The sequence below is a fragment of the Bradyrhizobium sp. SZCCHNS30572 genome (assembly GCF_032484415.1).
Lineage (GTDB): Bacteria > Pseudomonadota > Alphaproteobacteria > Rhizobiales > Xanthobacteraceae > Bradyrhizobium.
On record NZ_JAUESY010000009.1, the window covers coordinates 392,195 to 444,176 of the forward strand.

The window sequence follows — 51,982 nt, forward strand, 5'->3', positions numbered from 1 at the left end:
GCAGAACGACATAGGCCGCGAACGCGTAGCTGACGCCGACTGCGACAATCCAGGGCAGCCTGCGGTTCGCGGTCTCGAACACCACGAAGACGATCAGCCAGACCGTGAAGATCCCCAGCCCGGCGACCAGCACGCGTTGCATGAGGCGTATGAGCAGTCGCACTGGATCGGTCCGGCGAAAGGAAGTGAACAGCAGTCGGTGTCTTCGGGAAGGTGTCCGATCTTCATCGCGATGGCAACACCGCACCTGAACGCATGAAACCGCCCAGTCGGCGGCGTTTCGACCAGCTCGTCCGCGCCCGGTTGCTCGACATCCGCAGTCCAACGTAATCGGACTGCGCGGGGCTTACGCCGACAGCCGCTCGGCGTTCGCCGCGACATAATCCCGATAGAGATCGACGACCGCCGCCGGGCTGGCGCCGGCCATCAGCTTCGCCGTCGCCTCCAAGGCTGCGGCGAGCTTTTCGCTGACCATCAGCTCCGCCTCCTCGCCCGCATCGGCTTCGCCGCGCGCGAACTTTTCCAGCCGGAGCCGGATGACCTCGCCGGCTTCCATGGCCAGCATCGCGGCCGCGAACCAGGGGAACTCCGCCTCGGCGGTTGCCGTCATGGACGGCCGCATCTGCAAGGACATTGGCGTTTTGCTCATCGTCATCGTCCGAGAACATCGGCGGACGTGCGAGGAATACGCTTCAACTTTTAATGATGCGGACGCACAATCATCGCCGATTTCGAGTCGGCTCGAACCACCCGTTAACCACCTGGGCCCTGCTTCTCTCATCCGTCATTGCGAGGAGCGAAGCGACGAAGCAATCCAGAGTCATGCGCGCGACTCTGGATTGCTTCGCTTCGCTCGCAATGACGGGAGAGAGATCTTGCCCGCCATCACGAAGGCGCGAAAATCTTGGGCTTCCTCTTCGTCCTCGCGGTCGGCCTCGTGGCCGGCACCTTGTCCGGCATCGTCGGCACCGGCTCGTCGATCATGCTGATGCCGGTGCTGGCCTACGAGTACGGCCCGAAGGAGGCCGTGCCGATCATGGCGGTCGCTGCGGTCATGGCGAACCTGTCGCGCATCCTGGCGTGGTGGCGCGAGGTCGACTGGCGCGCCTGCGCGGCCTATTCGGTCACCGGCATTCCGGCCGCCGCACTCGGCGCGCGCACCTTGCTGATCCTGCCGTCGCAGGCGGTCGATATCACGATCGGGCTGTTCCTGATGGCGATGGTGCCGGTACGGCATTGGCTGACGCGGCACGACCTCAAGGCCAACCTCTGGCATCTCGCGCTCGGCGGCGCGATCATCGGTTTCCTCACCGGCATCGTGGTCTCGACCGGACCGCTGAGCGTGCCGCTGTTCCTGTTCTATGGCCTGTCGAAAGGCGCCTTCCTCGCCACCGAGGCCGCGAGCTCGCTCGGGCTCTATGTCTCGAAATCCATCACCTTCCAGCGCTTCGGCGCGCTGACGCCGGACATTCTGCTCAAGGGCCTGATCGCCGGCGGCTCGCTGATGGCTGGCGCCTTCGTCGCCAAGCGCTTCGTGCTGCACATGAAGCCCGATGTGTTCCGCGTGGTGATGGATGGCATCATGCTGGCCGCGGGCCTAAGTATGTTATGGAACGCCACCCACTCCTGACCGCACCGATTCTCACCTCATGGCCAAGACCACGCTCTCCTTCGTCTGCCAGAACTGCGGCGCGGCCTATTCGCGCTGGCAGGGCAAGTGCGAGGCCTGCGGCGAGTGGAACACGCTGGCCGAGGAAGACACGACGGGCGCGACCTCCGCGCCGGTCTCGCTGCGCTCCAAGCGCAAGGGCCGCACCTTCCAGTTGGAATCGCTGACCGGCAAGACCATCGACGCGCCGCGGCTGTCGTCGGGCATGACCGAGCTCGACCGCGTCACCGGCGGCGGCTTCGTCCGCGGCTCGGTGCTCTTGGTCGGCGGCGATCCCGGCATCGGCAAATCGACGTTGCTGACCCAGGCGACCTCGATGCTGGCGCGCGCCGGCCATCGCGCGGTCTACATTTCCGGCGAGGAAGCTGTCGCCCAGGTGCGGCTGCGCGCCGAGCGCCTCGGGCTTGCGGATGCGCCGGTACAACTGGCGGCTGAGACGTCGGTGGAGGACATCATCGCGACCCTGTCCGAAGGCGGCGTGCCGCGACTGATCGTGATCGATTCGATCCAGACGATGTGGACCGACACCGTCGAATCGGCGCCGGGCACGGTGACGCAAGTGCGCGCCTCGGCGCAGAAGCTGATCAGGTTCGCCAAGAAATCCGGCGCCGCGATCATCCTGGTCGGCCACGTCACCAAGGACGGCCAGATCGCCGGGCCCCGCGTCGTCGAACACATGGTCGACGCGGTGCTGTCGTTCGAGGGCGAGGGCTCTCAGCAGTTCCGCATCCTGCGCGCGGTCAAGAACCGGTTCGGCCCGACCGACGAGATCGGCGTGTTCGAAATGACCGGATTGGGTCTGCGCGAGGTCACCAACCCCTCCGAGCTGTTCCTGTCCGAGCGCGATCTCGGCAGCCCCGGCACGGCGGTCTTTGCCGGGATCGAGGGCACGCGCCCCGTGCTGGTCGAAATCCAGGCCCTGGTGGCGCCGACCTCGCTCGGCACGCCGCGCCGCGCCGTGGTCGGCTGGGATCCGAGCCGGCTGTCGATGGTGCTGGCCGTGCTGGAGGCGCATTGCGGCGTCAAGCTGTCGGGCCACGACGTCTATCTCAACGTTGCCGGCGGCCTGCGCATCAACGAGCCTGCGGCGGATCTCGCCGCGGCCGCAGCTCTGGTCTCCTCGCTGGTCAACGCTCCGCTGCCGCCCGATGCGGTCTATTTCGGCGAAATCTCGCTGTCGGGCGCGGTCCGACCGGTGGCACAGACCTCGGCTCGGCTGAAGGAGGCTGCCAAGCTCGGCTTCGGCCGCGTGGTACTGCCGGAGCGCGCCCGCGGCGAGGCCGGCGGCGACGCCGGGCTCAGCCTCAATACCGTCGGCGGATTGACCAGCCTGGTGGCCGACATCGCCGCGCGCGGCACGCCTCGTGCCCGACACGACAGCAGCCGCGAAGACGGCGACCAGGGCCGCCGCGGCCCCAGCCATGCCGAAAAAAATGCCACACCAGCGAGATTCCGCCGCCAGGACGGCTAGCCGGACCGTGACGTTCGCGTGACTCGCCGCTATACAACGCCGCAACCGGTCGCCCACACGGGATCGTGCAGCCGTCCGGACTTGCCGGGGAACCTCGCTGTCCTCCTCCCGGAGGGGCGGTCCTCCGTCGATTCGAAGCGAACCTTGGACCTGTGAAGCGGACCTGAGCAGCCGATGCCGATAACGATCCTCGATCTCATCCTGCTCGGCGTGATGCTGGTGTCGGGGCTGCTCGCGATGGTCCGGGGCTTCATGCGCGAGGTGCTGTCGATCGCAGCCTGGGGCGCGGCCGCCCTGGTCACGCTTTATTCATTCTCCAAGCTGCTGCCGACCGCCAAGACCTATTTCAACAACGATACCGTCGCGAGCGTGGTCGTCGTCGCCGGTACTTTCGTGGGCACCCTGCTGATCGTCTCGGTGATCACGGTCAAAATCTCCGACATGATTCTCGATTCGCGCATCGGCGCGCTCGACCGCACCCTCGGATTCCTGTTCGGACTGGGCCGCGGCCTGCTGATCGTGGTCGTCGCCTTCCTGTTCTTCAGCTGGCTGGTGCCGGACAAGCAGCGCCCGGACTGGGTCACCGGTGCCAAATCCCGTGTGGTCCTGCAGGGAACCGGGGATTGGCTGATGTCGCTCTTGCCTGATGATCCTGAGAACACCATTTTAAAGAAATTCAAGAAGAACAAGCCGGACGACGACCAGACTGACACCGAGTCGCCCGGAGCGGGCGGCGATGGGTATAGCAAGCCTGCCCGCGACAGCTTGAAGAAGCTGATCGAGAAACCCGCGGCCAAGTGAGCTCAGCCCAGAAGAGAGGCGCGATGGACCTGCACCACGATTCTTCCGGCGAAGCCCAAGCGGATACTCACGCGGATCTGGACTTCGGACCTCAAGCCTACCTCAGAGACCCAGACCTTGACGGAGACACGCTGCGCGAAGAGTGCGGCGTGTTCGGCATTTATGGGCACAATGATGCCGCCGCGATCACCGCGCTCGGCCTCCACGCGCTCCAGCATCGCGGCCAGGAAGCCGCCGGCATCGTCTCCTATGACGGCACGCGCTTCCACAGCGAGCGCCGCCTGGGCCTCGTCGGCGACACCTTCTCCCGCCGCGAGGTGATCGAGCGCCTGCCCGGCAATGCCGCGATCGGTCACGTGCGCTACGCGACCACCGGCGCCACGATCCTGCGCAACGTGCAGCCGCTGTTCGCCGAGCTCAATGCCGGCGGCTTCGCTGTCGGCCACAACGGCAACCTCACCAACGGGCTCACGCTCCGCCGCGAGCTGGTGCGCGCCGGCGCCATCATGCAGTCGACCACCGACACCGAGGTGATCCTGCATCTGGTCGCGCATTCCCGCCGCACCAATTTCATCGACCGCTTCATCGAGGCGCTGCGCGCGCTCGAAGGCGCCTACTCGCTGGTCTGCATGACCAACAAGAAGCTGATCGGCGCCCGCGATCCCCTCGGCATCCGCCCGCTGGTGTATGGCGAGCTCGAGGGCTGCCCGATCCTGGCCTCGGAGACCTGCGCGCTCGACATGATCGGCGCACGCTACATCCGCGACATCGAGCCGGGCGAGGTCGTGATCTTCGATGAAAACGGCGCCCACAGCCACAAGCCGTTCCCGCCGAAGCCGGCGCGTCCCTGCGTCTTCGAATACATCTACTTCGCCCGGCCCGACTCAGTGGTCGGCGGCCGCTCGGTCTACGAGGTCCGCAAGGCATTCGGCGCGCAGCTCGCGCGCGAGAGCCATCCCGACGTCGACGTCGTCGTGCCGGTGCCCGATTCCGGCGTGCCGGCGGCGATCGGCTACAGCCAGCATTCGGGCGTGCCGTTCGAGCTCGGCATCATCCGCAATCACTATGTCGGCCGCACCTTCATCCAGCCGACGCAGGCGATCCGCGAATCCGGCGTGCGCATGAAGCACTCGGCCAACCGCGCCGCGATCGAAGGCAAGCGCATCATCCTGATCGACGACTCGCTGGTGCGCGGCACCACCTCGCGCAAGATCGTGCGCATGATGCGCGACGCCGGCGCCACGGAGGTGCATTTCCGCCTCGCCTCACCGCCGATCCTCTACCCCGACTATTACGGCATCGACCTGCCGGACCGTGGCGGCCTCTTGGCGGCGACGCATTCGCTCGAGGAGATGCGCGAGCTGATCGGCGCCGACTCGCTGGCGTTCCTGTCGATCGACGGCATGTACCGCGCCATGGGCGAGCCGGCCCGCGACCCCGCCGCGCCGAAATACGCCGACCACTGCTTCACCGGCAGCTATCCGACCCACCTTACCGACCAGTCGCTGGTCGAGCCGACCCAGCAGCAGTTGTCGCTCCTGGCCGAGGCGAGCTGAGGCTCTTTCCCCACACCGTCATTCCGGGGCGATGCGCAGCATCGAACCCGGAATCTCGAAATTGTTTTGTGCGCCTGACCTCTAGATTCCGGGTTCGAGGCCTAACGGCCTCGCCCCGGAACGACGGCGTTCGATCGGCCGTCGTCCCGGCACATGCCGGAGGCCCTGACCACCGGCCGTCGTTTGTCGGGCAGGACTAGCCACAGCCACCCAACTCCATCATAACCGCCGCGGAATATGGATCCCGGCGTTCGCCGGGACGACGGCTGAGAGACTATCGTGATGACCCTTCCCCTCGCCAATCGTATCGCCCTCGTCACCGGCGCCTCGCGCGGCATCGGCCATGCGACCGCCCGCGCGCTCGCGCGCGCCGGTGCGCATGTCGTCGCCGTCGCCCGCACCCAGGGCGGGCTGGAGGAACTCGACGACGAGATCCGGAAAGAGACCGGCAGCGGCGCCACCCTGGTGCCGCTCAGCATGACCGACAGCGACGGCATCGCCCGGCTCGGCGCCGCGCTGCATGAGCGCCATGGCAAGCTCGACATCCTCGTCGGCAATGCCGCCGTGCCCGGCCCCTCCTCACCGCTCGGCCATATCGACCTCAAGCCGTGGAACGACGTCGTCGCGGTCAACCTCACCGCCAACTTCCAGCTGATCCGCTGCATGGAGCCGCTGCTGAAGGCCTCCGACGCCGGCCGCGCGGTGTTCCTCACCTCAGGCGCCGCTCACAAGGCGCAGGCCTATCTCGGCCCCTACGCCGTCACCAAGGCGGCGCTGGAGACCCTGGCTCGGGTATGGGCGCACGAGACCGAGCGCACGGCGCTGCGCGTCAACCTGTTCAGCCCGGGCCCGATCCGCACCCGCATGCGCGCCACGGTGTTCCCAGGTGAAGACCCGATGACGCTCGAGACACCCGAGCAGGTCGCCGAATTGATCGTGCCGATGTGCCTGCCGTCGTGGACAGAGACCGGCAAGCTCTACGAGTACAAGACCCGCGCGCTGAAGAGCTTTCAGCCACCGGCGTAGACTATCGCGTCGACGGCACCAGGGCGGTCGCAGGCTCCACTCCTACGTCGCGCTGTCACCCGCCGCGACCTCCACGAGATCGATGGCGCGCTCCGGGCAAGCCACCACGCACAGGCCGCAGGCAAGGCAGAGATAGCTCTTCGGCGTGTAGGCCGTCTTCATGCCGTGAAAGCGCACGCGCATCCTGCCGAGGAAGGACAGCGCTCGGAAATCGTCGCCGCTGATCGGCGCAACGTCGAACACGTTGTAGGGGCACACCTCGACGCAGTCGCCCTTGGCCTCGCATCGGTTGCGGTCGACGACCGGCACGAAGCTGCCCGGCTCGGCCTTGCAGCCGGCGCCCGGACGTTTCGGATGCTGCGCGGCCTTGCGCACCTTGGCAGCCTTGGTGCGCTTCGAGAGCGGTGGTGTCGGCTCGGTCTGGTCGGTCACGCTGTCGGCTCCATGGGCGGATGAATCAGGCTTCGGCGGTCAGCATCAGCGTGGTGCCGGCGGGATCGCGCAGCACGTACTGATCGCCCCGCACGATCACCTCGTCGTGGCCGCGCAGCGCGGCGTCGAGGCGCGCGCGGGTGTCGAAGCGGATCGAGAAGCCGCGCAGCCGCGCCACGCCTGCGGGTGCTGGCGGCGCATCGATCCCCTGCCAGACGTTCAATGCGATACGGTGGGTGTAGGCGCCGCCGGCGCCGAGATCGGCAAACCCCAGCTGTGGCGCGAATGCGCCGGGCAGGAAGCCAAGCCGCGTGTAGAACGTGCGCGCAGCCTCGATGCGCGGGACGTGCAGATGCAGATGGCCGATCCGCGCGGCGTCGGCGAGCAGCGCCGACAGCGGCGGTCCTTTCGCCTGCGCCAGCTCATGGCGCACGTCGAGCGGGCTCCTGCCACTGCAGGGCCGGCCTTCGGCATCGAACACGGTGAAATCGGTCTCGAACGTGCCGTAGCCGCCGAACCGCTCCGGCGTCTCCAGCGTGAACTCGATGCCGAGCCCGTCAGGATCGTTGAGATAGATCGCCTTGGACATCACGTGATCGACCGGCGAGATCGGCGTGCGGCTGGCGATCAGCCGGCGCAGCATCCGCGAGAATTCCGCCTGGTCGGGCACATGGATGGCGATATGATAGAGGCCGGAGAAGCCGCGCAGCGCCGGGCGTTTCGCACCGGGATGCAGCACCACGAGCGTCTCGCCCGCCGTGCCGAGCTCGGCCGCGCCGTTGCGCTTGCGCAGGCGCAGACCTGCGGTCTCGCACCAGAAATCGATCGCGCGCTCGAGATGCGTGACCTCCAGATGCACCGGCCCGAAGGTCGCGATCTCGCTGGATGCGCCGGTTCGCGGCAAGGTCAGATGGTCCATCTGCGATCTCCGATTGGTCCGTCGTTGCGGCCGCGCCCGATGCGGCGGGGCCACGTTAGACGGCCGACGCGTCCTGATCGCCGGGCGCCCCGTTGAGGCTCGCATTCTCCGGGGTGAATGATCCGGGCCGGACAGCGCCGCTCCGCCCGCGGCCGGCGCCTATCTCGGTCCGGCAGGATCTGCCGCGGCGGGTTTGGCGGCTGCCGACTTGCCCGCAGCCGCCTTCGCCACAGCCGGCGCCTGGCGATCGCGCACCGCCATCAGCTCCTTACGCAGCTTCTCCTGCTGCTCGACCGACAACACCGGACGCTGGTCGTCATGCGGCACGTCGTTGACGGGGAGATAGTTGTAGGTGTTGTGGAACTGCGTGGTGGCGTCGGGCGGCGGCGTGGACGACGTCGCGCAGCCGCCGAGCAGCAATGGTATCAGCAGCGCGGCGCGCGCAGCGGAGCTCACGACAGACCTGCAGCTTCGCCAGATCATCGCGCGGCAGCCGCCATCGTGCGCGCCGGGATCTGCGCGGTGATGCCGTGCTCGTTGGCTTGCAGCCCCGGCAGGCTCTTCACCCAGGGATAGCCCCGCCGTCCCATGTCGTGGCCGCGATCGAACAGCGCGGTCATGTAGCTGCGGTCGAACGGACCGTCGGCCTTGGCCTGGAAATCGGCCGGCACGCTGGCGAGGTTGAAGTCGATGCCGTTGAACTTCGCCACCGAGTAGATGCGGTAGATGTCGCCGATGCCCTGGTTCTTGATCAGGGTCGACAGCGAGCGTTGCGTCACCGAGAGCACGTCGGCGCCGACGCTGTCCCATTGCGGATCGATGCGGGCGTTGCGGATGACGTAGAGATGCGCGCCGCTCACGCTCCGGCGCGGGCCGCGGCCGGAGACGAGACGCAGCACCGACGGACCGATGAACACCTGCCGCGTCACGCCGCCGTCGACATGCAGCTCGTCGTAGTCCTTGTCGCCGATCCGCACCTTGATGCGAACCGGAGCGAAGGCGCCCGGCACGGTCGCTGATGCCAGCAGCACCTGGCGGAACAGCGCGATCGCCTCGGGCGTATCGGCGGCTGCGATGCGGCCCATGTCCCACAGCACCGGACGCTGCGCATCGAGATTGGTGGTGCCGACCAGAAGCACCCGGCCCTTGCTGCTCTCGCGCGCGACGTCGCGGAGAAACTCGCGATCGACATACTTCTCGATCAGCCGCGACAGCGGCGTGTTGTCGGCCAGCGCCGAGCCCTGCAGCAGGCCGGGAATGTTGACCGTGAAGATGTCCTTGCGCTCATAGGCGGTGAAGATCTCGCGCAGCTTGTCATCATGCTCGCGCCCCAGGAAGACGAACGGCGCGATCAGCGCGCCGGAGCTGACGCCCGTCACCATGTCGAACGACGGCCGGTTGCCGGCCTCGCCCCAGCCGGCCAGCAGCCCGGCGCCGAACGCGCCGTTCTCGGCGCCACCGGAGATCGCGAGGAAATTCAGCGGACGCGAGATCGGGAGTTCGGCCGACGCGCGTGACATCGCGGCCTCGGCAAAGCGCGGCGCCGGCTCGTCACCCCAGTAGCGGACGTTGCGGAAGCCGACCGGGTCGGCGCTGACAGCCGCCGCCTCCGGCAGCGCGTTGCGTGGCATGACGGCTGCGCACGCCGCCAGCAGCAGCGACGCGGCGCACGCGAGCAGGACACGCGGGACAAGCACGCGGAAGGAGGCGGCGGACTTCATCGCGACGCTTGCTGCTCCACGCTTGCGATCTCCGGCGACGGCTGCGGCGCGTCCGGCCTGGCTTCCTCGGCGCCCTTGTCGGTCCAGCCCGGCGGCAGGCCCAGACCGGCACCGACGAAGCCCTTCAGGCCGGGGAAACGTCCGTACTGCTCACATGCGGCATATTTGGGAGCAGCGCCGAGCTTGGCCGGCACGCTCGACACCGAAGGCAGCGAGGCCAGCGACGGGACGCCTGAGAACGGCGACTCGCCCGTCGACACCAGCTTCGCGAAGTCGGCGCCGAACTCGGAAGCGAGGTCGTAGGCGTCGCCGTCATTGGCCATACGGGCAGTCGAGACCGAGTTGGCGCCGCGCGCCCACACCATTGCGGCCTTCTGGAACCCTGCGAAGTCGCGCGCCTCGGCCTCGACGGACAGCGTGCCAAGCCCGACCGGCAGCCGCGGCACCGGCACCGGGACGCCGGGTAGCGCGACACTCTTGGCGATCGACGCCGCCTGCGAGGCGGCTGAGGCGGTCGCGTTGGTCGCCGTGGCATGGGTGACGGTCGCCTTGACCGTCAGATCGGCCTCCTCGCGGGGTCCGACGATCTGGAATCGCTCGCTCAGCCGCAGGCACATTTCCCGGCTGATGACGTTGGCCACCAGCTTGCGCTCGCTCTCGTCGAGGGCGATGTCGGGACGCGGCGGAAACGCGGTCGGCTCGATCCGGATCGTCTTGGCCTCGAGCAGCTCCTTCTTGTTGGCCTTGATCTGCGCGCGCGTCACCAGGCCGTTGGCTTCGGCGAGATGATCGTAGTTCTTGAGCGAGCCGGCCCGCTCGAGCGGGGCGGTGGCGCAGCCGGCCGTTGCCAGCGCCAGGGAAACCAGGGTCATCGACTTCAGCGGAGCGAGACGCATCGAAACGGTCAGACCCATTGATAGACAACTCACTCTAATTAAGTCTCACAAGCCGTAGCGCTTGTCCAACGAAACTAGATCAAATTCTCTAGATTAGAGCGGCGAGAAATATTATTTTATATTACAAGCAGTTGGCGGAAACGACGAATGTGGCGAGAGTTGGCCCGGCAGGACACGCGATGAGAAAGGTCGATCCGGTCAAGCACGAGCAGAAGCGCCGGGAGATTCTCCAGGCCGCCCTGTCGTGCTTCGTCAGGAACGGATTTCACGGCGCCAGCACCACCGACATCTGCGCCGCCGCCAAGATCAGCCCGGGCCACCTCTACCATTACTTCCCCAGCAAGGAGGCGATGATCCAGGCGCTGGTCGAGCAGAATCTGAGCCACGCTGCATCGCGCCTCCAGGCAATCCTGGCCTCGCCCGACGTGATCGACGCCCTGGTGCAGGAGCTCGAGAGCACCAGCATTCACCAGCCGCAGGCCCAGGTCCTCAGCGCCGAGGCTTTGGCTGAGGCCTGCCGCAATGCCGACTTTGCAGCCATCGTCCATGCCCATGCGCGCGCGATGCGGGCGCTGCTGGTCGACTTCCTCACCAAGGCACAGGACCGCGGCGAGGTCGATCCCGGCCTCGATCCGGAGGCGACCGCGAACATCCTGTTCGTGATCGTCGACGGCGCACGCGCGCTGCCGATCCGCAATCCGAACGTCGACATCAAGCAGAGCAGCGAGCATCTGCGGCTCATGCTGACGCGCTTTCTGCGGCCGCCCACGTTGCGGACGCCGCCGAAAAAGGAAGCGGTGGAGCGGGCGCCGGTCTGAGCCTGCCGATCGGCGTCCCCCGCGCGATTGACACTCCGCCATGCCCGCGATTGACTGCGCTCATAAGCGGATGACCGCAGCATATATCGGGGAGGACGGCATGACGCGAGCACGATGCGGACGCGCGACAATGCCTGCCCTGGTCGTTCTGCTGTTCGCCGTTGCGGCCGGCAACGTCCTCTTCTCTCGCAGCACCAGCGCCGCAGCGGAGGTGCCCGCGTTCGCCGTCGAGCCGTCCTGGCCGAAGCAGCTCCCCAACAACTGGATCCTCGGCCAGGTCGGCGGCATCACGGTTGATCACCAGGGCCACATCTGGGTCATTCACCGGCCGCGCTCGCTGACCGACGACGAGAAAGGCGCTACGCTCAATCCGCCGCGATCGAAATGCTGCATTCCGGCGCCGCCGGTGCTCGAATTCGATACCGACGGCAATCTCTTGCGCGCCTGGGGCGGCCCGGGCCCGGGCTATGAATGGGTCGGCCGCGAGCATGGCATCGAGGTCGACGAACGCGGCTTCGTCTGGATCGGCGGCAATGCCGACAATGACAACGCCATCCTGAAGTTCACGCTCGATGGCAAGTTCGTCGCTCAGATCGGAACGATGGCGCCGAGCAAGGGCTCCAACGACACCACCCAGCTCGGCAAGCCCGCGGAGACAGCGATCGACAAGGAGGCGAACGAGATCTACGTCGCCGACGGCTACGGCAACCGCCGCGTCATCGTGTTCGATGCCACCACCCTCGCCTACAAGCGGCATTGGGGCGCCTATGGCCATGTCCCTGACGATGCCAAGCAGCCACCGTATGATCCCAATGCACCGGTCGCCCAGCAGTTCGGCAATCCCGTGCACTGCGTGAAGATCGCCGACGATGGTCTCGTCTATGTCTGCGACCGCATCAACGACCGCATCCAGGTGTTCAGGAAGGACGGGACATTCGTGACCGAATGGTTCTTCGAAAAGAACACGCTCGGCAATGGCGCGGTGTGGGACATCGCGATCTGGCCGGATCCGAAGCAGACCTACCTGCTGTCTGCCGATGGCGAGAACAACGAGATCCGCATCATCAGGCGGGATGACGGCAGCGTGGTCGGCAGCTTCGGCCACAATGGCCGCAATGCCGGCCAATTCCATTGGGTGCACGCGATGGCTGTCGACCGGCAGGGCAACGTTTATACCGCCGAGGTCGACACCGGTAAGCGCATCCAGAAATTCCGGCTGACCTCGGACGCCCTGCGTTAACGCTCAAGCGAAACGCACAAACCTTGGGCGCGTCTCGCGCCTTTTGGCGCATTGCCGCAACTCACAAGACCGGCTATCCAGGGAATCCGACGGCAAAGGGCGCCCAAGAAGCCCCGCCGTGACACGACACCAGGGAGGACTTTGATGACGACGTCTCATGCGCGGCGGATGGCTGCGCTGCTTGCCGCCACCACGCTCAGCTTTGCCGGCTCCGCCTTCGCCGACGACAAGGTCGTCAAGATCGGCGTGCTCAACGACATGTCCAGCCTCTACGCCGACATCGGCGGTCCCAACTCGGTCGCAGCCGTCAACATGGCGGTCGAGGATTCCGGCCTGAAGGCCAAGGGCTGGACCATCGAGGTCATCAGCGGCGACCACCAGAACAAGCCCGACGTCGGCGTCAATATCGGCCGGCAGTGGATCGACACGCAGAAGGTCGACGTGATCATGGACACGCCGAACTCGGGCGTGGCGCTGGCCGTCTCCAACCTGGTCAAGGAAAAGAACTCGATCCTGTTGAACTCCGGTGCCGCCACGGCGGACCTGACTGGCAAAGCGTGCAACGCAAACACCATCTCCTTCACCTACGACACCTACATGCTCGCGAACGGCACCGGCAAGGCGCTGACCAAGGCCGGCGGCGACACCTGGTTCTTCCTGACCGCCGACTATGCCTTCGGTCACGCACTCGAGCGCGACACCTCGGCCGTGGTGACCAGCAGCGGCGGCAAGGTGCTGGGCTCGGTGAAGCACCCGCTCAACACCGCCGACTTCTCGTCCTTCCTGCTGCAGGCGCAGTCGTCGAAGGCGAAGGTCATCGGGCTTGCCAATGCCGGCGGCGACACCACCAACTCGATCAAGCAGGCCTCGGAATTCGGCATCGTCCAGGGCGGCCAGAAGCTCGCCGCACTCCTGCTGTTCGTCAACGACGTGCATGCGCTGGGGCTGAAGGTGGCGCAGGGCCTGACCTTCACCGAGTCGTTCTACTGGGATCTGAACGACCAGACCCGCGAATGGTCCAAGCGTTTCCAGAAGCTGTCGCCGAAGGGCACGATGCCGTCGATGACGGTGGCGGGCAACTACGCCGGCACGCTGCATTACCTCAAGACGCTGGAAGCGCTCGGCGGCAATCCGCATGACGGCGCCAAGGTCGTGGCCAAGATGAAGGAGATCCCGACCGACGATCCGCTGTTCGGCAAGGGCCCGCTGCGCGCCGACGGACGCCGCCTGATCCCGGCCTATCTGTTCGAGGTCAAGAAGCCCGAAGAGTCCAAATACCCGTGGGACTACTACAAGCTGATCGCCAAGATCGCGCCTGAGGATGCCGCCAAGCCGCTCGAGGCCAGCGACTGTCCGCTGGTGAAGAAGTAAGCCGATAGCTCCGATGCGGGATGCGGTGGATTAGCATCGCGTCCCGCCAGTGCCGCTGCGCAGACGATGCGACGTTCGCTGCGCAGAATCACGTCATCGTCAGCGCAGCAGGCTCGCGAGGCGGCCGATGCCTTCCTCGATCACGGCCTCCTCGGGCAGCGAATAAGACAGGCGGATCGTGTTGGTGCCGCTGCCGTCGTGGAAGAAAGCTGCCCCGGGAACGAACGCCACCTGGGCCTGATTCATGGCCCGGTCGAGCAAGGCGGCACCGGACACGCCGTCCGGCAAGGTGAGCCAGACGAAGAACCCGCCGTCGGGCCGCGTCCACCTCGCTTCTGACGGCATCTGTGCCTCAAGTGCCCTCAGCATCGCATCGCGCTTGAGCCGATAATGCGCGCGCGCCCGTGCAATCAGCCCGGCATGCCCTCCGTCTTTCACGAGCCTGTGCATCACGATCTGATTGATCGCTGACACGTTGAGGTCGCTCGCCTGCTTGATGAGGACGAGACGGCTGATGATGGCGCGCGAGGCACAAACCCAGCCGATGCGCAGGCCCGGCGCGACCGTCTTCGAGAACGTTCCGAGATGGATGACGCGGGAAGCATCGAGCGAGCCGCGGCGACGGACGTCCAACGACTGCAGCGACGGCATCTCGTCGCCGTCGAAACGCAAGGCAGAATAGGCGCTGTCCTCCAACACCGGCACGTCCAGCTCGCCGGCGAGATCCAGGACTTCGGCGCGCGCCGAACGCGACAGCGTCTCACCGGTCGGATTGGCAAAGTCCGGCACGACATAGACGAACTTCACGCGCGCCCCCGCAGCTTCTTTCGCGGCTTCGTCCGCGTAGGAGGCCGGGGTGCGGTTCGCAGCGCGTGGACCGATCGAATCGTAACGCGGCTCGTAGGCCGAAAAGGCCTGCAGCGCGCCAAGATAGGTGGGAACGGTGACGAGCGCCGTATCCGCGGGCGTGAGCAGCAGCTTGCCGAGAAAATCGAGCGCCTGTTGCGATCCCGCGGTGACGAGGATGTTGTCTGGCGAGGCCGCTATGCCCTGAGCGGTCATGTGCTCGGCGATCCACTGGCGAAGCGGACCGTAGCCCTCGCTGACGGCATATTGCAGAGCAGCGGAAGCCACGTTGGGCGATGCCAGCGCATCGGCATAGACCTGCGCCGCCGCTGCTGCAGGAAACAGCGCGGGATCGGGGATGCCGCCGGCGAACGAAATCATGCCGGGCCGCTCCAGCACCTTGAGCAGCTCGCGAATCTCCGATGCCTTCATGCGATCCGCGCGGCGCGCGTAGACGGGCTTCCAGCTCACCAATATTCCTCCCCTGATCCGGATATTTATGTCAGCATTATTGACCTATTATGAAGCGTGTGCAATCCCCGTCCGCGCGAGAGCGCGAGAGCTTCATCGGTGGGGTCAGCGGATGAGAACCTTCAGGCCGGCGCGCTAGTCTAGCTGTTCTTTGTCGAGGACAGCGTCCGCACCGCAATCAGGAGAGCGACGATCAGCAACGCCGACGCCAGCAGGAACGGCGCGCCGGGCAGATGCGCCGGCGCGGCCGCTCCGATGAAATAGGCAAAGGTCAGCGTGAACAGGAAGGGACCCGCGAGCTGGGCCACGCTCTGCACGCTCGACGTTGCGCCCTGTAGCTGGCCCTGCTTGTCCGGTGGGACGAGGCGGGTCATCAAAGCCTGCATGGCCGCGCCCGACACGCCCGATAGCGCCATCACGGGGATGCCGAGCCAGCTCAGCGGTCCCGTCGGCGCCACGCCGAAAATGAAGAAGCCGACCATGCCCGCCGACAGGCCGAGCATCAACGCGCCGCGCTCGCCGAACAGGCGGACGATCAGCCCGACCGCGCCGCCCTGCACGATCATCGCGCAGACGCCGACCATCGCCAATGTGAGGCCGACGGTGCGGGTGTCCCAGCCGTAGCGGTAGGTCGCATACAGCACGAAGGTCGACGGCAGCACGACATGGGCAAGCTGGGTGATGAAGTTCACGGTCGACAGCCCCGCCAGGATGCGGTCCGATGCCAGCAGCCGCAGCGCACCGAGCGGGTTCGCCGTCCGCCACCGGAATGGACTGCGCCGTTCCGGCTTCAGCGACTCCGGCAGCACCAGGAAGCCATAGAGCGCGTTGGCGAAGCTGAGCCCCGCAGCCGCCCAGAACGGCAGCCGCGGATCGATGTCACCCAACAGTCCGCCGGTGGCGGGACCGAGCACGAACCCCGCACCGAACGCTGCGCCGATGCGGCCGAAGATCGCGGCCCGCCGATCCGGCGGCGTCAGATCGGCGATGTAGGCAAAGGCGGTGGAGATGCTGGCCGAGGTGACGCCGGAGACCAGGCGCCCAACGAACAGCCAGGCGAGCGACGGCGCCAGCGCCATCAGCACGTAGTCGGCGGCGAGGCCGAAGTTCGACAGCAGGATCACCGGTCGTCGGCCGAAGCGATCGGACAGGCTGCCGAGCACCGGCGAGAACACGAACTGCATCAGCGCCCAGGCGGTGCCGAACAGGCCGAAGATGCGGGCCGCCCGCGCGGTGTCGTTGCCGACGAAGCTCTCGATCAGCTTCGGCAGGATCGGCATGATCAGCCCGAGCGCGAGCATGTCGAGCAGGATGGTGACGAAGATGAAGGCGACCGCGCCGCGGCGCGGGGCCGGCGCATTTTCGGTCGCGACGCTCGGCGGACTTGCTTCCATGGCCGGACCGCTTCCGCTACCGCAACTGATCAGTTCGGCCGCTTGCGCTTGTGCGCGAACGGATTGGCCTTCTCGCGCAGAGTGATGCGCACCGGCGTGCCGGGCAGCTCGAAGGTCTCGCGCATCGAGTTGGTGAGATAGCGCAAGTAGGATTGCGGGATCGCGTCGGCACGCGAGCAGAACAGCACGAAACTCGGCGGCCGCGCCTTGGTTTGGGTGATGTAGTTCAGCTTGAGCCGGCGGCCCGACACCGCCGGCGGCGGATTGTCGGCGATCGCCCCCTCGAACCAGCGGTTCAGCGCCGCCGTCGGCACGCGCCGGTTCCAGACCGCGTAGGCTTCGACGATCGCCTGCATCAGCCGGTCGATGCCCTCGCCCATCAGGCCCGACACCGCCACGATCGGCGCGCCCGCGACCTGCGGCAGCCAGTGGTCGGCATCGCGGCGGAGCATCGAGATCTGGCCGGGGTTGCCGTCCATCAGGTCCCATTTGTTGACGGCGATGACCAGGGCACGCCCCTCGCGCTCGATCAGGTCGGCGATGCGCAGATCCTGCTCCTCGAAGCGGTTCTGCGCATCCATCATCAGCACGACCACCTCGGCGAAGCGCACCGCGCGCAGCGCGTCCGCCACCGACAGCTTCTCCAGCTTCTCCTCGATGCGCGAGCGCCGGCGCAGACCTGCGGTGTCGAAGATGCGGAAGCCGCGGCCCTTCCACTCGATTTCGACCGCGATCGAATCGCGCGTCGTCCCGGCCTCGGGACTCGTGAGCAGCCGCTCCTCGCCGAGCAGATGGTTGATCAGGGTCGACTTGCCGGCGTTGGGACGGCCGACGATCGCGACCCGGATCGGCCTGTTGGCGCGCTCCTCGTCGGTCTCCTCGTGCTCGTCCTCCTCATCGTCCGTGGGCGGCACGAGCTTGCTGACGGCGTCATAGAGCTCGCCCATGCCCTCGCCGTGCTCGGCCGAGATCTGGATGGGATCACCGAGACCCAGCGCATACGACTCCATGGCGCCGAGCTCGCCATGCTTGCCCTCGCTCTTGTTGGCGAGCAGCAGCACCGGCTTGTCCGCGCGGCGGGCGAAATCGGCGAAGGCGCGGTCGGCGGGCGTCAGGCCGATGCGGGCATCGATGACGAAGAACAGCGCGTCGGCGAGCGCGATCGCGGTTTCCGTCTGCTCCTGCATGCGCGCGGTCAGCGAGCCCTTCGGCCCCTCGTCGAGGCCGGCGGTGTCGATGATCGTGAAGTTGAGATCGAACAGCTTCGCTTCGCCCTCGCGGCGGTCGCGCGTGACGCCCGGCATGTCGTCGACGAGCGCCAGCTTCTGCCCGACCAGACGGTTGAACAGGGTCGACTTGCCGACGTTGGGCCGGCCGATGATGGCGATGGTGAAGGGCATGATGATCCGTGCGCGTGAGCGCGCAGCTTTAGCGCATTCGGCCGCAAAACCGAACGGGCGATCCGCCGATTCGCAGGTGAGATTAACGGCTGAAGGAGCCGCTCGGCATCGGCGCCGGGAAGCCGCCGCCGGATCGCTGGGCCGCCGGCTGCTGCGCCGGGGCAGCATCATCCGGCGGTGGTGCCGTGGTGCGGCGGCGCACGATCTTCTTGGGCTTCGGTGCCGGCGGAACGGCGGCAGCGCCCTCCTCGACCGCGGCAGCCTCGCCATCCTGCGGATCGGCCGTCGTCGGGTTGCTCACGGCCGCCTGCCGCCGGCCCTTTTTACCCTTGGGCTCCTCCACCGGAGGCGCCGGCGGCGTAGCCGCCTGAGCGCCTGGGTCGGTCACCGGCTGCTGCTGGGCACCCTTGTAGAGTTCCTTCGGCACGCCCTGCTCGAGACCCGGCACGCCCTCCGGGAACACCGGCTTGCGGTCACCCGGCAGCTTCTTCTTGGTGTCCAGGAAGTCGAGCATGTCCGAGGGGTCGAAACTTCCCCCGCTCGCGCAGCCGCCCAGCACGCCGGAAAGCGCAACGAGGACCGTGAGGGCAATGACACGTTGGGGGCGGCGCATGATCGTCGTTCCAATCAACTCGGTTCGCCGTCGCGAGGTTCGCGATCAGCTCTTGGCGACTGCAGGCAATAGCGCCTGCAGCGCTTCGGCGCGCGAGCGCAGGCCCGGCGGGGTCTCACCATCCAGCGCAATCATGTCGAGCCATTGACGGGCCGCCGCGGCATCGTTGGCCTTCCACGCCGACAGCGCCAGCAATTCGCGGGCGGCGTGGCGGAACGGCGCGCCAGGCGCCGTTTCGCCTTCGAGGCGCTGCCTGAGGTCGGCGTAAGGCGCCGTATCGGCCAGCAGGCCTGCCGCGCGCAGCCGCGCCATCGACTGCGGCTCGGCCCCGATGCTGCGGTCCGCAGCAAGCTCGTCGTAGATCTTCACGGCAGCCGCCTTGTCGCGCATGGCGGCCTCGGCAGCCTGGTGGAAGCGGGCCAGCATGCGGTATCCCGATGGGGCCCTGGCCGCGACATCGGCAAAGGCCTTCTCCGCATCGGCATGCTTGTTCTGCTCGGAGAGTTCGAGGGCCTTGTTGAAGGCTGAGCCCGCCTCGGCCGCCTTCTGGCCTTCGAGATACTGGTAGCCGCGCCAGCCGCCGACGCCGGCGATGATCAGCACGGCAAGGGCGATGATAAAGATCGAGTAGCGGTCCCACAGCTTCTTGAGCTGTTCCCGACGGACCTCCTCATCTACTTCATCAATAAATTCAGACACCTAAGGACATCCCGTCAGGTTCGCTGCGAGCGCGCGCGCATGCGTTTGAAGTGCCGCGCGAGCGGCCCGTTGCCCGCGCGCCGGCGCCGATACCGCATCGGCATGGCGGTGGCAAGGCGAGTCCAGCCGAATCAAGGCGTTACTCCCCGGTTCTGCCACAGGGTCCGAACGCGGCTATCACGCCGTCAAGGCTTCGCGCAACTGCCGTTTCATCACCTTGCCGTTGGCGTTGCGCGGCAGGGGGTCCGCGGTCACGGTCAGGGTTTCCGGAACCTTGTAATCCGAGACCCGCTCGGCGCACCAGCTGCGCAGCGCTTCGGCGCTCATCGGCTCGCGGGTCACGACCACCGCGTGCACGCGCTCGCCGAGCACCGGACATGGCCGGGCGATGATCGCGCTCTCGACCACCGCCGGGTGGCTCGCCAGCACCGATTCGACCTCGGCCGAGTAGATCTTCAGCCCGCCACGGTTGATCATGTCCTTCTGCCGGTCGAACACCCGGACGAAATTGTCGGCGTCGACGGAGCCGAGGTCGCCGGAATGCCAATAGCCGGCGGTGAAGCTCTCGCCGGTGGCCTTGGGATTGTTCCAGTAGCCCTTGATGACCTGGCCGCCGCCGATCCAGATCTCGCCGATCTCACCGCGCGGCAGCTCCCGCCCCTGCCCGTCCATCACCAGGATGCTGGCGCCCGGACACGGCAGCCCGACGCTGTCGATATGGCGCGCGGTCAGATCCGACGGCATCAACGTCGCCGGCGAGGTGGTCTCAGTCGAGCCATAGGCGTTGACCAGCCGCAGACCCGGGATCTTGGCGGCCAGCCGCTCGATGGTGGCGACCGGCATCGGCGCGCCGCCGAAGCCGCCGATCCGCCAGCACGAGAGATCATGACTGTCGAAGTCGCGCTGCAACAGGCAGAGATTGTACATCGCGGGGACCATGACCGTGTAGGTCACGCGCTCGCGCGCGGCGAGCTTCAGATATTCGCCGGCCTTGAACTCCGGCATGATGATCAAGGTGCCGGCGCAGCGCGCCATGCTGGTGATATTGGCGACGACGCCGGTGACATGGCCGAGCGGCACGGCGGCGATCGAGCGGTCGGCCCGCGTCAGCCCCAGGCAGGCCTCGTAGATCATCGAGGAGTGGATGATGCTGCAATGGGCGAGCATCGCGCCTTTCGGCCGGCCGGTGGTTCCGGAGGTGTAGAGGATCATCGCGGTGTCCTCTTCGGTCACCTCGACTTGATTTTCGTGCGCGGCATGATCGGCCAGCGCTGCAAAATCCGACCGCGCCGGACGATCGTCGACGGCAATGCGCCCCGCCAGCTCCGGCGTTTCCGCAGCGGCCGGCAACCGGTCCGCCAACGCAGCCTCGTGCAGCAGCAGCCGGGCGCCGCAATCCTTCAGCACATAGGCGATTTCCGGCGTCTGCTGCCGCGTCGACAGGAGCACCGTGATCAGCCCGAGCTTGGCTGCGGCAAACAGCGTGAGCACGAATTCGATGCGGTTGCCGAGCAGCAGCGCCAGCCGGTCGCCCTTGCGCAAGCCCCTCGCCTGCAGCCCGCCGGCGATCCGCGCGGCGGTCGCGGCGACCTCGCGCCACGACAGCCGCACGGCCCCGCAGACCAGCGCCTCGCCGTCGCCGTTGCGCTCCACCGCTTCTTCGACCATGGCCCAGATGTTCGCGGGCCGCTCCGTGAACAACGGAACCACGCGATCGCCGAAACGGGCTTCGCGCCGCATCGGCGGCGTTACATAGGTCGACCAGTCCATGGAGTTTCCCCGAGATTGGCTTCTTGTCGTTGTTCGCCGCGATGCGGACCAGCCTGAAACATAACCAAGGGATGACGCACTTGGCTATCTCCGCCAGCGCCGGAGATTCATCCCGTGACGCCGCGCGCACCACGGCGCCAACGGGCCGACCAAGCGAGAGCCGCCCGTCAGGTCTTTGACTTCATTCCGTAGACATGTTCCGCCGCCGGAAACGCACGGGTACGCACGTCGGCCGCGTAGCGTTCGATCGCCTCGTCGATCGCCGGACCCAGATTGCCGTAGCGGCGGACGAATTTCGGCGCCCGCGGCGACAGGCCGAGCATGTCCTCCAAAACCAGCACCTGACCGTCGCAGGCGGCGCTGGCGCCGATGCCAATGGTGGGGATCGCGATCTGCTGCGTGATCTTGCGCGCCAGCGGCTCGGCCACGGCCTCGATCACCACCGAGAACGCGCCGGCCTGTGCGATCGCCGCAGCGTCGTTCTCGATCGCGGCCCAATCCGCCTCGTCGCGGCCCTGCGCCCGGAACGAGCCGAGCGTGTTGATCGATTGCGGCGTCAGGCCGACATGGCCCATCACCGGGATGCCGCGCTCGCTGAGGAAGGCCACCGTCTCGGCCATCCGCGCCCCGCCCTCGAGCTTGACCGCGCCGCATTGCGTCTCCTTGAGGATCCGCACCGCCGCATGAAACGCCTGCTCCTTCGTGGCCTCGTAGCAGCCGAACGGCATGTCGACCACCACCAGCGCCTGGCGCGAGCCGCGCATCACGGCGCAGCCCTGCAGGATCATCATCTCCAGGGTCACCGGCACGGTGGTCTCGAAACCGTGCATCACGTTCCCGAGGGAATCGCCGACCAGGATCACATCGCAATGGCGATCCACCAGCGCCGCGGTGTGGGCGTGGTAGGACGTCAGCATCACGATCGGCTCGCCGCCCTTGCGGGCGCGGATCTCGGGAGCCGTCTTGCGGCGGACGGTCGACTGCACCGACATCGCTACCTCCCGATGACAGGAATGCCGAGCACGACGGGATGGAACGCGAAGGCCAGCGCCAGATAGACGACGATGCCGACCACCACCGCGATCACGTCATTGCCAACGCCGCCGACGGGGATCGGCGGGCCGCCGGCGTCGGCGCGGCGCTTCAGCGAGATGCGGTCGAACACCGCCCATGCCAGGATCGAGCCGAACAGGATGATGCCGCCGAGATCGCCATTGGCGAGCAGATGCCCGAACGCCCACAGCTTCACGCCGGCCAGCATCGGATGCTTCAGCACGGTGTAGATGCGGCCGCGGATGTAGGCGGCGACGATCATGATCACCGCCGGCAGCATCAAGGCGAGATTGATGTGCTTGAGCGCCTTCGGCGGCGTCCAGACCTGGATCCAGCCGCCGTCGTGGCGGTACGCGGCAAAACCCCACACGATCAGGGCGAGGCCGGCAAGGGCCACGACAGTATAGACGAGCTTATACGTGCCCTCGCCCAGCCGCGCGATGACCTTCGCGCGCGCCTCGCGCCGGGTCGTGAACACATGGGCGCCGAGAAACAGCACCAGCCCCACCACCATCACCAGAAGTCCCACGGCGTCCCCCTTCGCTTGCACGCGACCTGTGCGTGGGCATCGGTATCATTTCCGGGGGCCGCCTCGCAACGTGGCGCATTTCAACGTCAGGCACTCCCGCCCGCTCGCCGTCGTTCCGGGGCGGCTCGAAAAGCCGAAGTGGCATGGCGGGCTATGCGGTCGGGAGATGGAGCACAGCGGACGACGCCATCACCGTTCCGACGTGTTCTTCAGATCGCGATTCTCGACATAGCGGATCGCGATCGGCCGGCCGGCGAGCGCACCGCCGAGTCCTTTTGTGAACTTCAGCGGCAGGCAGCCGTCGAGCGAGGCATTGATCGTCTTCAGATAGGTCGCGCGCGTGTCGGCCGGGGCGCCTGATGTCGCGAAGGTCACGCGTGGCGGCGCGATCATCTCGCCGGTCCGCTTGAAGCTGAAGCGCACCGTCATCTGCATCCCGGCGCGGGCGCTGTCCTCCGGCGGCGGCGTCCAGCACGCGCGCAGCGCTGCGAACAGATCGCCGATCGTGTCGAGATCGTGATCCGGCTTCTGATATTTGGCTTCCTGATCCCTGGCGGGCCGGCTCTCGATCGTGAGTTGCAGGTTCTGGCCATAGGGATAGTTCATCTCGGGAATACACGGCCACGGCCCGAAGACGCTGCAGAACGACGGCGTGCACGGCTGCTCGTCGAGCACGCTGCACGGCGTGTGCGCGAACGGCACCGGATTGATCTGCTGGCGGCGCGCGTCGGCGGCGACCGGAGCGGCCACCATCAGCAGGAGGAGCACGACGACACGGAGCATGGGACTCTCGGGCTGGGATGGACTCCAAGCTGGATCCGATCGCAGAATTCGCAAGCTCAATCCCGTTCACGTCTGCGCGTTCCGCGCCGCGAACGGCTCTCGACCGTAACAGCGGAACTCGGCTAGAACACGGCAGGATGCGACAGCAGACGGACGCGACGATGAGCCGCCACAGCGAGACCGTGATCAACGTCATCAACCCGAACATGACGGCGACGATGACCGAATTGATCGCCAAGGCGGCCCAGGCCAGCGCAAGCCCGTCGACGCGGATCGTCGGCCGCACCGCGCGGTTCGGCGCCGCCTCGATCGAGGGCCATTACGACGAGGCGATTGCCGCGGTCGGCATGCTCAAGGAGGTCGAGGCCGGAGACGCAGAAGGCTGCCACGCCCATGTGATCGCCTGCTTCGGTGATCCCGGCCTGCTCGCCGCGCGCGAATTGTCGGCTGTGCCGGTGCTCGGCATCGCGGAAGCTGCGATGCATGCGGCGAGCTTCGTCGCCACCCATTTCAGCATCGTGACCACGCTGTCGCGCACCAAGGTGATCGCCGAGCACCTCGTGCGCAATTACGGCATGGAGCAGCATTGCCGCAGGGTGCGCGCGGTCGACGTTGCCGTGCTCGACCTCGACAAGCCCGAAGCCAATGTCCGCGGCACGCTGCTCGGCGAATGCCGGGCGGCGCTGCGCGAGGACGGTATCGGCGCCATCGTGCTCGGCTGCGCCGGCATGGCCGATCTCGCGCACGACCTCTCCACCGAGCTCGGAATTCCCGTGATCGACGGCGTCGCCGCAGCGGTGCGCTTCGCCGAGGCGCTGATCGGACTGGGGCTGAAGACGTCGAAGCACGGCGATCTCGCCTTTCCGCTGCCGAAGGCGCGGACGACGCTCTGACTTCAACTTGTAGCCCGGATGAGCGCAGCCTGCCCACCTGGGGAGTTCCGCAACGACCATCGACGCGCCACATTGGGATCAACCCATGGAGCCGTCGATGCCCGATCTGTCCACCCTCTCCTCACTGTCCTCCGCGCTGGCCGCCGCTGTTGCCGCCGCAGCGCCATCACTGGTCTCGGTCCATTCGCACCGCTCGCGCGCCACCGGCTTCGTCTGGAAGCCGGGCCTCGTCGTTACGGCGGACGAGACGCTTGCCGAGGAGGGCGAGATCGTGCTCGCCTTCGCCGACGGTACGACCCGCCCCGTCACGATCGCCGGGCGTGATCACACCACCGACATCGCCTTGCTCCGCGTCCAAGGCAAGGATGTCGCGGCCGCCTCGCTTGCCGGCGGCGTGCCGCCGCTCGGTGCTCTGGCCATCCTCGTCGCCGCCGATCAGGGCAAGCCGGCCGCGGCGTTGGCGATGGTCTCGCAATCGGCGGGCGCCTGGCGCAGCCTGCGCGGCGGCGACATCGATGCGCGCATCGAGCTCGACACCAGGCTGCGGCACAGCGCCGAAGGCGGTCTCGTGCTCGACGCTGCGGGCCACGCGATCGGAATGGCCGTGCGCGGCCCGCGCCGGACGCTCGTGATACCCGCGGCCACGATCGAACGGGTCGCCAGCAAGCTCGAGACGCATGGTCGCATCGCTCGCGGCTATCTCGGCGCCGGCCTGCAGCCGGTCCGGCTCGACGATGGACTCGGTGCGATGATCATGAGCCTCGACAAGAGCGGCCCGGCCGCGGCCGCCGGCCTGCGCCAGGGTGACGTCATCACCGCTCTCAACAAGGAGCCGTTCAGGGGCATACGCGCGATGATGCGCGAACTCGGTCCGGACAGCGTCGGCGCCGTCGTCGAGGTCGCAGCGCTGCGTGCCGGCGAGCCGGTGCAGTTCGCCCTGACCATCGGCGAGAGGCCGGCGTGAGCGAGGAGGCGCGCGCGCCGATCAAGATCGCGATCGCGGTCGACGATGCCGAGCTGGCCGACCGGCTGGCGGCGCTGCTCGGCGATGTCACGGGCCTGACGCTGGTCGCGCCCGGCGAGAGCGCCGACGTCGCCGTCGCGCCGTTGCATGGCAGTGATGAGGCGCGCAGCGGCGACGACAGGATCGACGGCCAGACGATCGATGATTTTCAGCTCACCGCGCGCGAGCGCGACGTCCTGGCGCTGATGGCCGAGGGCTGCTCCAACAAGGAGATCGCGCGCAACCTCGGCATCTCCGTACATACGGCGAAGTTCCACGTCGGCTCGCTGCTCGACAAGCTCGATGCAACGGGCCGGACGGATGCGGTAGCGCATGCGGCGCGACGGGGAATCATCGAGCTGTGAGACCGCAGGCCGGCGCGGCGCGCTTCACGACCTCGCGGCGAGCTACTTCCGCAAGCCGCTCATCACGCGGGGCAGCAGCGATGCGGCCAGCATGCGATAGCCCTCCGGGGTCAGATGCACACCGTCGACCTGATGCGGCAGGCCACGGAACATGCCGTTCTCGACCATCACGACCTTGATGCGGCGCTGCGAGGCCTTGGCCATGATGGCGCTGATGCTGCTGGCGCGCTGGTCGCCGACCCCTTTGCGGGCGTCGTTGCCGCCGGGCTGCAGCACCAGCACGCGGGTTGATCCATCGACCGCGCTGTCGAAGCGGGACAGCATCCCGGCGGTGGTATCACCGTTGATGCCGGCGTTGGCGACGCTGACCCGAACGCCCTTGCCGTGGAGCATGGCCTCGAGCTGGGCCGGAAAATCCTCGCCGCGATTGACGCCCTTGCCATAGGTGTTGCTAGCGCCCAGCGCGACCACCTCGGCGGCGTCTGCCGCTCCGATCGCCGCTAACGCCAAGCCACACACAGCTAACAGTGCCACCATCTGGCGCCGGACAAGGCGGCCCAAAGATCCCGCTGGCATTTTCTTTTCCCCCCGCTTGGTGTGAGAGGAAGCGTAGCTCACCAGTCGTCTGGTGAAAAGCGCGCGGCGCTACGGGTCTCATCACGCAGCATGCGCCAAGTCGACTGTGGAAGAGTCCTGTTTCTCTCTACGCGTCATTCCGGGGCGCCCGCAGGGCGAGCCCGGAATCCATTGAGCGACAGTACAAGAGGCAAAATGGATTCCGGGCTCATCGCTTCGCGATGCCCCGGAATGACGAGAGATTGTCGGGCGGCTACGCCTTCTTCTTCACGTCCTTGACGTTGGAGAACACGATGCCTTCGGCGCGTTCCTTGGTGTAGCCGAGATAGAACTCGTTCTTGGCCAGGAACACCGGATCGCCGTCGACGTCGTCGGCGACGCCGGAATTGTTGGCGGCGATGAACGCCTCGAGCTTCTTCTTGTCATCGCACGAGATCCAGCGCGCCAGCGAGAACTCGGAGATCTCGAATTCGACCGGCAGCGAGTACTCGGCATCGAGCCGCGCCTTGAGCACGTCGAGCTGCAGCGGTCCCACCACGCCGACCAGCGCCGGCGCACCGTCACGCGGGCGGAACACCTGCACGACGCCCTCCTCCGACATCTGCTGCAAGGCTTCCTTCAGCTTCTTCGCCTTCATCGCATCGGTGAGGCGGACGCGGCGGACGATTTCCGGGGCGAAGCTCGGCACGCCGACAAAGGTGAGATCCTCGCCCTCGGTCAGGGTGTCGCCAATGCGCAAGCTGCCATGGTTGGGAATGCCGACGACGTCGCCGGCGAAAGCTTCGTCCGCGACCGAGCGGTCCTGGGCGAAGAAGAATTGCGGGCTCGACAGCGGCATAGTCTTGCCGGTGCGTACCAGCTTCGCCTTCATGCCGCGGTTGAGCTTGCCCGAGCACAGCCGTGCAAACGCGATGCGGTCGCGGTGGTTGGGGTCCATATTCGCCTGGATCTTGAACACGAAGGCGCTCATGCGCGGCTCGGCGGCGTCGACCTTGCGCAGGTTCGACTCCTGCGCGCGCGGCGACGGCGCGTAGCGGCCGAGGCCTTCGAGCAGATCGCCGACGCCGAAATTGCGCAGCGCGCTGCCGAAATAGACCGGCGTCAGGTGGCCCTCGCGGAATGCCTCCAGGTCGAACGGCTTGCAGGCTTCCTTGACCAGCTCCAGCTCGTCGGTGATCTGACTCATGTCGAGATTGGCGTTGATCTTGCCGAGCTCGGCGATGTCGATCTGCTGCGCCGCGCCGGTCTTGGCGCCGCCGCCTTCGAGCAGGCGCACGCCGCCGTCGCGGATGTCATAGGTGCCGATGAAGTCGCGGCCGCGGCCCACGGGCCAGGTCATCGGCGTGGTGTCGAGCGCCAGCGTCTTCTCGATCTCGTCCAGCAGATCGAAGGTGTCGCGGCTCTCGCGGTCCATCTTGTTGATGAAGGTGATGATCGGGATGTCGCGGAGGCGGCAGACCTCGAACAGCTTGCGCGTGCGCGCCTCGATGCCCTTGGCGGCGTCGATCACCATGACGGCCGAGTCGACCGCGGTCAGCGTGCGATAGGTGTCTTCGGAAAAGTCCTCGTGGCCCGGCGTGTCCAGCAGGTTGAAGACGAGCCCTTCGAACTCGAAGGTCATCACCGAGGTCACGACGGAGATGCCGCGCTCGCGCTCGATCTTCATCCAGTCCGAGCGGGTGTTGCGGCGCTCGCCCTTGGCCTTGACCTGGCCGGCGAGGTTGATGGCGCCGCCGAACAGCAGCAGCTTCTCGGTCAGCGTCGTCTTGCCGGCGTCCGGGTGCGAGATGATAGCGAAGGTGCGCCGGCGCGCGACCTCGTCGGAGAGCGCGGAGCGGGACGGCTGTTCGGTCGTCAAACTTGTATCGGACATGAGGCGGCGGACGTCGTTTCGGGGCCAGAGAGCGGGCGATTTGATGGGAAAGGCGCGGGATCACGGCCGCCGCGCGCCCTCCATATAGGCGTTTTGCACCGCAACTCCAACCGGCGAGTTGCCCCCTCGCCCGCCCCGGATCAGTGCCGGAGCACCGACACCAGCCAGAACGTCAGCGCCGAGACGATGGCCGAGGCCGGAATCGTGAAGATCCAGGCATAGACGATCGATCCGGCCACGTTCCAGCGCACCGCCGAGGCACGGCGAGCGGCGCCGACGCCGACGATGGCGCCGGTGATGGTGTGGGTGGTCGACACCGGCACGCCGAGGAACGTCGCCAGGAACAGCGTGATGGCGCCGCCGGTCTCGGCGCAGAAGCCCTGCATCGGGTTGAGCTTGGTGATGCGCAGGCCCATGGTGCGGACGATGCGCCAGCCGCCCATCAGGGTGCCCAGCGCCATCGCGGCCTGGCACGACAGCACGACCCAGAACGGCACCGTGAACTGCTCGCCGAGATGGCCCTGCGAGTACAACAGCACGGCGATGATGCCCATCGTCTTCTGCGCGTCGTTGCCGCCATGGCCGAGCGAATAGAGCGAGGCCGAAGCGAATTGCAGGATGCGGAAGGCGCGGTCGACCGCGAACGGCGTCGAGCGCACCGAGGCCCAGGACACGATCGCGACCAGGATCATCGCCAGCACCAGCCCGACCAGCGGCGACAGCACGATCGCCAGCACGGTCTTGGACAGGCCGCTCCACACGGTGGCCGAGATGCCGGCCTTGGCGACCCCTGCCCCGACCAGCCCGCCGATCAGCGCATGCGAGCTCGACGACGGAATGCCGGCCGCCCAGGTGACCAGGTTCCAGACGATGGCGCCGACCAGGGCAGCGAAGATCACCTGCGCGTCCACGATGGCGGGATCGATGATGCCGGTGCCGATGGTCTGGGCGACGTGGAGGCCGAACACCCCGAACGCCACGAAGTTGAAGAATGCGGCCCAGAACACCGCATATTGCGGCCGGAGCACGCGGGTCGAAACGATGGTCGCGATCGAGTTGGCGGCGTCGTGCAGGCCGTTGAGGAAATCGAAGGCGAGTGCGACGGCGATGAGGCCGACCAGGATCGGAAGGCCGAGTTGAGCGTCCACGGCGCGGCCCTACCCTAGACCTGTTCGATCATGATCGAATTGATCTCGTTGGCGACGTCGTCGAAGCGGTCGGCGACCTTCTCCAGATGGTCATAGATCTCGGCGCCGACGATGAAATCCATCGTGTTGGCGTTGCGGTGCTTGAGGAACAGCTCCTTCAGCCCGATGTCGTGGAGATCGTCGACCCGTCCCTCGAGCTTGGTCATCTCCTCGGTGATCGCGGTGATCATCGGCACGTTCTGACCGATCGCCTGCAACAGCGGCAACGCCTTTCCGATCAGGTTGGCGCAGTCGACCAGCAAGGTGCCCATCTCGCGCATGGTCGGCTCGAACTCCTTGACCTCGAACAGCACCACGGCCTTGGCGGTCTGCTGCATCTGGTCGATGGCGTCGTCCATCGAGGTGATCAGGTTCTTGATGTCGCCGCGGTCGAATGGGGTGATGAAAGTGCGGCGGACAGCGGTCAGCACTTCGCGGGTGATGTTGTCGGCCTCGTTCTCGAGCTGGCTGACGCGCTGGCAATGCCTGAGGATGTCGTCGCCGCCCTGCAGCATGTCCTGCAGCGCATGGGCGCCTTGAATCACCACCTTGTTGTGGCGGGCGAACAAATCGAAAAACCGCTCCTCCCGCGGGAGGACGGCGCGAAACCAGTGCAGCATGGGACGAGATCCATCCATTCCGAAACGGGCCAGGGCCGGCCCGTCACAGAACTGTCATACTCCGGATCGCGCACCAGCAGAAGCGGTGGCCGGATCATCCACCGCTTTCTGCCCTTTCGACGATCTCTTTTCAGATCAATGACTTATAGGGATCGCTTGAACAGATGGGCGATTTCCCCGACGACGCCGCGGCGGAAGGTGAGCACGCAGGCGACGAAGATCACGCCCTGGATCACCGTCACCCACTGGCCGAACCCGGACAGATATTGCTGCATGCCGACGATCACGAACGCGCCGACGACGGGGCCGAACACGGTGCCGAGCCCACCGACCAGGGTCATGAGCACGATCTGGCCGGACATCCCGACCTCGACGTCGGTCAGCGAGGCATTCTGGGCGACGAACACCTTCAGCGCACCGGCGAGGCCCGCCAGCGTCCCCGACAGGATGAAGGCGAGCAGCTTGTAATGGTCGGTCTTGTAGCCCAGCGAGATCGCGCGCTGCTCGTTCTCACGGATCGATTTCAGCACCTCGCCGAACGGCGAGTTGATGGTGCGGAAGATCAGCAGGAAGCCGGCGAGGAAGCCGACCAGCACGACGTAATAGAGCACCGTCGGCTTGGACAGGTCGAGGATGCCGAACATCCGGCCCTGCGGAATGCCCTGGATGCCGTCCTCGCCATGGGTGAACGGCGCCTGCAGATAGATGAAGTACAGGAGCTGCGACAGCGCCAGGGTGATCATCGCGAAATAGATGCCCTGGCGTCGGATCGAGATGTAGCCGGTGATCACCGACAGGACGAACGATCCGGCGACGCCCGTCAGGATGCCGAGCTCGGGCGGCAGCCCCCACACCTTCAGCGCGTGGGCACTGCAATAGCCGGCCGTTCCCAGGAACATCGCATGGCCGAACGACAGCAGGCCGCCATAGCCGATCAGGAGGTTGAAGGCGCAGGCCAGCAGCGCGAAGCACAGCGCCTGCATGACGAAGAACGGGTAGAGCCCGGTCCACGGCACGATCGCCAGCAGCGCTGTCATGATGACGAACACGATCATCTCATCGCGCATCGCGCGCGGGGTGATCGGCAGGGTTGCGTCGGTGATGGATGTCATGTCAGGCCGCCCGTCCGGTCAGACCCGTCGGCTTCACCAGCAGCACCAGGACCATCAGAACGAAGACCACGGTGTTGGAAGCCTCGGGATAGAAATATTTGGTCAGTCCCTCGATCACGCCGAGCAGGAAGCCGGTGATGATCGAGCCCATGATCGAACCCATGCCGCCGATCACGACCACCGCGAACACCACGATGATGATGTGCTCGCCCATCAGCGGCCGCACCTGGTTGATCGGCGCCGACAACACGCCGGCCAGCGCCGCGAGCCCGACGCCGAGGCCGTAGGTCAGCGTGATCATGCGCGGCACGTTGATGCCGAACGCCCGCACCAAGGTCGGATTCTCGGTGGCGGCGCGCAGGTAGGCGCCGAGCCGGGTCCGCTCGATCAGGAACCAGGTCGCTAGACAGACGACCAGGGAGAATATGACGACCCAGCCGCGATAGACCGGCAGATACATGAAGCCGAGGTTCATGCCGCCGCGGAGCTGATCCGGGATCGCATAAGGCAGGCCGGACGAGCCGAAGAAGTTCTGGAACACGCCCTGGATGATCAGCGCCAATCCGAACGTCAGCAGCAGTCCGTAGAGATGGTCGAGCCCGGCAATCCATTGCAGCATGGTGCGCTCGAGGACCATGCCGAAGATGCCGACGATGATCGGCGCCAGGAGCAGCGCCCACCAATAATTGATGCCGCCGAGGTTCAGCAGAAAATAGGCGCAGAACGCGCCCATCATGTAGAGCGCGCCATGGGCGAAATTGATGATGTTGAGCATGCCGAAGATGACGGCAAGCCCGAGACTGAGCAGCGCGTAGAACGAGCCGTTGATCAGTCCGACCAGGAGCTGTGCGTAGAGGGCCTGCATCGTCTTGTTTCTGTTTTCTCTCGGCGTTTCCCAGAAGATGGCGGCCCCGGCGACGTTCAGCCGCCGGAGCCACAGCGGTTCATTTCTTCAACAAGGCGCACGCGCTCTTGTCGAGCGGCGTGAAGGCCTGGTCGCCCGGTACCGAGCCGACCAGCTTGTAGAGATCCCACGGGCCCTTGGACTCCGAGGGCTTCTTGACCTCGAACAGATAGGCGGTGTGGATGGTGCGGCCGTTCGGCTGGATCTCGCCCTTGCCGAACAGCGCATCGTCGGTCGGGATCGACTTCATCTTGTCGACGATCTTGACGCCGTCATGCGGGTTCTCGCCGAGCGCCTCCAGCGCCTTGAAGTAATGCATCAAGCCGGCATAGACGCCCGCCTGCACCATGGTCGGCGGCGCGCCGTTCTTCATGCGCTTGGCGAAGCGCTCGGAGAAGACGCGGGTCTGGTCGTTCATGTCCCAGTAGAAGGTCTCGGTGAAGTTGAGGCCCTGCGCGATGTCGAGCCCGATCGACTTGACGTCGGTCAGGAACAACAGCAGCGCGGCAAGCTTCTGGCCGCCCTTATTGATGCCGAACTCAGCCGCCTGCTTGATCGTATTGGTGGTATCGCCGCCGGCATTGGCGAGGCCGATGACCTTGGCGTTCGACGACTGCGCCTGCAGCAGGAAGGAGGAGAAGTCGGAGGTGTTGAGCGGATGCTTGACGCCGCCGATCACCTTGCCGCCATTGGCGGTCACGACCGCCGTGGTGTCGCGCTCCAGCGCGGCGCCGAAGGCGTAGTCTGCCGTCAGGAAGAACCAGGTCGAGCCGCCCGCCTTGACCAGCGCCTGGCCGGTGGTGTGCGCGAGCATGTAGGTGTCGTAGGTCCAGTGCACCGTGTTGGGCGAGCACTGCGCGTTGGTGAGATCCGAGGTCGCAGCGCCCGAATTGATGTAGACGCCGTTCTTTTCCTTGACGACGTTGTTCACCGCCAGCGCCACGCCCGAGTTCGGCACGTCGACGATGACGTCGACCTTGTCGACGTCGAACCACTGGCGCGCGATCGAGGTGCCAATATCCGGCTTGTTCTGGTGATCGCCGGAGATGACGTCGATCTTCCAGCCCTTCGCGGTGAGGCCGGAATCCTCGATCGCCATCTGCGCTGCGAGTGTCGAGCCGGGACCGCCGAGATCGGCATAAAGACCCGACTGATCGGACAGCGCGCCGATCTTGACGGTCTTGTCGCCGGCCGAAGCGACGCTGCCAGCGGCGAGAGTGAGTGCCGTTCCCAGCAGCAGCGACGCGATGAATTTGCTCTTCATTTCCAACTTCCAGAACTTTCCAAGAAAACTGCCAAGAGAACTGCCAAGAGATTCTACCAAGAAAACCGCGAGAAAACCGCGGAAGGAACTGCCAGGTCAGCGCCGCTGGCGCTGGTCAGACGCCGAGATAAGTATGCAGCTTGTCCATGTTGGCCGACAGATCGGCATTGGCGAAGCCGTCGATGACCTTGCCGTGCTCGACGACGTAGTAGCGATCAGCGACCGTCGAGGCGAAACGGAAGTTCTGCTCGACGAGGAGAATCGTGAAGCCTTCCTTCTTCAGCCGCGCGATGGTGTGGCCGATCTGCTGGATGATGACGGGCGCGAGACCCTCGGTCGGCTCGTCCAGCATCAGGAAGCTGGCACCGGTGCGCAGGATGCGCGCGATCGCCAGCATCTGCTGCTCGCCGCCGGAAAGCTTGGTGCCCTGGCTCTTCAGCCGCTCCTTCAGATTCGGAAACAGCTCGAAGATCTGGTCGAGCGTCAGGCCGCCCGGCCGCACAACCGGCGGCAGCAGCAGGTTCTCGCGGACATCGAGGCTCGCGAAGATGCCGCGCTCCTCCGGGCACAGCGCGATGCCGAGCCGCGCGATCTTGTCGGAGGTCATGCGGATCAGCTGCTGGCCGTTGAACTGAACCGAGCCGGTGCGCTTGCCGATGATCCCCATGATCGATTTCAGGGTCGTGGTCTTGCCGGCGCCGTTGCGCCCGAGCAGGGTGACGACCTCGCCGGCATTCACGTTGAAGTTCATGCCGTGGAGAATGTGGGACTCGCCGTACCAGCTCTCGAGGTTGTTGACGTCGAGAATGGTGCTGGTCGCAGCCGCCTGCCCTGGCTTCGTGGCCGTCATCACCTCAGGCATGTCCGGCTCCCAGATAGGCTTCCTTGACGCGCTCATCCTTGGAGAGCTCAGAATACGGCCCTTCCGTCAGCACCTGCCCGCGCGTCAGCACGGTGATGGTGTCGGAGAGGTTGGCGACGACGCTGAGATTATGCTCGACCATCAGGATCGTGTATTTGGCGGAGATGCGCTTGATCAGCGCGGCGATCTTGTCGATGTCCTCGTGGCCCATGCCGGCCATCGGCTCGTCCAGCAGCATCATCTCCGGATCGAGCGCCAGCGTGGTCGCGATCTCCAGCGCGCGCTTGCGCCCATAGGGCATTTCGACTGCCGGAATATTGGCGAACTCGCTGAGGCCGACGTCGTCGAGCAGCTCGAGCGCCCGGCTGTTGAAGCGGTTCAGAACGCTCTTGGAGCGCCAGAAGTCGAACGACGAGCCATGCTGCCGCTGCAGGGCGACGCGGACGTTCTCCAGCGCCGTCATATGCGGAAACACCGCCGAGATCTGGAACGAGCGGACCAGGCCGAGCCGTGCCACGTCGGCCGGCGCCGTCGCCGTAATATCCTGACCCTTATAGAGAATCTTGCCGGCCGACGGCGTCAGGAACTTCGTCAGCAGGTTGAAGCACGTGGTCTTGCCGGCCCCGTTCGGGCCGATCAGCGCGTGAATGGTGCCCCGGCGGATCTTGAGCGAAACATCGCGAACGGCAAAAAATCCCGCGAATTCCTTCGTCAATCCGTGGGTCTCGAGAATGAACTCGTCAGCCAAAGATTCCCCCCAAGCCGGCGCCGTCAGCGCCTGGCCCTCGCTTCTTCCTGTACGGCGGCTCTGCCGGACGGCTGGACGATTCCTCGTCGCCACCCGCGACCGCTTCGCGCCGGAATATGCCGTCAATCGAGGGAGTTAGGCAAGGCGGAAAGCTGGGCAACGACGTCGCAAGGCGGCCGGCGGACCTTGCGTTGAAATCGGCCGGTATTTCCCGCTGACATAGAAAATCATACCACCGGCATTTTCCTGCACGCGCGCGGCGATCGCGGCTCCAACTACGTCGCAGCCTTCACGTCCTTTGCGTAGAGATCCGGCTTGAAACCCACCACGCGGCGGCCGCCGAGATCGAGCACCGGGCGTTTGATCATCGAAGGCTGCGCCAGCATGAGCGCGATCGCCTTGCTCTCGGTGAGTCCGTTCTTGTCGGCGTCGGGCAACTTCTTGAAGGTCGTCCCGGCGCGATTGAGCAGCACCTCCCAGCCGAGCTCGTCGCTCCATGCCTTGAGTTTAGCCTTGTCGATTCCGGCGGTCTTGTAGTCGTGGAATTCGTAAGCGACGCCGTGATCGTCGAGCCAGGCGCGCGCCTTCTTCATCGTGTCGCAGTTCTTGATTCCGTAGATCGTGATGCTCATGCCACGCGTCCTCAAACAATCGTGTCCGACCGCGGCGGATGTCCCGCGTTGCGACAATCGACCGTGCATTTTGCAGCGGGATTCACCCGCTTTTGATGCAGCGACGCCGCGCGTTCCCCGGTCGGAATTCACTCCGACCTTTGCCACGAAACTGTCGGCTGAGCATTACATTTTCTTCGCATCCCCGGCGTATCTGGCCCACGAACAGGAGACCGCGAATGGGCAAGATCATGGTCCGTTGTCCGCAGACCGGCCGCAGCATCGAGACAGGGATGGAAATGGACGCCGCGCGCTTTCAGCGCATGCCCGTGTTCTTCTCGCGCGCATACTGCCCGCACTGCCGCATCTACCATGAATGGTTCGCCGCCCATGCCTGGGTCGAGGAGACGCGCGAGCGCATCGCGCTGGCGTGACCGCACAAAATAACGGATGCCACGCGCAACGCATCTCCACACGCCGTCAGGACAGCAGCGCGGCGATATCCTCCTCCGTCAGCGCCTTGCCGACATTGCCCTCGCGATCGAACAGTGAATCGGCCAGCGCCTGCTTGCGCTCACCGATCTTCTCCTCGATCGTCCCGGCGGTGACCAGCCGATGGACGAAGACCGTCTTGTCCTGGCCGATGCGGTGGGCTCGATCGTTCGCCTGCGCCTCCACTGCGGATTCCACCAGGGGTCGTAGATGATGACGGTGTCGGCCGCCTTCAGGTTCAGCCCGACGCCGCCGGCCTTGAGGCTGGTCAGGAATGCCGGGCTGTCGCCCTTCTGGAACGCCGTGATCGCACGCTTGCGATCGCGCATATCGCCTGTCAGCCCCCGTCCATCGGATCGCTCTTCAGCGGCTTGTCGGAATCCCCCGGCATCAGGCAGGGATAGAGTTCGCCGAACGTGAATTCCGCCCCGCCGTCGGCGCGATCGAACCGCAGCACGACATCGAAGCGTTTGCCGGACCAGTGGGTCGGTAACTGGCTTTCATTGCTCACCGGCAGCCGCGGCAGGATGTCGGAGATGATCGCCTTGTGCTCCCACGCCACCAGGACGGTGCCGGACAGCGGTAGCAGGGCTTCGACCAGCGCCGCCTCCTGCCCCTTCGCAAAGGACGTGTTCGGCTTGTCGAGGCCGACGCGCGCAGCCAAATCGAGCACCGTCTCATAGGGCCGGCGGCTCGGGTCGGAGCCGTCCTCGGCGCTGTCGGGATCGGCGGCATAGACCGCCTGCGGTGTCGGGTAATCCGTGCCGCCCAGTCCGCTGCCGAACAGCGCCGTCCAGGCCCCTGCCCGCTCCCAGCCGAAGATCACCAGCGACTTCGAGTCCGGCTGGCCCTCGTGGGTCAGGCCCGGGCCTGTCGCGTCGCCGTCGGGCTTCTCGGCATGGCGGATGATCAGCAGCGTCAGCGCGTTCATCGGCAAACCTCTCAGGTGGCATCATACATCCATCACACGCATTTGCTACTTGAGATTGCAATCGCGAGACCGCATCATGGCGCTTTTCCAACCAGGATTCATTTCAGATGAGCATGGGATTGCGACAGACCCGCCGGACATTCCTGGCGACGGCCGCGATGGCGGCAGCCTCCACCGTCATCTTGCCGAGGCCGAGCCGCGCCGCCGCGAAATATCGCCGCTACAGCGTCACCAGTGCGGAAGGCCAGAAGATGCTGGCGAGCTACGCCAAAGGCGTCGCCGCCATGCTCCAGCTCCCCGCAAACCATCCGCAGAACTGGTTCCGCAACGCGTTCATCCACCTGATGGACTGCCCGCACGGCAATTGGTGGTTCTATGTCTGGCATCGCGGCTATCTCGGCTATTTCGAGCAATCGATCCGCGCCCTCAGTGGCGACGACAATTTCGCGCTGCCCTATTGGGACTGGACCGAGCTGCCGGAGATTCCCGCCGGCATGTTCGACGCCGTACTGACACCGACCGACCGGGCGTATCAGCCGTTCACCGGGAATCTCGCGGTCTTCACCTCGTTCATCAAGCCGGCGCTGACGGATTACTGGAACAGCCTGTCGAAAGATCAGCGCGGCCAGCTCGAGATCCGCGGCTACAAGTCGATCGACGATCTCTGGAACGACGTCACCGGCTTCTCGCCGTCCGCCAATGCCGGCATCTCCGGCAATGAGGCCTTCGCGACCACCTGCGCCTCACGCTATCTGTCACGCGACAATCCGAAGCTCGACGCCAAGACCACCTACGACGTCTCGCCCTTCGTGATCATGGCGGGCCTGCTGCCGACTGACTTCTACAACCCCGACAACTATCTGAGCTTCAGCAGCTCGAAGACCGCCTCGCACAACACCCAGCCGAATGGCGCGACCAAGTTCTCGACCCTGGAAGGCCTGCCGCACAACAAGGTCCACAACTACATCGGCGGCGTCGGCCCGCTCGATCCCGGCCCCTACGGCAACATGACCAACTTCCTGTCGCCGGTCGATCCGATCTTCTTCCTGCACCATTCGAACATGGACCGGCTCTGGGATGTCTGGACGCGCAAGCAGCAGCGGCTCAAGCTGCCCTATCTGCCGCAGGGCGCCGACCTGAAGACGTTCTCCGACGAGCCCTTCCTGTTCTATGCCGACGGCAAGGGCGGCTATGTCGGCCCCAGCAAGGCCGGCGACTACATCTCGACCGACCGCTTCGACTACGACTATGCGCCAGGCTTCGGCGAGGACATCGTCAATCCGCCCGCGGTCGCCGCGGCGCCGCAGGCCAAGCCGCAGCAGGGCTCGGTCAAGGCCAATGTGGGCACGGTGAGGATCCCTGGCGATGCGCTCGAAGCGCATCTGGCGGCAGCGCGGCCGCAGCCGCTGATGGCGCAGATCACGCTGCCTCGCCCGAGCGGCTATTCGACCGTGCGCGAATTCGACGTCCTGGTCAACGCGCCCGCCAACGTCAGCAAGGTCACGGCTGACAGCCCGTATTATGCAGGCACCATCGCCTTTTTCGGATCGATGATGCCGGGCATGGCCATGACCACGGATGCGAGTTTCGCGGTGCCGCTGCCGACGAGGCAGGAGGCCTTCTCCGCCCTGCGGGCCGCGCCCAACCAGCCGCTGAGCATCCGCGTCGTGCCCTCGGGCGGCGTCGGCACCGCGCCGACACTGAAGGCGCTCTCGGTCGGACCGCTGCGCCGATGAACGGCAGGCGCGCCGCGCTGCGGAGCTGCGCCGTGCTGCTCTGTGCCGTGCTGCGGCCGGCCTCGTCCTTGGCCGCGGAGCCGTTCAGAGCCGTCGATCTGGTCGTGCCGCGGCCATTGGATGCGAGCGAGGCTGCCCTCGTTGAGATCAGCCTGGGCGCACTGGGGCGAGGCCAGGAGGTGACGGTGACGACGGCGTCCGGGATGCCGCTCGGGACCATCTCGCCATTCGGCCTTCGCACTGGTGCGGAGGCCGGCACCTACGCGCTTCCGGTGCCGAAGGAGGCGATCAAGAGTGGACGCCTGTCGATCCGTCTCAGCATCAGCCAACCCGGCGGCAGCCGCGCGCCGACGCCGCAGGAGGTTCGCGGCATCACGCTCAAGCTTGCTCCCCGGCCATGATCCGTCGTCTGCGCCGCAAGCGCGCCGGACTCAGACCGTCCCGCTCCGCGCACGTTCTGCGCGCTGCTCGAACGGGCTCGCCATGCTGGGCTGTCCGATCCAGACGCGGTTGAGCAGCCGCGTGAACGGCGGACACGTCGTCCCCTCGATGCGCGCCATCGCCTCCTGATAGGGGCCGACGGTACGCAATCTCTCCGGCAGCATCGCATAGGCGCGCGGCAGAAACCGCCTGGCGCGCGCCGCGCTGCGGCGTTCGCGCTCGCCATAGGGCAGCGCGAACGCAAGCCGCAGCCGCTCCGGCAGCATCTCGGCCGTCAACGCCGTGAACCAGCGCGGCGGTCCGATAAGGGTCGCCTCGCCGGAGAAGATACGCTGCGCGATCTCGCGCGCCGCCGGGCCGACCGTGAGCGTCTCCGACGCCATCATCTCGGCCGTATAGGCCTTGAACGACGCCCAGTCCGGCGGCATGGCCTCGTGTGGAATTCCGAACAGGCCCGCGAACCGCGTCGCCTCGCGCCAATATTGCTCGCGCTCGGCATCGTCGAGCGGCCGGCACAGCAGGCCGTAGGACATCATCGCAGTCTCGACCAGGGTGGCATGGACCCAGCGCAGCGCGTCGACGTCATTGGCGCGATAGCGCGAGCCGGCCGTAAACGGTCCGACCGTCTCCGGCATCACGCCGTCGACCGCGGCGTGCCGCCGGTACAGCCGCCGCGCCACCGCGACCGCCTGCGCGCGCGTACCGAACACCATGGTGTAGACGATGCTGAAGGTGCGGTGGAAACGGCCGAGCGGGTCGGCGAACACCTTGGACTGCTCGGCAATGCCCGCCGCCACCCAGGGATGGGCGAGTTGCAAAAGCAGCGCGCGGCCAGCGCCGAGAAACAGCGCGGCCTCGCGATGCACGCGCCACATCACGCTGTCGGACGGCAGCACGGCATCGCCCGGCGTGGACAGCACCTCGGCCAAGCACCGTTCGAAATCGGCATCGCTGACGATCACGGCCGCTGCGGGATCTCCAGCCCGCGCTGTACCGCCGGTCGCGCCAGCCCGCGTTCGAGCCAGGCCGGCACGTGCTTCAGCTCATCAAAGGCGACGATGTCGCGCGCGCCGTAGAACCCGATCAGGTTGCGCACCCAGCCGAGCGTCGCGATGTCGGCAATCGTGTAGTCGGCGTCCATGATCCACTGCCGGCCATCGAGCCGCGCCTCGAGCACGCCGAGCAGCCGCCTGCTCTCCGCGACATAGCGCTGCAACGGCCGCTTGTCCTCGTACTCGCGGCCGGCGAATTTGTGGAAGAAGCCGAGCTGCCCGAACATGGGACCGATGCCGCCCATCTGGAAATGCACCCACTGGATCGTCTGCCAGCGCCGCGCCGGATCGTTCGGCAGGAATTTTCCGGTCTTCTCGGCAAGGTACTGCAGGATCGCGCCGGATTCGAACAGGCCGAGCGGCTGGCCGCCGGGACCGTCGGGATCGATGATCGCGGGAATCTTGCCGTTCGGATTGAGCGAGAGGAATTCAGGGGTCTTCTGGTCGTCCTTGCCGAAATCGATCGTGTGCGGCTCGTAGGCCAGGCCGGTCTCCTCCAGCATGATCGAGACCTTCACCCCGTTCGGGGTCGGCAGTGAATAGAGCTGGATGCGGTCGGGATGCTGCGCCGGCCAGCGCGTGGTGATCGGAAAGCTGGAGAGATCGGACATCGTGGCTCTTGCTCGCTTTGTCGCTGAGGCCTCAATCTAAGCCCGTGAGCCGCCGCTGCAAGGTTCGATGCGGAACCGCATGCGGCCGACGGTCTTATGTTGCTGCATCGTGCAGAAAGCCAGCATGCCGAGCCCGACCTACCAGTTGATCATGCAGGCGATGATCACGCGCCAGCAGGTGCTGTGCATGTATGGCGGCTTCGCCCGCGCGATCTGTCCGATCATCCTCGGCCACACCGTCGGCCGCGAGCGCGTGCTCGCGTTCCAGTTCGCGGGCGGCGCGAGCAGCGGCCTGCCGCCGGGCGGCCAATGGAAGTGCTTCGATGTCGCTGACATCAGCGAGGTCGAGCTGCGCCAGGGGCGCTGGCATTCCGGGGGCAGCCATCGCCAGCCGCAACACTGCGTCGCCGACGTCGACCTCGACGTCAATCCGGACAGCCCCTACGACCCGAAACGACCGATTACGCCGCAGCGCGGTGAGCTTCGGCGGAAGCGCTGACGCTACTGCGGCTCGCGCAGGCGCACGCGCAGCAGCGCCGGCAGTTTCGAGGTGGCATCATGCTGCGCGAGCTTCGCCGCGACCCTGCGCATCAGCGACGACGCGCCCTGCCTGGCAAACAGCTTCATGCCGCGATAGCTGAAATCCACCACCACCTCGTGATGGCGCATGCCCTTGCCGCCCTTGACCAGGCCAAGGTCGCGCACCAGGCAATAATGCCCGTCGCTCATACGTGCCAATCGGGTGTTCTCGAACATGCAGCGAAGCAATGCACCGAGTCGCAAATCCGTCAAGATTGACAGGAACGACTCATGAACCGAGCACGTCTGCGACCGGCCGCCGCGGCGCGAACGGCAGCGTAGGACCATAGCCGAAACGCAACACGAGATCCGGCCGCCGTGTCGTTCCGATCACGCGCGCCAGTTCGGGACGCAGCGCAGCCACCTCTACCGGCTGGTTGATGAAGGCGAGCTTGAGGCCTAGGCGCGTCGCTTCGAGCGCAAAGCGCTGGCACGCCTGCCCGACCCTGATCCAGTGCGAGGGATCGGCGTTCTCGGCTGCGAACACGGCAAGACCGGCAGATGAGCCGATCTGGCGCGCATATTTGTCGTTCTCTGCCGCCGCATCGAAGAGGTGGTCGAACGCAATGCCGCCGAGCGCGGTCGGCAACGACGGATTGCCGCTCGCGGGTGCAAACAGGCCGTCACCCGTTGCCATCGCGCTGCGCGGATTGAAGCGCAGCCAGGACTTCAGCTCGCGCATGAACGCGACGTCGCGCATCTGGGCGTCGTTGCCGGCGACGACGAGGTCGCGGATGGCCGCAATCACAGTACGATCCGTAATGAGTATGAGATCGACGCCTCGCGTGGCTGCTGCCACCTGCAACGCCGCAAGATCGCCTGACGGCACGGCGCGTCCGTCGTAGTCGGCACGTGTCGACTGTCTGCGGACGATCGCAGGCAATAGCGGATCGTCATGCGGCTCGGCGTTCATAAAGCTGTAGCGCACCGTCTGCCCGTCGATGGCAACCTCGCCTCTTCGGCCGCTTGCAGCCGCCGCGATCGCGAGATTGGCGGCCGCGCAGCCCAGGCTGACGAACAGATGATGGTCGTCCGGATCGACCACCGGCGTGCGGCGTGACGGATCGGGCATGATCTCGATCGCATCCTGCGTCACGCGAAAGCGCCATGGCTGCGTGTTGTGACTGTTGGCTGCGAGTGTCGCGTAACGGATGACATCGGTGATCTCGGGCGACAGCGGTGCGCGCAACCGGGCGATATAGTCGTCATACGCGCGCATCGTGCCGGTCGCGGCGCGCCAGGTGCCGGCGCCGAGCGCGGCCACCGCAAGCGCGCTGCCGCCTCCTATCAGGACCTGCCGTCGGTTCATGACTCTGCGCCCGCAATTCTCGCCGCGACCTCGATATCCTCACGATAAGCATGTTCCGCATCGGCGCGTTGTTGCAGATCAAGGCCGCGGCAGCCGGCAAGAACATCGACTCCATGCTGTTGACAGCACCAACAAAGCGGCGTATGTCCCGCGGCCTCGCGAGCGACTGCGCCCGCGACAAACATGAGCGAGACGATGTCCTTCGGCTACGAACACTTCATCCGCACGTCCAACGGCGTCATGCCGGTGGATGGCGCACGCCATGCTCGGGGGAGCGATCTTGCTTGAGGCAAGATCGACAGTCCGCATCACACGGACCCTCCCGAGCCAGCCGCTCCGGAGGGTTTTTTGTTGCCCTCAGGCGAACCGGCTGCACGGCGAAACCAACGGAAGTCCCGGCTGTCAGCCGGAACGGGAGACCCGGATCCCGGGGCTCGCGCAGGTAATGCGCGCGGCCCGAGCGCGCGGGGCCTGTCGGAGGGAACGAGGCGGCAACGCCGGACACCGATGACAGAGCGAGCTTCAAGGAGCTCGCAACATGCGGCGCCGAAGAGCGCCGCAGACAAGCTATTTGAATTCCCGGCCGCTTGCGGCCGGGAGCTGCTGGTGGTGAAGGTGTCGGCTCCTTCGTGCCATTGGTGATGCGGGTTCGAATCCCGCCTATGGCGTCACGTACCGTGGAGGCGGCCATGCGAGGGCCGTCGTGTCGCGGGTTGCGGTTGTTCTTCTTTCGGATGACCTGCGTTGGCGTCATTGATCGCCGAGACCGCCTGTTCCCCAGCATGCCATCAACGCCACTCGGTGACCGCCGGGCGGCCAAGGCGGTGGTGAAGATGTCTGTTACTTCGTTGAAACCGAGCGCCCCATTGGGGCAGCGACAGCATCGCTTATTCCCCGCCGAACGTATCCACGAGCCGTGGTGAAGACGACTGTTACTTCGCCTTGCACGCCAGAGGTCGCGGGTTCGACTCCCGCCCGGTGTCCTGCCGGTAGCTCAGAGGTCAGAGCGCTGTCCGGTCTCTCAGCGACCGGGTCTCAGTCGTCGCCTGTTCCCGGCTCGTGGTCCATCTCAACCGGTGACCCTCATCGAACAGGCGGTCACGTCGTTACGGCGCAGCTACCTGCTGCGCCGCCTTCTTCCACGCGCCGTGGTGAAGAGTGCTGATACTTCGATTGCGGATCGAGAGGTCGTGGGTTCGACTCCCATCCGGCGTTCCATGCGCCGGTAGCTCAGCGGCAGAGCACTATCCGCTCCATGCCAGTGGAGCGGAACTCAGCATTCGCCCGTTCCCGGCGCGCGGTCCCCTGCCGCGCATGGTCTCCGAGACGAGATCATGCGTGACGGCCGGTGCTCCGGCCATTCCATCCATCATCAACCCAGAGAGGAGGCCATCATGGTCAGGCTCAACAAGTTCCTGCGCGCCTTCACCCATGAGGGTGCGCCGTCCCGGCAGCTCGCGCCCGAGCAGGCGCTGCAGCGCACGCTGATGAGCTGCCTGCTGTGGGAGGACCAGTTCTACGAGGACGGGATCGCGATCGCCGCGCGCATCAAGGCGCTGGTGCCGCTGGTCGAGCCGCGCGAGGTGGCTCAGCTCGCGGTCCGTGCACGCGAGGAGATGAAGCTGCGGCATGCGCCGCTGCTCGTCGCCCGCGAGATGGCGCGGCTGCCCACGCACCGTGCGCTGGTCGCCGAGACGCTGTCGCGCATCATCCAGCGGCCGGACGAGATGACCGAGCTGCTGGCGATCTACTGGGCGGATTCTCTGGGTCCGCAGCAGCAGCGCAAGCGGCAGCCGGTCTCGGCGCAGGTCAAGAAGGGGCTGGCGAAGGCGTTCGCCAAGTTCGACGCCTATCAGCTCGCGAAGTATGACCGCGAGGGACCGGTGCGGCTTCGCGACGTGCTGTTCCTGGTGCACGCTCGGCCCAGGGACGCCGCGCAGGAGGCGGTGTGGAAGCAGCTCGCCGATGGCGGGCTGCCGTCACCCGACACCTGGGAGGTCGCGCTCTCGGCCGGTGCGGACAAGCGCGCGAGCTTCGAGCGGCTGCTCTCGGAGAAGCGGCTCGGAGCGCTGGCGTTGCTGCGCAACCTGCGCCTGATGCAACAGGCCGGGGTGTCGCGGTCGATTATCGCGGCCGCGATCGAGACGATGCGGACGGACAGGATCCTGCCGTATCGGTTCATCACGGCGGCCCGGCACGCGCCGGACTTCGAGCCCGAGCTCGAGGCCGCGATGCTCCGGTCGATCAAGGGCTACGCGCGGCTTCCGGGCCGCACGCGGCTGCTGATCGACGTCTCCGGCTCGATGTTCGCATCGCTGTCGGCGAAGTCGGAGATGACGCGCGCGGACGCGGCGTGCGGGCTGGCGATCCTGGCCCGCGAGGTCTGCGACGAGGTGGAGATCTTCACGTTCAGCGACAAGGTCGTGAAGGTGCCGCCGCGGCGTGGCTTTGCGCTGCGCGACGCGATCCTCGGATCGCAGCCGCATTCCGGGACCTATCTCGGGCGTGCGGTGGGCGAGGTCGACCGCAAGGGAGACCGCCTGATCGTCTTCACCGACGAGCAGAGTCACGATGCGGTGCCGGCGCCCAAGGCGCGCGGGACCATGGTCAACGTGGCGTCGTACCAGCACGGGGTCGGCTACGGACCCTGGACGCGGGTCGACGGCTTCTCCGAGGCCGTGATCGCCTGGATCGCGGCGCATGAGGAGACTCTGCGCGGCGCGACCCTGCACTGACGACAACGGACCCGGACGCGTCACGGACGCGCCCGGGTCTTCCGTTAACCAGGCACATTCGGCGCCGACGTGCGCTGCTTGCTTCAAGGCGTCTGCTTCAGCAGCGGCGCCACGGTTTCGATCTCGTCGGTCATGACGCCGCCGGTAAAGTTCTTGGGCAACCTGGCGATGTCGTCCGGTGTGTCCAGCCCGGCCGAGAACGCCTCACCACTATAGGAGCCGACGACGAAGACGCTGCTTTCGGCGCGCGTCATGCGCGCGAGGAATCGGTCCGGCCAGCCCCACAGCCACGGCGCGACATTGATCGGGACCAGCACCATCATGTTGTGGCACGCGGACGGCACCAGGCCGGTCCAGCCATAGCCGAGATAGCGGACCAGGCAGCTCTTCAGCATGCCGCGCGACATGACCTTGAGATCCGGCAGAGACGCCCTGAGCGTCGCGATCGGCGCGTCGCCGCCATAGACCGTCAGTCGCGCCCGTCGCGCGCCAGGCAAGCGCGCCAGAGCATCCGCCAGCAGTCGGCCTTCCGCCGGATCATTGCTCTTGACGTTGATCAGGAAAGCCTTGTCCGGAAAGGCTGCGAGCACCTCGTCCAGCGACGGCATCAGGCCGACGCCCTTGCCGCGGAATGGAAAGGTGCGGCCGCCATCGGCAGTGTAGCCATAACCGATGTCGAGCTGCCGCAACGCCGTCATCGCATGCTCGCGCGTGACGCCCTTGCCATCGGTGCGACAGTCGAGCGTCCAGTCATGGAACACCGCGAACTGGCCATCGGTGGTTGGGTGCACGTCGAATTCCACGATATCGGCGCCGGCCAGAAAGCTGGCGCGCATCGAGGCGATGGTGTTCTCGAGATACTCATGCGTCGGCGGCAGCATCCGCGCCGCGGTGCAGGTTTCGCTCGTCAGGCCGGTGCGATCGAACTGCTGGGACACACCTCGATGAGCCAGGAGATGCAGCCGCCCAGCCTCCTTTGTCACCTGCAGATTGGCGTTGTTGAAGAACATGAAGCCGGCGCAGATCAGCACCAGCAGCCCGGCGATTTTCAGGACTCTGCTCATGCGATGTCAATTTCATGATGATTCGAGCCGAATTGCGTCCCTGCCCTCGTTACCCGAAAGAGTTATCCTGCGGAGATGGCGCACCTTTTGTCCAGCGCTCCCAGAGCCGATGCGAAAGCGAATGCGAGAAGGGCCACCGCCAAACTTTGGCTTCGAAGCACTGGATCGCTGTTTCTTCATCCGGTATCTGACCTCATGTTTCTGTCCATCGCCACCACCCATCAGCCTGCCACCGATCTCGGCTACCTGCTCAACAAGCATCCGGAGCGGCTGCACGAGCTCGAGCTCACCTATGGCAAGGCGCTGATCTTCTATCCCGAGGCCAGCGAGAGCCGCTGCGAGGCGGCGCTGGTGCTCGACGTCGACCCGATCGGCCTCGTCCGCGGCAAAGGCCAGAGCGACGGGCTGCTCGACCAATATGTCAACGACAGGCCCTATGCCGCGTCGTCGTTCCTGTCGGTCGCGCTGAACAAGGCGTTCCGGACCGCGATGAACGGCGTCAGCAGCGCGCGCCAGGAGCTCGCCGACAGCGCCATTGCACTCGAAGCGGTTGTGACACCCCTGCCCCTGCGCGGCGGCGAAGCCGTGCTGCGGCATTTGTTCGAGCCGCTCGGCTGGCAGGTCGATCTCACCGCGATCCCGGGACCGCAAGGCGATCCGTCGAGCCGCTACGTCCGGCTCACCTTGCGCGGCACCGCGCGGCTCAGCGCGCTCCTCAATCATCTCTACGTGCTGATCCCCGTCATGGACGACGCCAAGCATTATTGGGTCGGCGACGAGGAGATCGACAAGCTGCTCAAACGCGGCGAAGGCTGGCTCGACGCCCATCCCGCCAAGGAGCTGATCGTGCGCCGCTATCTGCGCCACCGCGGCGTGCTCGCGCGCGCGGCGTTGGCCCGGCTCGCGCCGGAGACGCAGGACGAGGCCATCGAGCCCGATGCGCGCAGCGAGTCAGAAGAGACGCTGGAGGCGCCGACCCGCCTCAACGACCTGCGCATGGCCGCCGTGGTCGAGGCGTTGCGGGCGAGCGGCGCCAAAATTGTCGCCGACCTCGGCTGCGGCGAAGGCAGGCTGCTGCAACTTCTGGTCCGCGAGCGCTGGGTCGACAGGCTGATCGGGCTCGATCCCGCCGCCCGCGAACTGGAGCGCGCGGCCAAGCGGCTGAAGCTGGGCGCGCCCGGCGCGCCGCCCGAGGGTCGCGTCTTGCTGTTGCACGGTTCGCTCACCTATCGCGATGCGCGCTGGGCCGAGGCCGATGCGGCGGCACTGGTCGAGGTGATCGAGCACCTCGATCCCGACCGGCTGCCGATGCTCGAGCACGTGGTGTTCGGCGCAGCGCGGCCACGGGCGGTGATCGTGACCACGCCGAACGCCGAATACAACGCACTGTTTCCGAGCCTGCCCGCCGGGCAGTTCCGCCACCGCGACCATCGCTTCGAATGGTCGCGCGCCGAGTTTGCCGACTGGGCGCAGCGGATCTGCGCAACCTTCAACTATCAGGCCGCCTTCTCCGGCATCGGCCATCACGACGAGAGCCATGGCGCGCCGACGCAAATGGCCGTCTTCACCCGCTGAGCAATTCCATGAATATCGACATCCCCGATTTCGCGCTGATCGTGCTGATCGGCTCGACCGGCTCCGGCAAGTCGACCTTTGCTGCGAAGCATTTCCTGCCGACCGAGGTGATCTCCTCGGATCATTGCCGCGCGCTCGTCGCCGACGACGAGACCGACCAGGGCGTCTCCGCCGACGCGTTCGACATCGTCCGCGAAATTGCCGGCAAGCGGCTGAAGCACCGCCGGCTCGCGGTGATCGACGCCACCAATGTGCGCCCCGCCGACCGCAAGGGCTGGGTCGAGCTGGCGCGAAAATGGCATGCGCTGCCGGTCGCGATCGTGTTCGATCCCGGCATCGACGTCTGCATCGACAGAAACAAGTCGCGGCCTGAGCGCAGCTTCGGCGGCCCGGTCGTGCAGCGCATGGTCTCGGAGGTCCGCCGTGGCTTCGGTGGCCTGCAGCGCGAAGGCTTTCGTCAGGTGTGGAAGCTCGACAGCGTCGCGCGCATCGAGGCCGCCACCATCGCGCGGCAGCCGCTGTGGACGGACAAGCGGCACGATCGAGGGCCGTTCGACATCATCGGTGACGTCCATGGCTGCGCTGATGAGTTGCAGGCGCTGCTGGCGAAGCTCGGCTATCAGGTCAGATGGCGCGATGACGACGGCCGGCGCGCCGTCAGCGTCACGCCGCCCGCAGGCCGCAAGCTCGTGTTCGTCGGCGATCTCGTCGACCGCGGCCCGCAATCGCCGGACGTGCTGCGCATCGTCATGGGCATGGTCTCGGCAGGCACTGCCTATGCCGTGCAGGGCAACCATGACCGCAAGTTCGGACGCTGGCTCGCCGGCCGCAAGGTCACGATCGCGCACGGCCTGCAGGCCACGATCGACCAGCTCACCGGCGAGGATCGAAGCTTCCGCGACAGCCTGCCCGGCTTCCTCGACAGCCTGCGCAGCCATGTCTGGCTCGATGGCGGCCGGCTCGCGGTGGCGCATGCCGGGCTGAAGGAGGAGATGATCGGCCGCGGCTCCGGCGCGGTGCGCGAGTTCGCGCTGTATGGCGAAACCACCGGCGAGATCGACGAGTTCGGCCTTCCTGTGCGCGCGGACTGGGCCGCGAACTATCGCGGACCCACCACCGTGGTCTACGGTCACACGCCCGTGCTCAATGCCGAATGGGTCAACAACACGCTGTGCATCGACACCGGTTGCGTGTTCGGCGGCCGGCTGACGGCGCTGCGCTGGCCGGAGCGTGAGCTCGTCGAGGTCGAGGCTGAGCGCGTCTGGTGCGAGCCGGTGCGTCCGCTCGCGCCTCGCGCCGGCAGCGCCTCCGCGCAGGCCGAGGCGGATCAGCTGCTCGATATCGATGACGTGAGCGGGCGCCGATGGATCGACACCAGGCTGCGCGGCCGCATGGTCGTAGCCGAGGAGAACGCGGCCGCTGCGCTGGAGGTGATGAGCCGTTTCGCGCTCGCGCCGCAGTGGCTGGTCTATCTGCCACCGACCATGTCGCCATCGGAGACCAGCGCGCGCGACGGCTGGCTGGAGCGCCCTGAGGAAGCGTTCGCGCATTTCCGCGCCCGCGGCGTCGAGCAGGTGGTGTGCGAGGAGAAGCACATGGGCTCGCGCGCCGTCATCGCGCTGTGCAGGAGCGCCGATATCGCCAGGGCCCGCTTCGGCGTCGCGGGCGGCGAGAGCGGCGCGATCTGGACCCGCACCGGCCGCGCGTTCTTCAACGACCCCACAATGAGCGAGTCGCTGCTGGCACGGCTGCGCGATGCTGTCGACAGCGCCGGCCTGTGGCAGGAGCTGCAAACCGACTGGCTGCTGATCGATGCGGAGATCATGCCGTGGTCGGCGAAGGCCGGCAGCCTGATCGAGAGTCAGTATGCGCCGGTCGCGGCGTCATCGGTCGCAGGGCTCGAAGCGGCGGCAGACGCGTTGGCGCGCGGCGCCGCGCGCGGTCTTGATGTCGTGGCACTCGGCGATCGCCTCCGCGATCGGGTGACGCGGGCGCGGCGATATGGCGAGGCATGGGCACCCTATGTCTGGCCGGTTCGCGGTATCGACGATCTCAAGGTCGCGCCTTTTCACCTGCTCGCCAGCGAGGGCCAGGTCTGGTTCGATCAGGACCATGTCTGGCACATGACGCTCGCCGATCGGCTGGCCGCCGCGTCAGCATCTGTGGTCACCCGCACGCAGTGGCGCACCGTGGCTCTGGCTGACGAAACGGCCATCGCCGACGCCATCGCATGGTGGGAGCAACTCACGGCCGGCGGCGGCGAAGGCATGGTGGTGAAGCCCAAGAACTTCGTCGCGCGCGGACCGAAGGGGCTGATCCAGCCGGCGCTGAAAGTACGCGGCCCAGAATATTTGCGCATCATCTACGGCCCGGAATATGATGCGCCGGAGCACATCATCAGGCTGCGCCAGCGCAAGCTCGACGGCAAGCGCAACCTCGCTTTGCGCGAGTTCGCGCTCGGCCATGAGGCGCTGACCCGCTTCGTCGCCCGCGAGCCGCTGCGCCGCGTGCACGAATGCGTGTTCGGCGTATTGGCGCTGGAGAGCGAGCCGATCGATCCGCGGCTGTGAGCCGCTCAAGAACCAACAAAGCCGATCTTCTGCGATGTACAAACCGGTCTTGCGTGATTGGATATGGGCTGACGGACGCGGACCAGAGCTGCGACGAGGGCACTTTTTTGGCCATGAATCGAACTTGATCGCCCTCGATTATCTGAACCCGGACTGGGCTTCCGAAGACGATATGCGACACTTGATTCTTCACAAGGCTCAAGTGCACCAAGTCACGCCAGAGGAAGTCCATGACTATTCCCGCGAAATAGTCAGTTGGGGGCCCGCGATCGATCAAGCCGCCGTGGTGGACCTGGGAAAGTCGGACTGGCTGCTGAGCTTCGCCCAGCGGCATCTGGCCCGCTGCCGACATTTTCGCATCATGTTCTATGACGAATATGTCGACGTCATCTGCGAGAGTATCACAGCCGCCCATGGTGCCTACGCTCCGGGTTGCGGCACCCAGTGACGGGCGCTCTCAAGCCAAAACGTGACTTTGAGCAACCGAACTGCGGAAGGAAGCCATGGGGTCGTTCATCACCAACCTGCACATTCGTGACGCCGCACCTCACGCGGTCATCGAGGCGCTCAAGTCTCTCGGCGTCGTTCCGGCCTATGTGCGTGGCTCGCCCGCCGATGCCTGGATCAGCATTTTCCCCCAAGCCGCGTTTCAAGATGAAGCGGGCCTGCGCGATGAACTCACCCTGGTCCGCACTGTCCATGCCAGCCAGCTTCGAGTTCCCCATCCAGCGACGCACCAGACCAGTCCCACGCGGCCATGGACTCCCCCTTCGGCTTGATCCTGCGCAACGAACGGACGCACGACACACGCTACCCCGCCACCGTGCCTACACCACTCCCAAGGAGGCTTGAATGAGGACGTCCGTGCAACTCGCCATCGTCATCGCCGCCACCGCGGCCGTGGCCGCGACCTGAGGGCAGCGCACCGCGGGCGGGAAAAGGCGCGCGGCGAAACACTCGTTTCACCAGCCCTTGCAATGCGATCGCGGTTCGCACGCCGGGTCCACGAAAATTTCGCTTTCGTTTTTCCGAATTCTGTGAAATACTCCGCCCGTCCCGCCTCGCCATGAGGGGCGCTTCGCGATCGTCACGAACGTGGAGGCGGGATGCGATGGGCGCAGCTCTGCCGCAGCATGGCCTTGCCGTGCGGACGAACGGCAGGATGCGCCGGCGAAATCGTGTGGTCCCGGCCTCCCGATGCCGAGGTCAAGCCGGCTGAGATGATGATCGGCCGGCGACGGGGGCAACAAAGCCCGGTCCCCGAGGAGAGCACGTATAAGCCGTCCAACCGTTGCGCAGGGAAGGCCGGGAGGTGGATTCAATTGGTCGTCGCAACACTCGATGAGGAGGTTGCGATGGGCATTCGAAAGAAACGGTCAACGCGGGGCAAG

52 protein-coding genes, 1 tRNA gene and 1 pseudogene (1 of these 54 only partly in view) are annotated in these 51,982 nt (G+C 66.3%); 21 read left to right on the top strand and 33 right to left on the bottom strand.

Annotation, left to right across the window (positions count from 1 at the left end; translation table 11 throughout):
- A protein-coding gene (locus QX048_RS26915) for an LssY C-terminal domain-containing protein (RefSeq protein WP_315749930.1) crosses the window boundary here: on the bottom strand, positions 1-142 show its 5' end (the start). It extends 677 nt beyond the left edge of the window; only the first 142 of its 819 coding nucleotides appear in the window; the start codon lies at positions 140-142; the stop codon falls past the left edge of the window.
- 204 nt (positions 143-346) lie between these two features.
- Entirely contained in the window at positions 347-634 is a 288-nt protein-coding gene (locus QX048_RS26920; RefSeq protein ID WP_409998620.1) for a hypothetical protein, read from the bottom strand.
- Positions 635-904: 270 nt separating this feature from the next.
- Here QX048_RS26920 and QX048_RS26925 point away from each other — a divergent pair, with 270 nt between their 5' ends.
- From QX048_RS26925 to QX048_RS26945, 5 genes are all read left to right on the top strand, one after another.
- Positions 905-1,630, top strand: a complete 726-nt coding sequence (locus QX048_RS26925; RefSeq protein WP_315712457.1) for a sulfite exporter TauE/SafE family protein — start codon at positions 905-907, stop codon at positions 1,628-1,630.
- A 19-nt stretch (positions 1,631-1,649) separates the two neighbouring features.
- Positions 1,650-3,140 carry a DNA repair protein RadA gene (radA, locus tag QX048_RS26930; RefSeq protein ID WP_315712459.1) on the top strand — a complete coding sequence of 497 codons (1,491 nt, stop codon included), beginning with the start codon at positions 1,650-1,652 and terminating at the stop codon, positions 3,138-3,140.
- A gap of 174 nt (positions 3,141-3,314) precedes the next feature.
- Positions 3,315-3,941, top strand: a complete 627-nt coding sequence (locus QX048_RS26935) for a CvpA family protein (RefSeq protein ID WP_315712460.1) — start codon at positions 3,315-3,317, stop codon at positions 3,939-3,941.
- A gap of 23 nt (positions 3,942-3,964) precedes the next feature.
- Complete coding sequence (gene purF, locus QX048_RS26940) at positions 3,965-5,497, top strand: amidophosphoribosyltransferase (RefSeq protein WP_315712462.1); 1,533 nt, start codon at positions 3,965-3,967, stop codon at positions 5,495-5,497.
- Between the two features lie 282 nt (positions 5,498-5,779).
- On the top strand, positions 5,780-6,523 hold the full coding sequence (locus QX048_RS26945) for an SDR family NAD(P)-dependent oxidoreductase (RefSeq protein WP_315712464.1): 744 nt from the start codon (positions 5,780-5,782) through the stop codon (positions 6,521-6,523).
- A 42-nt stretch (positions 6,524-6,565) separates the two neighbouring features.
- On the opposite strand, the gene QX048_RS26950 is transcribed toward QX048_RS26945, so the two are convergent.
- From QX048_RS26950 to QX048_RS26970, 5 genes are all read right to left on the bottom strand, one after another.
- Entirely contained in the window at positions 6,566-6,955 is a 390-nt protein-coding gene (locus QX048_RS26950; protein WP_315712465.1) for a 4Fe-4S binding protein, read from the bottom strand.
- 25 nt (positions 6,956-6,980) lie between these two features.
- The gene (locus QX048_RS26955) at positions 6,981-7,874 is read right to left on the bottom strand and encodes a VOC family protein (protein ID WP_316200754.1); all 894 of its coding nucleotides are present in this window, start codon (positions 7,872-7,874) and stop codon (positions 6,981-6,983) included.
- A 159-nt stretch (positions 7,875-8,033) separates the two neighbouring features.
- Positions 8,034-8,330 carry a hypothetical protein gene (locus QX048_RS26960; protein ID WP_315712468.1) on the bottom strand — a complete coding sequence of 99 codons (297 nt, stop codon included), beginning with the start codon at positions 8,328-8,330 and terminating at the stop codon, positions 8,034-8,036.
- Positions 8,331-8,353: 23 nt separating this feature from the next.
- Positions 8,354-9,595: a patatin-like phospholipase family protein gene (locus QX048_RS26965; protein WP_315749922.1), complete on the bottom strand. Its 1,242-nt coding sequence runs from the start codon at positions 9,593-9,595 to the stop codon at positions 8,354-8,356.
- Entirely contained in the window at positions 9,592-10,509 is a 918-nt protein-coding gene (locus QX048_RS26970; protein WP_315712471.1) for a DUF3313 family protein, read from the bottom strand. The genes QX048_RS26965 and QX048_RS26970 overlap by 4 nt, the downstream gene beginning before the upstream one ends.
- A 161-nt stretch (positions 10,510-10,670) precedes the next feature.
- On the opposite strand from QX048_RS26970, the gene QX048_RS26975 reads away from it, so the two are divergent.
- The 3 genes from QX048_RS26975 (at position 10,671) to QX048_RS26985 (ending at position 13,920) form a co-directional block, all read left to right on the top strand.
- Positions 10,671-11,309: a TetR/AcrR family transcriptional regulator gene (locus QX048_RS26975; protein ID WP_315826772.1), complete on the top strand. Its 639-nt coding sequence runs from the start codon at positions 10,671-10,673 to the stop codon at positions 11,307-11,309.
- Between the two features lie 130 nt (positions 11,310-11,439).
- Entirely contained in the window at positions 11,440-12,549 is a 1,110-nt protein-coding gene (locus QX048_RS26980) for a hypothetical protein (protein ID WP_409999242.1), read from the top strand.
- A 144-nt stretch (positions 12,550-12,693) separates the two neighbouring features.
- Entirely contained in the window at positions 12,694-13,920 is a 1,227-nt protein-coding gene (locus tag QX048_RS26985; RefSeq protein WP_315712474.1) for an ABC transporter substrate-binding protein, read from the top strand.
- A gap of 99 nt (positions 13,921-14,019) precedes the next feature.
- Here the strand turns inward: QX048_RS26985 and QX048_RS26990 are convergent, their stop codons facing one another.
- The 9 genes from QX048_RS26990 to QX048_RS27030 form a co-directional block, all read right to left on the bottom strand.
- Positions 14,020-15,240, bottom strand: a complete 1,221-nt coding sequence (locus QX048_RS26990) for a PLP-dependent aminotransferase family protein (RefSeq protein WP_315749917.1) — start codon at positions 15,238-15,240, stop codon at positions 14,020-14,022.
- Between the two features lie 137 nt (positions 15,241-15,377).
- Positions 15,378-16,631 (bottom strand): TCR/Tet family MFS transporter, encoded by a 1,254-nt coding sequence (locus tag QX048_RS26995; RefSeq protein WP_316200753.1) that lies wholly within the window; start codon positions 16,629-16,631, stop codon positions 15,378-15,380.
- A 29-nt stretch (positions 16,632-16,660) separates the two neighbouring features.
- On the bottom strand, positions 16,661-18,031 hold the full coding sequence (gene der / locus QX048_RS27000) for a ribosome biogenesis GTPase Der (RefSeq protein WP_315749914.1): 1,371 nt from the start codon (positions 18,029-18,031) through the stop codon (positions 16,661-16,663).
- An 82-nt stretch (positions 18,032-18,113) separates the two neighbouring features.
- On the bottom strand, positions 18,114-18,644 hold the full coding sequence (locus QX048_RS27005; protein ID WP_315749912.1) for a hypothetical protein: 531 nt from the start codon (positions 18,642-18,644) through the stop codon (positions 18,114-18,116).
- 45 nt (positions 18,645-18,689) lie between these two features.
- The gene (locus QX048_RS27010) at positions 18,690-19,343 is read right to left on the bottom strand and encodes a tetratricopeptide repeat protein (RefSeq protein WP_315749910.1); all 654 of its coding nucleotides are present in this window, start codon (positions 19,341-19,343) and stop codon (positions 18,690-18,692) included.
- A 177-nt stretch (positions 19,344-19,520) separates the two neighbouring features.
- Positions 19,521-21,113: a class I adenylate-forming enzyme family protein gene (locus QX048_RS27015; RefSeq protein ID WP_316200752.1), complete on the bottom strand. Its 1,593-nt coding sequence runs from the start codon at positions 21,111-21,113 to the stop codon at positions 19,521-19,523.
- 167 nt (positions 21,114-21,280) lie between these two features.
- Positions 21,281-22,105 carry a 3-methyl-2-oxobutanoate hydroxymethyltransferase gene (gene panB, locus QX048_RS27020; protein WP_315749907.1) on the bottom strand — a complete coding sequence of 275 codons (825 nt, stop codon included), beginning with the start codon at positions 22,103-22,105 and terminating at the stop codon, positions 21,281-21,283.
- 2 nt (positions 22,106-22,107) lie between these two features.
- On the bottom strand, positions 22,108-22,695 hold the full coding sequence (locus tag QX048_RS27025; RefSeq protein WP_316170390.1) for an NnrU family protein: 588 nt from the start codon (positions 22,693-22,695) through the stop codon (positions 22,108-22,110).
- A 189-nt stretch (positions 22,696-22,884) separates the two neighbouring features.
- A complete protein-coding gene (locus QX048_RS27030; protein WP_315712485.1) occupies positions 22,885-23,478 on the bottom strand; it encodes a hypothetical protein in 594 nt (197 codons plus the stop codon).
- Between the two features lie 161 nt (positions 23,479-23,639).
- On the opposite strand from QX048_RS27030, the gene QX048_RS27035 reads away from it, so the two are divergent.
- From QX048_RS27035 to QX048_RS27045, 3 genes are all read left to right on the top strand, one after another.
- Complete coding sequence (locus QX048_RS27035) at positions 23,640-24,371, top strand: aspartate/glutamate racemase family protein (protein WP_315712486.1); 732 nt, start codon at positions 23,640-23,642, stop codon at positions 24,369-24,371.
- Positions 24,372-24,468: 97 nt separating this feature from the next.
- Entirely contained in the window at positions 24,469-25,335 is an 867-nt protein-coding gene (locus QX048_RS27040; RefSeq protein ID WP_316200751.1) for a S1C family serine protease, read from the top strand.
- Positions 25,332-25,739 carry a helix-turn-helix transcriptional regulator gene (locus tag QX048_RS27045; RefSeq protein ID WP_316200750.1) on the top strand — a complete coding sequence of 136 codons (408 nt, stop codon included), beginning with the start codon at positions 25,332-25,334 and terminating at the stop codon, positions 25,737-25,739. Before QX048_RS27040 ends, QX048_RS27045 begins: the two co-directional genes overlap by 4 nt.
- 42 nt (positions 25,740-25,781) lie before the next feature.
- Here the strand turns inward: QX048_RS27045 and QX048_RS27050 are convergent, their stop codons facing one another.
- From QX048_RS27050 to QX048_RS27095, 10 genes are all read right to left on the bottom strand, one after another.
- Positions 25,782-26,357 carry a GDSL-type esterase/lipase family protein gene (locus QX048_RS27050; RefSeq protein WP_316200749.1) on the bottom strand — a complete coding sequence of 192 codons (576 nt, stop codon included), beginning with the start codon at positions 26,355-26,357 and terminating at the stop codon, positions 25,782-25,784.
- A gap of 211 nt (positions 26,358-26,568) precedes the next feature.
- Entirely contained in the window at positions 26,569-28,188 is a 1,620-nt protein-coding gene (locus QX048_RS27055) for a peptide chain release factor 3 (RefSeq protein WP_315749901.1), read from the bottom strand.
- 140 nt (positions 28,189-28,328) lie between these two features.
- Positions 28,329-29,336 (bottom strand): anion permease, encoded by a 1,008-nt coding sequence (locus QX048_RS27060; protein ID WP_315712493.1) that lies wholly within the window; start codon positions 29,334-29,336, stop codon positions 28,329-28,331.
- Between the two features lie 14 nt (positions 29,337-29,350).
- Positions 29,351-29,995 (bottom strand): DUF47 domain-containing protein, encoded by a 645-nt coding sequence (locus QX048_RS27065; protein WP_315712494.1) that lies wholly within the window; start codon positions 29,993-29,995, stop codon positions 29,351-29,353.
- 143 nt (positions 29,996-30,138) lie between these two features.
- Positions 30,139-31,107, bottom strand: coding sequence for a branched-chain amino acid ABC transporter permease (locus tag QX048_RS27070; RefSeq protein WP_315712495.1), 969 nt, complete (start codon positions 31,105-31,107; stop codon positions 30,139-30,141).
- 1 nt (position 31,108) lies between these two features.
- Positions 31,109-31,972: a branched-chain amino acid ABC transporter permease gene (locus QX048_RS27075; protein ID WP_315712496.1), complete on the bottom strand. Its 864-nt coding sequence runs from the start codon at positions 31,970-31,972 to the stop codon at positions 31,109-31,111.
- Between the two features lie 79 nt (positions 31,973-32,051).
- Complete coding sequence (locus tag QX048_RS27080) at positions 32,052-33,275, bottom strand: ABC transporter substrate-binding protein (RefSeq protein ID WP_315712497.1); 1,224 nt, start codon at positions 33,273-33,275, stop codon at positions 32,052-32,054.
- Between the two features lie 115 nt (positions 33,276-33,390).
- On the bottom strand, positions 33,391-34,137 hold the full coding sequence (locus QX048_RS27085; protein WP_315712498.1) for an ABC transporter ATP-binding protein: 747 nt from the start codon (positions 34,135-34,137) through the stop codon (positions 33,391-33,393).
- Positions 34,130-34,885, bottom strand: a complete 756-nt coding sequence (locus tag QX048_RS27090) for an ABC transporter ATP-binding protein (RefSeq protein WP_315712499.1) — start codon at positions 34,883-34,885, stop codon at positions 34,130-34,132. Before QX048_RS27090 ends, QX048_RS27085 begins: the two co-directional genes overlap by 8 nt.
- Positions 34,886-35,160: 275 nt before the next feature.
- Positions 35,161-35,517 carry an ArsC family reductase gene (locus QX048_RS27095; protein WP_315826764.1) on the bottom strand — a complete coding sequence of 119 codons (357 nt, stop codon included), beginning with the start codon at positions 35,515-35,517 and terminating at the stop codon, positions 35,161-35,163.
- A gap of 218 nt (positions 35,518-35,735) precedes the next feature.
- Here QX048_RS27095 and QX048_RS27100 point away from each other — a divergent pair, with 218 nt between their 5' ends.
- Positions 35,736-35,930 (top strand): hypothetical protein, encoded by a 195-nt coding sequence (locus QX048_RS27100; protein ID WP_315712501.1) that lies wholly within the window; start codon positions 35,736-35,738, stop codon positions 35,928-35,930.
- A gap of 46 nt (positions 35,931-35,976) precedes the next feature.
- Here QX048_RS27100 and QX048_RS27105 read toward each other — a convergent pair.
- Positions 35,977-36,329, bottom strand: a pseudogene (locus QX048_RS27105) (helicase-related protein); the annotation flags it as partial.
- On the bottom strand, positions 36,326-36,919 hold the full coding sequence (locus QX048_RS27110) for a histidine phosphatase family protein (protein ID WP_315712502.1): 594 nt from the start codon (positions 36,917-36,919) through the stop codon (positions 36,326-36,328). The gene QX048_RS27110 and the pseudogene QX048_RS27105, both read right to left, overlap by 4 nt.
- A gap of 107 nt (positions 36,920-37,026) precedes the next feature.
- Between QX048_RS27110 and QX048_RS27115 the strand changes: the two genes are divergently transcribed.
- On the top strand, positions 37,027-38,655 hold the full coding sequence (locus QX048_RS27115) for a tyrosinase family protein (RefSeq protein WP_315826763.1): 1,629 nt from the start codon (positions 37,027-37,029) through the stop codon (positions 38,653-38,655).
- Positions 38,652-39,056, top strand: coding sequence for a hypothetical protein (locus QX048_RS27120; RefSeq protein ID WP_316159441.1), 405 nt, complete (start codon positions 38,652-38,654; stop codon positions 39,054-39,056). The genes QX048_RS27115 and QX048_RS27120 overlap by 4 nt, the downstream gene beginning before the upstream one ends.
- A 30-nt stretch (positions 39,057-39,086) precedes the next feature.
- On the opposite strand, the gene QX048_RS27125 is transcribed toward QX048_RS27120, so the two are convergent.
- Together QX048_RS27125 and QX048_RS27130 are read right to left on the bottom strand one after the other, a co-directional pair.
- The gene (locus QX048_RS27125) at positions 39,087-40,058 is read right to left on the bottom strand and encodes an oxygenase MpaB family protein (RefSeq protein ID WP_315826761.1); all 972 of its coding nucleotides are present in this window, start codon (positions 40,056-40,058) and stop codon (positions 39,087-39,089) included.
- Entirely contained in the window at positions 40,055-40,759 is a 705-nt protein-coding gene (locus QX048_RS27130) for a glutathione S-transferase family protein (protein ID WP_315749889.1), read from the bottom strand. The genes QX048_RS27125 and QX048_RS27130 overlap by 4 nt, the downstream gene beginning before the upstream one ends.
- Before the next feature lie 124 nt (positions 40,760-40,883).
- On the opposite strand from QX048_RS27130, the gene QX048_RS27135 reads away from it, so the two are divergent.
- The gene (locus QX048_RS27135) at positions 40,884-41,258 is read left to right on the top strand and encodes a hypothetical protein (protein ID WP_316200748.1); all 375 of its coding nucleotides are present in this window, start codon (positions 40,884-40,886) and stop codon (positions 41,256-41,258) included.
- Positions 41,259-41,260: 2 nt separating this feature from the next.
- On the opposite strand, the gene QX048_RS27140 is transcribed toward QX048_RS27135, so the two are convergent.
- Positions 41,261-41,488 (bottom strand): hypothetical protein, encoded by a 228-nt coding sequence (locus QX048_RS27140; protein ID WP_315712510.1) that lies wholly within the window; start codon positions 41,486-41,488, stop codon positions 41,261-41,263.
- A gap of 79 nt (positions 41,489-41,567) precedes the next feature.
- A complete protein-coding gene (locus tag QX048_RS27145; RefSeq protein ID WP_315749886.1) occupies positions 41,568-42,647 on the bottom strand; it encodes an Acg family FMN-binding oxidoreductase in 1,080 nt (359 codons plus the stop codon).
- A gap of 1,143 nt (positions 42,648-43,790) precedes the next feature.
- Here QX048_RS27145 and QX048_RS27150 point away from each other — a divergent pair.
- Positions 43,791-43,865 (top strand) — tRNA-OTHER (locus QX048_RS27150).
- Between the two features lie 176 nt (positions 43,866-44,041).
- Positions 44,042-45,382, top strand: coding sequence for a TROVE domain-containing protein (locus QX048_RS27155; protein ID WP_315826759.1), 1,341 nt, complete (start codon positions 44,042-44,044; stop codon positions 45,380-45,382).
- Between the two features lie 83 nt (positions 45,383-45,465).
- Here the strand turns inward: QX048_RS27155 and QX048_RS27160 are convergent, their stop codons facing one another.
- Positions 45,466-46,446: a glycerophosphodiester phosphodiesterase family protein gene (locus QX048_RS27160; RefSeq protein WP_315826758.1), complete on the bottom strand. Its 981-nt coding sequence runs from the start codon at positions 46,444-46,446 to the stop codon at positions 45,466-45,468.
- A gap of 195 nt (positions 46,447-46,641) precedes the next feature.
- Here QX048_RS27160 and QX048_RS27165 point away from each other — a divergent pair, with 195 nt between their 5' ends.
- The 4 genes from QX048_RS27165 to QX048_RS27180 all read left to right on the top strand — a co-directional run bounded on the left by QX048_RS27165 (position 46,642) and on the right by QX048_RS27180 (position 51,370).
- Entirely contained in the window at positions 46,642-48,021 is a 1,380-nt protein-coding gene (locus QX048_RS27165; RefSeq protein ID WP_315826757.1) for a 3' terminal RNA ribose 2'-O-methyltransferase Hen1, read from the top strand.
- 8 nt (positions 48,022-48,029) lie between these two features.
- Entirely contained in the window at positions 48,030-50,591 is a 2,562-nt protein-coding gene (locus tag QX048_RS27170) for a polynucleotide kinase-phosphatase (RefSeq protein ID WP_315826756.1), read from the top strand.
- Positions 50,592-50,715: 124 nt separating this feature from the next.
- A complete protein-coding gene (locus tag QX048_RS27175; protein WP_315826755.1) occupies positions 50,716-51,039 on the top strand; it encodes a hypothetical protein in 324 nt (107 codons plus the stop codon).
- A gap of 55 nt (positions 51,040-51,094) precedes the next feature.
- The gene (locus QX048_RS27180; protein WP_315826754.1) at positions 51,095-51,370 is read left to right on the top strand and encodes a hypothetical protein; all 276 of its coding nucleotides are present in this window, start codon (positions 51,095-51,097) and stop codon (positions 51,368-51,370) included.
- The last annotated feature ends 612 nt before the right edge of the window (positions 51,371-51,982 follow it).

What these genes read in the sequence shown, in the direction of transcription:
- der (WP_315749914.1), bottom strand. Translation starts at nt 18,031, where the DNA reads ATGCCCTTCACCATCGCCATCATCGGCCGGCCCAACGTCGGCAAGTCG.
- QX048_RS27165 (WP_315826757.1), top strand. Translation starts at nt 46,642, where the DNA reads ATGTTTCTGTCCATCGCCACCACCCATCAGCCTGCCACCGATCTCGGC.
- QX048_RS27095 (WP_315826764.1), bottom strand. Translation starts at nt 35,517, where the DNA reads ATGAGCATCACGATCTACGGAATCAAGAACTGCGACACGATGAAGAAG.
- purF (WP_315712462.1), top strand. Translation starts at nt 3,965, where the DNA reads ATGGACCTGCACCACGATTCTTCCGGCGAAGCCCAAGCGGATACTCAC.
- QX048_RS26975 (WP_315826772.1), top strand. Translation starts at nt 10,671, where the DNA reads ATGAGAAAGGTCGATCCGGTCAAGCACGAGCAGAAGCGCCGGGAGATT.
- QX048_RS27080 (WP_315712497.1), bottom strand. Translation starts at nt 33,275, where the DNA reads ATGAAGAGCAAATTCATCGCGTCGCTGCTGCTGGGAACGGCACTCACT.
- QX048_RS27160 (WP_315826758.1), bottom strand. Translation starts at nt 46,446, where the DNA reads ATGAGCAGAGTCCTGAAAATCGCCGGGCTGCTGGTGCTGATCTGCGCC.
- QX048_RS27005 (WP_315749912.1), bottom strand. Translation starts at nt 18,644, where the DNA reads ATGCGCCGCCCCCAACGTGTCATTGCCCTCACGGTCCTCGTTGCGCTT.
- QX048_RS26935 (WP_315712460.1), top strand. Translation starts at nt 3,315, where the DNA reads ATGCCGATAACGATCCTCGATCTCATCCTGCTCGGCGTGATGCTGGTG.
- QX048_RS26970 (WP_315712471.1), bottom strand. Translation starts at nt 10,509, where the DNA reads ATGGGTCTGACCGTTTCGATGCGTCTCGCTCCGCTGAAGTCGATGACC.
- QX048_RS27055 (WP_315749901.1), bottom strand. Translation starts at nt 28,188, where the DNA reads ATGTCCGATACAAGTTTGACGACCGAACAGCCGTCCCGCTCCGCGCTC.
- QX048_RS26965 (WP_315749922.1), bottom strand. Translation starts at nt 9,595, where the DNA reads ATGAAGTCCGCCGCCTCCTTCCGCGTGCTTGTCCCGCGTGTCCTGCTC.
- QX048_RS27130 (WP_315749889.1), bottom strand. Translation starts at nt 40,759, where the DNA reads ATGTCCGATCTCTCCAGCTTTCCGATCACCACGCGCTGGCCGGCGCAG.
- panB (WP_315749907.1), bottom strand. Translation starts at nt 22,105, where the DNA reads ATGTCGGTGCAGTCGACCGTCCGCCGCAAGACGGCTCCCGAGATCCGC.
- QX048_RS27115 (WP_315826763.1), top strand. Translation starts at nt 37,027, where the DNA reads ATGAGCATGGGATTGCGACAGACCCGCCGGACATTCCTGGCGACGGCC.
- radA (WP_315712459.1), top strand. Translation starts at nt 1,650, where the DNA reads ATGGCCAAGACCACGCTCTCCTTCGTCTGCCAGAACTGCGGCGCGGCC.
- QX048_RS27065 (WP_315712494.1), bottom strand. Translation starts at nt 29,995, where the DNA reads ATGCTGCACTGGTTTCGCGCCGTCCTCCCGCGGGAGGAGCGGTTTTTC.
- QX048_RS27040 (WP_316200751.1), top strand. Translation starts at nt 24,469, where the DNA reads ATGCCCGATCTGTCCACCCTCTCCTCACTGTCCTCCGCGCTGGCCGCC.
- QX048_RS27140 (WP_315712510.1), bottom strand. Translation starts at nt 41,488, where the DNA reads ATGAGCGACGGGCATTATTGCCTGGTGCGCGACCTTGGCCTGGTCAAG.
- QX048_RS26920 (WP_409998620.1), bottom strand. Translation starts at nt 634, where the DNA reads ATGTCCTTGCAGATGCGGCCGTCCATGACGGCAACCGCCGAGGCGGAG.
- QX048_RS27155 (WP_315826759.1), top strand. Translation starts at nt 44,042, where the DNA reads ATGGTCAGGCTCAACAAGTTCCTGCGCGCCTTCACCCATGAGGGTGCG.
- QX048_RS26985 (WP_315712474.1), top strand. Translation starts at nt 12,694, where the DNA reads ATGACGACGTCTCATGCGCGGCGGATGGCTGCGCTGCTTGCCGCCACC.
- QX048_RS27110 (WP_315712502.1), bottom strand. Translation starts at nt 36,919, where the DNA reads ATGAACGCGCTGACGCTGCTGATCATCCGCCATGCCGAGAAGCCCGAC.
- QX048_RS27075 (WP_315712496.1), bottom strand. Translation starts at nt 31,972, where the DNA reads ATGCAGGCCCTCTACGCACAGCTCCTGGTCGGACTGATCAACGGCTCG.
- QX048_RS27085 (WP_315712498.1), bottom strand. Translation starts at nt 34,137, where the DNA reads ATGCCTGAGGTGATGACGGCCACGAAGCCAGGGCAGGCGGCTGCGACC.
- QX048_RS27100 (WP_315712501.1), top strand. Translation starts at nt 35,736, where the DNA reads ATGGGCAAGATCATGGTCCGTTGTCCGCAGACCGGCCGCAGCATCGAG.
- QX048_RS27030 (WP_315712485.1), bottom strand. Translation starts at nt 23,478, where the DNA reads ATGCTCCGTGTCGTCGTGCTCCTCCTGCTGATGGTGGCCGCTCCGGTC.
- QX048_RS26955 (WP_316200754.1), bottom strand. Translation starts at nt 7,874, where the DNA reads ATGGACCATCTGACCTTGCCGCGAACCGGCGCATCCAGCGAGATCGCG.
- QX048_RS27015 (WP_316200752.1), bottom strand. Translation starts at nt 21,113, where the DNA reads ATGGACTGGTCGACCTATGTAACGCCGCCGATGCGGCGCGAAGCCCGT.
- QX048_RS27145 (WP_315749886.1), bottom strand. Translation starts at nt 42,647, where the DNA reads ATGAACCGACGGCAGGTCCTGATAGGAGGCGGCAGCGCGCTTGCGGTG.
- QX048_RS27070 (WP_315712495.1), bottom strand. Translation starts at nt 31,107, where the DNA reads ATGACATCCATCACCGACGCAACCCTGCCGATCACCCCGCGCGCGATG.
- QX048_RS27170 (WP_315826756.1), top strand. Translation starts at nt 48,030, where the DNA reads ATGAATATCGACATCCCCGATTTCGCGCTGATCGTGCTGATCGGCTCG.
- QX048_RS27035 (WP_315712486.1), top strand. Translation starts at nt 23,640, where the DNA reads ATGAGCCGCCACAGCGAGACCGTGATCAACGTCATCAACCCGAACATG.
- QX048_RS27120 (WP_316159441.1), top strand. Translation starts at nt 38,652, where the DNA reads ATGAACGGCAGGCGCGCCGCGCTGCGGAGCTGCGCCGTGCTGCTCTGT.
- QX048_RS26980 (WP_409999242.1), top strand. Translation starts at nt 11,440, where the DNA reads ATGCCTGCCCTGGTCGTTCTGCTGTTCGCCGTTGCGGCCGGCAACGTC.
- QX048_RS27180 (WP_315826754.1), top strand. Translation starts at nt 51,095, where the DNA reads ATGGGGTCGTTCATCACCAACCTGCACATTCGTGACGCCGCACCTCAC.
- QX048_RS27135 (WP_316200748.1), top strand. Translation starts at nt 40,884, where the DNA reads ATGCCGAGCCCGACCTACCAGTTGATCATGCAGGCGATGATCACGCGC.
- QX048_RS26995 (WP_316200753.1), bottom strand. Translation starts at nt 16,631, where the DNA reads ATGGAAGCAAGTCCGCCGAGCGTCGCGACCGAAAATGCGCCGGCCCCG.
- QX048_RS26945 (WP_315712464.1), top strand. Translation starts at nt 5,780, where the DNA reads ATGACCCTTCCCCTCGCCAATCGTATCGCCCTCGTCACCGGCGCCTCG.